This window comes from Actinomadura spongiicola, assembly GCF_003432485.1.
Taxonomy (GTDB): Bacteria; Actinomycetota; Actinomycetes; order Streptosporangiales; family Streptosporangiaceae; genus Spirillospora; species Spirillospora spongiicola.
This window is the reverse complement of record NZ_QVNQ01000001.1, coordinates 798,229-854,702: the sequence shown is the minus strand read 5'-3', so window position 1 is coordinate 854,702 and position 56,474 is coordinate 798,229. Positions and strand designations below refer to the sequence as shown.

Here is a 56,474-nt window from a genome sequence, read left to right as displayed (position 1 = left end):
CACCAGCGCGTCGGTGGTGAGCCCGAGGATCGCGTAGACGAGCAGGCCCAGGACGACGATGTCGATGCGCAGGAACTCGCGAGCGTCGTTGATCATGAAGCCGAGGCCCTTGCTCGCGTTGACCTGCTCGGCCACGATCAGGGCCAGCCAGGCGACGCCGAGGCTCTGCCGCAACCCGACCAGCGTCTGCGGCAGGGCGCCGGGCAGCACGATGTGCCGGATCAGCGCGGCCCGGCCGAGTCGCAGGACCTGCCCGACCTCAGCCAGCCTGGCGTCCACACCGCGGATGCCGGAGTAGGTGTTGAGGTAGATGGGGAAGAGCACGCCGAAGGCGACCAGGATGACCTTGGGGATCTCCCCGATGCCGAACCAGAGGATGAACAGCGGGATCAGGCCGAACAGGGGCAGTGCCCGCAACATCTGCATGGGCGGGTCGACGATGCCCTCACCCGTCCGGCTGAGGCCGGCGACCAGCGCCAGCGCCAGCCCGGCGACGGCCCCGGCCAGGAAGCCGATCACCGCCCGTTGCAGGGAGACCGTGACGGCGTCGATGAGCGTCCCGTCGGCGGTCAACGTCACCGCGGTGCCGGCGACCGTCGCGGGAGAGGGCAGCAGCCGCTCGGGCAGCACGCCCGTGCTGCTCGTGATCTGCCACAGCGCCAGCAGCACCAGCGGGCTGATTAAACGCAGCGAGAGGCGCGGCCGTGGCAGCGCGGAGAGCCTCGGTAGTCCGGGGCGCGCCCGGGCGGCCGGGCGCGCGAGATCGATGGGCGATGCGGACATGGACGAGAAGTCCCTTCAGAGAAATGTGGGGTGCCCGGGCCGGGGGTCCCCCTTGACCGATGCCGGGCACCGGTCAAGGGGGGCGCCCCCGCCCGGACGCCTTTCAGGCCACGACGGTCCGGCCGGTGAGCAGCGGCACGAACTGGGGGGCGATCCGATCGACCCAGCCGCGGAGAACCTCACCCGCCTGCTCGATCCGGTCGTCCAGCAGCACCACCCCCGGCGTGGGGACGAACGCGCCCAGCTCGACCAGCAACGGACGCAGATGCACCTCCACGGCGAGCGCGTGCCGGGCGTCCCCCATCACCATCAGCGGCAGGGCCACGGTCGCGGCCAGCGCCCCGCCGGGGAGACGGTCCAGGAAGAGCTTCAGCAGCCCGGTGTAGGTGCCCTTGTAGGTCGGGGTCGCGACCACGAGCACATCGGCGCCACGGACCGTCTCCACCGCCACCTCCACCACGGCGGAGGGCGACGGCGAGCCCAACTCCACGGCCAGCGCCGACAGGTCGAGGGTCTCGTGGTCGACGGCGCCGAGGCGCCTGCCGACCGTGTCGGCGGCCTGGATCGCGACGGCGCGGGTGCGCGAGTTCGGCCGGGGATTGCCGACCAACGTGACGATTCGCGTGGACATCGGGCAGTCCCTTTCGGTCAGGCGGAGTAGGGCGACATCTACGCGCGGGTGACCAGGTCGGCCAGGTCCGGCAGGACGGCGTCCGCGACGGTGATCTTCCGGTCGAGCAGGCCGTTGGCGTGCAGCAGGTCGGCGGCCCGCTGCTGCTCGGCGACGAACTCCTCGCTGACCGGCAGCAGCCCGAACGGGCGGCCGCGCAGCGCGTGCTCCCACGCGTCGAGGTCGCCGCCGTCGTCGGCGGCGAACAGGGCGGCCGCCTCGCGCGGGTTGGCGCGGATCCACGCGTCCGACTCCTGGAGCGCGCCGACGATGGACGCCAGGACGTCACGGTGCTCGACGGCGAAGTCGCGCCGCGTGAACCACAGCGAGCGGTGGCTGAACAGCCCGTCGGTCTCGATCAGCGTCACCGGTTCCGTCACGTTCTCCACCGCGGTGAGCGCCGGGTAGCTGCCCGTCCAGGCGTCGACCTTGCCGTCCAGGAGCAGCTGCGCGCCCTCGTTCCCGGCGTCGACCGGTTCGATGTCGCTCCAGGTCAGGCCCGCCCGGTCGAGCGCCAGCAGCAGAAGGGTGGTCTGCCAGGAGCCGTGGCCGAGGGCGACGCGCTTCCCGGCCAGGTCGGCCGGGGAGGTGACGCCGGAGTCGGGCAGGGCGACCAGCCGCCCGTTCTCCACGCGCGGCCCGGAGATCGCCACGTAGACGATGTCGTGCCCGCGGCCCTGCGCGGTGATCGGCGGCGTGGAGCCGGTGCCGATGAAGTCGTAGCCGCCGTCGAACAGGTGGTCGCCGTGCAGGGACGGCAGCCCCTCCGTGGGCTCGGGACGGTCGCCCGCCGGGAGCGAGCGCAGGTCGACCCACTCCACGTCCGGCAGCGAGCGCTCCAGGATGCCCTGGTGCCGCAGCACCCAGAGCGAGTTGTTGTGGGGGAAGTAGCCGACGCGGGTCATCGAGTGAGTCCTTTCGCTTCAAGAGTGGGGAGGGACGTGTCGGGCGCGGTGTCCGGCCAGCGGCCGCGCAGGAGGGGAAGGACGTGCTCGCCGACGCGGCGCGCCTCCTCCAGGTGGGGCACCCCGGCGAGGATGAACGCGTCCACGCCGAGCGCGATCAGTTCGTCGAGCCGGGCGGCGACCTGCGAGTAGCTGCCGACCAGCCCGAACGCGGGACCGCCGCGCAGCAGGTGGAATCCGCCCCACACGTTGGGGCTCGCCTCCAGCTCCCGGGGCGTGCGCACCGGCCAGTCGATGAACTGCGAGCTGCGCAGCCAGCCGACCGAGTCGCCGGTGGACTCGGGCCCCCGGAGCTGCTCGGGGTCGACATGCCGCCAACCGCGGCGGATCTCCGCCCACGCCTCGTCCTCGGTCTCGCGGGCCAGCACGTCGATGCGCACCGCGAACCTGGGCGACCGGCCGATGGCGGCGCTGTGCTCGCGGACCTGGTCGAACTTCGCGGCCAGCGCGGGGAACGGCTCCAGCCACGACAGGTAGTAGTCGGCGTGCCGTCCGGCGGCCTGGATCGCGGCCTGGGACGAACCCGAGAAGAAGACCTCGGGGAACGGCTGCCCGGCGAGGCGTTCGGGGAGCCCGGCGCCCTCGACCTGGTAGAAGCGCCCCTTGTGGGTGACCGGGCCGCCGTACCAGACGGCCTTGAGGACGTCGAGGAACTCCGACGTCCGGGCGTACCGGTCGTCATGGCCGACCTTGTCGCCCCACCACAACTGGGCGGGACCGCCGCCACCGGAGATGATGTTGTAGACGACGCGTCCGCCGGTGGCGCGTTGCAGGCTCGCCGACATCCGCGCCGCCTGCACCGGGTGCAGGAAACCCGGCTGGAACGCGATCATGAACCGGTAGGTGGTGGTCTCGCGCGCCAGGCTCGCCGCCGCCGCCCAGGGGTCGTCGGTGAAGGGGAACGAGGGCAGCAGCCCGCCGACGAACCCCGACAGCTCGGTGGAGCGCGCGACGTCGGCCATGTGGTCCAGGTGCGTGTACCCGTCCGGACGGCCGCCGCGCAGCCCCGGGGTGATGCTGCCCGGCTCGACCGGCGACCAGTCGCCGCGGCTCACCAGGCGGCGACGCAGGGACGACTGGTCGCCGTGCGTCCCGATGCGCCAGTAGATGTCAATCGACATGGGCGTGCTCCCGAAGGAAGAGGGGCAGCAGCAGCTCCCCCAGTCGGTAGATCTCCTCGATGTGCGGCGCGGGCTCCAGGACGAACGTGTTCACGCCCCGGTCGGCATAGCCCTGCAACTCCGCCGCGACCTGTTCGAACGACCCGACGAGGGCATGGTCGGGGACGTCACGGACGCCGCGCGCCTCGTCTTCGTCCTCGCGCGCCACCACGGTCAGCCGCAGCCCGGAGGCGACGGTCCGGCCGCGCTCGGCGGCGCGTTCGGCCAGGTCGGCGGTGAGCGCGTCGAGGTCGTCGGTCACGTCGAAGACGTGCACGTCGGCGTGCTTCGCGGACAGGTCCAGCGCGTCGGCCGAAATCCCGGACAGGTGGACGGTCGGGAACCGCCGTTCGGCCAGCGGTCCTTGGAAGCCGCCCGCGAGAACCTGGAAGAACCTGCCCTCGTAGGTGTAGTCCTCGTGGTCCCACACGCCCTTGGCGATGGTGAGGAACTCGTCGGCGCGGGCGTAGCGGTCCGGGCCCTCCAGGAAGTCGCCGTACGCCCGCGCCACCTCCGGCGGAAGGTCGACGACCGGCCACCAGCCGAAGCGGTCGCCGGTGAACCGTTGCAGCGACGCCGACAGCTTGGCCGCGTACACCGGGGTGCCGAGGGCGGGGTGGAACCCGGCCACGCCGTGGATCCAGCGGCTGTCGCGCAGCAGCCCCGCGACCACAACTAGCGACTCCTCCGCGTCGGACGTGAAGGGGGCGACGATCCCGTCGAATCCGGTGACCTCGGCGGCGCGTCCCACCTCGGCGATCGCGTCGAACGCCCCGTACCGGCCCTCGCGGGTGTCGGTGACGAAGTCCGGCAGCGGCGCCGGGGACAGGTCCGGGCCGATCGTCGGCAGCGTGAGCAGGAACCTGGGCGGTTTCGTGGGGAGGGACGAGCCCTCAGAACGGACCGGGGATGTCATGCTGCCTTCCTCTCGGTGACCTCGCGCAGCGGCTCGGGCGCCGCCCACGACTCGATGTCCACGTCGGCGGCCAGGAAGCCGTGGAGCAGCAGGAAGTTCTTCTGCCGCGCGAGCAGGTCGAGGCGTTCCTGTGAAAGGTCGGGACGCAGCGTGCGGTGGAAACCGTCGCGGTAGGCGGTACGCACACCGGACGCGCCCGACCGGGTCTCCCCGGCGAGGATCTTCCGCACGCCCTCCAGGTCGGCGGCTGCCCAGTCGGCCGCGCGCAACGTGGCGGTGAGGAACGCCGTCACCAGCTCGGGTCGCTCCTCCAGCAGCCGCTCGTGCACGGTGATCGGCCGTGGCGTGCCGTTGTTGACGCGGGTGGACGGGTCGGGATGGGCGTCCAGGTCGACGCCGACGACGAGCCCGAGTGCGGCGGCCTGCTCGGCGGCGCGTGCGCCCTTGACGTAGACGGCGTCCACCTGCCCGTTGGCGAGTTCGTCGAGGCCGGGCCAGTTGATGCTTCCGCCGCGCGTGTCACGTCCCACCGAGGGCGACAGGTCTGCGTCGACCTCGACGAACGTGACGTCGTCCAGGCTGAGACCACCCTGGGTGAGGGCGCCCTTGATGCCGTGCAGCGCCATCGCCCGCGGGAAGCTCTGCGCCTTGGTCCGCGCCCAGCGGGGCAGCGCGACACGGGCGCCGCGCAGGTCCTGCGGTCCTTCGATGCCCGAGTCGGGACGGACGAGGACCGACTGCCACTCCTCGATCCACGTCAACCCGATCAGCCGGGTCGGCGCGCCCTCGCTGCGGGCGGCCAGCGCGGGAACGTTGCCGCCCTCACGGAACAGGCCCGGCAGGTCGTGGTCGAAATGGTGGCGGGCCAGCTCGGGCTCGGCGTCCTGGAGAACGCCCACCTCCAGCCCGAAGGGCGCGAACGCCTCGGCCAGCCCGCCACGCCGGTGGGCGAGCCCGCTGGCGGTCGGCACCGGGCAGCGGGTGAACCAGATCTTGTCGACGTGCTGCGAGCTGCTCATGCGATCACTCCTCGGTCGGACGCCAGGTCGGCTTTTTCGGGCGGCGGGGTCGTTCTGTCGGAAGGCGTGGAGACGCCCAGACGGGTCAGCAGCTCACGGCGGTGTTCCAGCACCGCCGGATCGGTCACGGCCGATGTCGCGTCCCGGGGACGAGGAAGATCGATGGCACGATCCACCGCGAAGACTCCGTCGTCGAGAACGGCGACGCGATCGGCCAGGCGCACCGCCTCGTCCACGTCGTGGGTGACGAGCACGACCGCGGGACGGTGCCGGGCGCACAGCTCGGCGACCAAGTCCTGGGCCTGCAACCGGGTCAGGGCGTCGAGGGCGGCGAACGGCTCGTCCAGCAGCAGCACCTGCGGATCACGGACCAGCGCGCGGGCCAGCGCCACCCGCTGCGCCTCCCCACCCGACAAGGTGGCGGGCCAGGCTCGCTCACGCCCGCCGAGACCGACCTCGGCGAGCGCGCGGCCGCCCTTCTCCCGGGCCGAACGCGGCAGTCCAAGCGTGACGTTGGCCAGCACGCGCCGGGCGACGACCAGCCGGGGCTCCTGGTAGACCGTGGTGACGCGCGGCGCGGTCAGCACCGTCCCCGCGTCGGGCCGTTCCAGGCCGGCCAGCAGGCGCAGCAGCGTGGTCTTGCCGGTGCCGCTCGGGCCGAGCAGCGCGAAGAACTCGCCGCGCCTGACCTCCAGGTCGATCCCGTCCAGGACCCTCTTGCCGCCGAACGCCTTGTGCAGCCCCCGCACCCGCACCGCGACCTCGTCCCTGTCGCGGGTCATCGGACCGTCACCTGCCCCCGCCACGGCGTCGCGAGCCGTTCCAGGCCCCTGATCGCGAGGTCGATGAGCAGTCCGAGCAGCGCGTAGATCAGGATGCACAGCACCATGTAGTCGTTGCGGTAGTACTGCTGCGCGAGCGTCACCAGGTAGCCGATGCCCTCGGTCGCGCCGAGCTGCTCGGCGGCGATCAGGCCGGTCAGCGACACCGACAGGCTGATCCGCAGCGCCATCAGCACGCTGGGCAGCGCGGAGGGGAGCACCACCGCCACCGCCAGCCGCGGGCCGCGCAGCCCGAACCCGCGTGCGGCCTCCACCACCTTGCGGTCGACGCTGCGCACGCCCAGGTAGACGTAGGCGTACATGGGCGCGGACGCGGCGACCGCGATGAGCGCGACCTTGAACGTCTCGCCGACGCCGAACCAGGAGATGAACAGCGGCACCAGTGCCAGGAACGGCACCGCCCGCTTCATCTGGAGGGTCAGGTCGATCAGTTCCTCGCCGAGCGTGGACAGCCCGGCGGCCGCGCCGAGCACCAGCCCCGCACCGCAGCCGACCAGGACGCCCAGGGCCGCGCGCTGCGCCGAGGCGAGCACATAGTCGGTGAGCTGTCCGGTGGAGGCCAGCTCGCTCAGCGCCGACAGCACCGCGCCCGGCCCGGTCAGGACGTCCGGCGGGATACGGCCGCTGCTCCCGCCCCACCACCAGGCGAGCAGCAGCGCCACCGGCACCGACAGCCGGAGGGCCAGCGAGACCGCCGGGCGCCGTCGCCGCCGCCCCAGCCACGGCGGCGTGCGCAGCTCGCCGGCAGGTGTTTCCTCCGCCGGCCGTCGCCCAACGACCGCGGCATCGGACGTGATCTCGGCGGTCATTGGGACCCCAGCTTGAACAGGACGTCCTCGGGCTTGATCGCGTTCGGCAGCACGCCCTCCGCCTGGAACAGCCCGGCGACCGCGGTGACGTGCCGACCATCGGCGTCGGTGACGGGACGCGGCACGTTCTGGTAGCGGGCCTTGGCGAGCTCGACGTCCAGCCGCGCACCGGACAGGGCGGTCGGGCCCTTGTCGAGGAACACGTTCTGGAACTTGCGCGGGTCGCGCTTCTCCTGCTCGGTCAGCTCGCGGACCACGTCCAGGAAGACCTGTGCGGCCCGCGGGTTCGCCTCCAGCACCTCGGTGCGTGCGGCGAAGATGGTGAGGTCCTGTTCGGGCAGGTCGCGACCGTGCACGAGGACCCGCGCTCCCTTGGCGACGACCTCGGGATAGGCGTTGACGATCGCCCACCAGGCGTCGACCTTGCCGGTCGCGAACGCCGACGCGCCCTGTGCGGGGTTCAGATGGACGCGCTGAACCTGCGACGCCGGGATTCCGGCCTGCTTGAGCGCGAGCAGCAGCAGGTACTCGCCGCGTCCGGCCTTGTTGACCGCGACGCGCTTGCCGACCAGGTCGCGCACCGACCTGATGGGGCTGTCGGGCTTGACGACCAGGCCGTCCTCGTACGGCGCGGCCTTGTCGGTGACCCGCTCGGCGACGGCGAAGATGCGCAGGTCGCGACCGTTGGCCAGGTAACCCACGGCCGGGGAGATCGCGCCCTCCAGGACGTTCACCGACCTGGACCGCACCGCGTCGATCGTCGCCGTGAACGAGGCGTACGAGCCGCCCCACTGCACCCGCGCGCCGACGGTCTTGAGCCGCTCCTCCAGGATCTTCTCGCGCTTGGCGTAGGCGAGCACCCCGGCGTTGCCCGGATCGCTCAGCTTGATCACCGTGCCGGACCCGGAGCCGCCGCCCCCGGCCGTGGCCGACCCGCCGCAGGCGGCGGTCAGGCTCACCAGCAGGGCGAGGACGGCGCAGACCAGCGGAAACTTCGCCCGGGAGGCATACGGAACTGAACTCGACATGGCTGACTTGGCCCTTCACGAAACGAGCGAGAAGGCCACACCCGCATCGGAGCACGGGGCGGCAGGCTCTCGCGGAGGAGAACTCGGGGAAGGAGGGGGAGAGAGAGGGCAGATCTGGATCAGCGACAGAGAGTGCTGTCCAGCCGCATGTGGTCCACCACACGGCGGACGGTCAGTGCGTGCGCCATATTCATATAATTATGGTAGGAAATGTCGGTGTCAAGCCCGTATTGCGCAGGTCAGACCCCCACCGAACCGCCAGAACGACACCCGGACTCCCCGCCACCAGAGCCCGCAATCCCTTACCAGCAAAGGGATTCCGCGATGTTCCCGAGACAAATGATCTTCGGGCGCGGTTGACCTTGCCGTAGCGTCAACGTTTGTAATGAGGTCATGGTCACGCTGAACATGATCGTCGCGCACGCCGGAGACCGGCCGTGGTGAGGTTCGCGCGGACCGCGATGTACATCGCGGTACCCGCCAACCTGATCCTGCTGGTCCTGACCGCGTCGGGTGTGTCGTTGCCACGCCCCCTAGCCCTCGCCGCTCGCATTGCAATCGTGACCGTGCTGCTTTTGGAGGTCATCGCGGCGGGCCGTCTCATCCTCACCGCACGCCGGAACGGCGCCGACTGGCGGACGGCGTTCCTGAGCGTCAAAGGCCTCCTGCCGGAGCGGGCGCGCAGGATCCTGTCATTCGACACAAAGGGCCTGATCAGCCTGGGCCTACTGCTGGCACGGCGGCGAGACGGGGTGCCGCCGGGCGCGGTCGCCGTCCCCTACTCGGGCGGGCAACTGTCCCTCCAGTTGGCGTTCCTGTTCGCGATGGCGGCGGAGACCGTCGGCGCGGAACTGCTCCTGCGGGGCCTCGGCGCACCCGATGGGCTGCGCGTCCTGATCCTGGTGGTGGACGTGTACTCGCTGCTGATCGTTGTGGCGATCGTCGCGGCCTGCGTGACCCGTCCGCACGTGCTGTCTGACGAGGAACTCCGCATCCGCTACGGCGCCTTCTTCGATCTGCGCATCCCGCGTGCCCGGATCACCTCGGTGCGGCCCGCCCGCAACTTCAACGAGAACGGCAAGATCAAGGTGGTGGACGAGCGCCTGGCGGTGGCCGTGGCCTCGCAGACGAACATCATCGTCGAACTGAACGAGCCGATAGTCGCCGTCCGCCCCCTGGGCGAACAGGCCACGGTGCGCACGATCCGCTTCTACGCCGACGACCCCGCCCCCGTGATCGACTCCTTCACCGAGGTCCGCGTCTGACACACACCTCCCGGCGTCCCACGAACCCAGGCACGATCACGCAGCAATCCGCCAGGCGAACCAAGCAAGCGGCACCTGCAAGCACAAGCCTCGTTTCAACGCGACCTCAGCCCGCACCCGAACGCGTGACCCGCCCGGCGCAGCAACGCCGAAGGCGAGCGCAGCCGGGCGGATCGCGAAGCGATGCCGCGTTCGCCCAGGGACGGTCACGCAGCGAGCCGCCAGGCGAGCGAAGTGGGCCGTGCCTGCAATCAACACAGCCGTTAGTCAACGCGGCGCTGGAGTTCGGCGTTGAGGCGCTGTGCTTCGGCGAGTTGGTCTTCCAGGATGATGATGCGGCAGGCGGCGTCCAGCGCGGTGCCCTGGTTGACCAGGTCGCGGGCGCGTTGGGCCAGGTGAAGCTGGTAGCGGGAGTAGCGGCGGTGGCCGCCGGCCGAGCGTTGCGGGACGAACAGTTCGGCGGCGTCGAGGCTGCGCAGGAAGGCGGGGGTGACGCCGAGGATGTCGGCGGCCCGGCCCATGCTGTAGGCGGGGTAGTCCTCGTCGTCCAGCTTGTCGTCGAGCGGGCTGCCCGGGGTGTCGCGGCGGGTGTCCTCGGGCGTGACTCCGGCGTCCGCGAGGGTTTCCTGCTCCGAACCGGAGGGTGTGGTCCGGGGGTCTTGGTGTTCGGTGTGGCTACCGGTCTGAGCCGGTGGGGTTGGGTTCACAAAACCTTCCGTACTGCGCTGTGCCCACATCGGGGCGGAGCCTGTTCAGGGTCCGCTCGTGGTGTTGGTCTTTCGTTCGAATACGCCGGTGGCCCCGGCGCCAACAGGCGGCGCCGGGGCCGAAAGGTACAGCACTGCATGTCCGGCATCCGGTCGGTTGTCGTGCGCACCGACCGTGTGGCCGAGACATAGGGATCGCGGATGCGTGACCGCCGGCCACGTTCGTTCCGTGTGGCCGCGGTACCCGCGTGGCGTGACTGGAGCCCACCGCGGGCGATCCCGATGGTGCCGAGACCCTCCTTCCGTGTTCTTCTACCTGTCTTCTTCCTGCACTTGCCTTCGTACTACTGGTGGCCCCTTGACCACCGGGCGCGCGACCGGCCACCGGGGTCACATGCCTTGCGTCGACTCCGGCACTTCCACGTCGCGCCATCCATCTGTCCGGGCAGTTCGTCCTCTGCCGCGTCTCATGGACTTCTTTCCCTTCGATGGCAGTAAGCCTACCCCATCGCCCCGCGAATATCTACCCCGACGGCTACAGATTTTCGCGGCTTGACGGAGGCGGCTTTTCCTGCCCGTTGTCGGGCTCCTCGGCGCGGGTGACCTGGTGGGCGTGGACGGCCACGTCGGCCGTCGCGTAGATGGGGAAGACCCGGGTGAGCTGCGTGCTCCGCAGGACGTTCCGGACGCGGTGGCTGACACTGGAGAGGCTGATCGAGCCGTGCTGGGCCTGTAGGTGGTCGTGGATCGCGACCAGGACGCCGAGCCCGCCCGAGTCGATCAGGGGGACGGCGCGCAGGTCCAGGATCAGGTGGCGGGCGCCGGACGCGACCAGACCGGCCAGGTTCTCGCGCAGATGGGCGCTGGTCGCAACGTCGATCTCGCCGGTCAGGACCGCCACTGCCAGGTCCCGATGACGACGATGGGTGATGATCAAGGGCATGCGCTGCTCCCTCCCTGCCCCGCCTGGCCGTTCCGAACTGGGTGGTGCGCTCAGGATGAGACGGTCGCGGCTCCGGTGCCGGCGTTCGCTCCGCCCAACTCGTTCAGCCGCCGGGCGAGTTCGTCGCGTTCGCGGGTCACCCGGGCCAATTCGTGCTGGAGTTCGAAGATGCGGCGGATGGCGGGCAGGGTCAGGCCTTCGCCCACCATTCCGACGACCTGCTGGATGCGGCCGATCTCGTACCGGGAGTAGCGGCGCTGGCCGCCCGCCGAGCGTCGCGGGGACACGACCTGGTGGTCGTCGATACGGCGGAGGAACGCCTGTTGCACGTGCAGCATGTCGGCGACCTGTCCCACGGTGAAGAGGGCCGCGTGTTCGTCGTCCATGGGCAGCGTCACCGCCCCTCCCTTCTACGTGATCCCGCGGAGTCGACCCGGCCCCGGAAGGCGGGCGGCCCCGCCCGGCGAGACGGCGGTGTGACCCTCGATGCCGCTCGCCGAAGCGGGGCCGCGAACCGGCTCGTCACCACATGCGCCGGCGGTTCGTCGAAGCGCCGCGAGCCGGAAACCCGCATATCAACCCCGGAGGGCCTTCTGGCCGTTGCCCTGCTGGATGGCGACCTTACGGGGCCGGGCCTTCTCCAGCACCGGGATCCGGACGGCCAGCACGCCGTTGTCGTAGGCCGCCTCGATCTTGTCGGCGTCCAGGTGGTCGGACAGGTAGACGCGGCGGGTGAAGGAGCCCATCGGCCGTTCGCGGACGAACAGGCGCTCGCCCTCGCCGAACTCCTCCTCGCGCCGCGCGGTCACCGACAGGACGCCGCGGTCGACGGTGACCTCGATCGAGCCGGGGTCGATGCCCGGCAGGTCGAACCGGAGGACGACGTCGTCGGCGCGGCGGATGCCGTCCATCGGCATGCTCGTGCCGTTGACGTGCCCGGTGACCTGACGGACGGCCCGGTCGAACTGGCGCTCGAACTCCTGCACGAAGGGGTCGATCGACGTCAGCAGCATCGTTGCTTCACCTCCGAAGATCCCCGGGGTCTCCAAGCCCGGGTCGTTTGCCTTGATCGAGAGGAAACCTACAACTCGAAGTATAGATTCCTGCCCCGTGGGGTTGTCAAACCTCCTGTCATCCATCCTACGGATACCTTCAACTTCACTTGTTGAGACCATGCTCCATCGGGGACAGAGACAGCGAGATCGGTCGTTGACCTGGTGACGCTGACGCCGGCGCGGGCGGACCGCAAGTTCGCGGAGCTGATCTGCGCCGACGACCAGCGGCTGCACGAGGAGTGCGACGCCTTGGTCGCGGCTCTCGGCGGTGTACCGCCCGCGAGGCCCGGACCGCCCGCTCCCCCGCCTCCCCCACCAGCCGCGCGACCGCGCGCCCCTCCGCTCTCGGACATGCCGCACATCACGTGTCCGTCCAGCGAGGAAGGGCGGTCAGATCACGCGCATACGTCTCGTTGCAGCTCGGCTTCACCCGGGGTCGGCGGCGACTTATCGCCGCCGACCCCGGCATCGTCGAAGCAAGGCTTCAGATCAGGAGTCGCAGGGGGCTTTCGATCGTCCTCACCAGCGTCGCCATCCATTGGGCCGCCAGGGCGCCGTCGACGGCGCGGTGGTCGGCCGACAGCACAAGGCTCATGACGGTGACCGGCGCGGGCGTCCCGTCGACGACCCGTACCGTGGGCCGCGCCGCCCCCACGGCGAGGATCGCGGACTGCGGCGGGTTGATGATCGCGGCGAACTCCTCCACCCCGTACATGCCGAGGTTGGTCACGCTGATCGACCCGCCCTGAAGGTCCGCCGGGCGCAGCCGGCCCTCATCTGCCTGGCGTGCGAGGTTCCGGACGTTCTCCGCGATGGAGCTGACCGTCCGCTGTTCGACGGAGCGCAGGACCGGGCTCACCAGTCCCCGGTCAGACGCCATCGCCACTCCGATGTCGACGGAGCCGAACCGGTGCATCCCCTCCTCGGCCCAGACCACGTTCATCTCAGGCACCTCGGAGTGGGCGACCGCGACGGCGCGCAGGACGAGATCGTTCACCGACAGCCGCAGCGGCGCGTGCTCGTTCAGCCCGGCACGCAGGGTGACCAGCTCGTCGACGAGGGCGGTCCGGCGGACGTAGAAGTGAGGGACGTCCCGCACGCTTCCGGTCAGCCGGGTCGCGATGATCCGTCGTGTCGTGCCGTGTGGAACGACCTCATAGGCGGCGCCCACCGTGGGCGTTTCCGGCTTCGAACTCGCTGGACGGGTGGCCTCGGCCCGCCGTCCGGCCAGGGCGGTCTCGACGTCCCGCCGGGTGATCCGGCCGCCGGGACCGGTGCCCGTGACCTCGGACGGCGACACCCCCGCGTCCCGGAGAAGCCGCCGCGCGATCGGGCTCACCAAGGGACGTCCCGCCGTCGCGGGCCGTCCCGTCGGCGGCGCGGCCACCTGTGGCGGCGGGGAGTCGGACACGTCCCCGGCGGAGTCCGACTCGACGGTCTTGGTGGGCTCGACGGACTTGGTGGGCTCGGTGGGGTTCAGTGCGGCGAGCAGGGACTCGACGTCGGTGTCGTCCGGGGAGCCGATCACCGCGAGCGGCGCTCCGACCTGGAGCCGCTCGCCGTCGGCGGCCAGGGTCCGCAGTAGCGTGGCGCCGGTCTCGGCCTCGATCTCCACGGCGGCCTTGTCGGTCTCCACCACGGCCAGCGGATCGCCGGCCTCGAAGGTCTCACCGACCGCGACCGTCCACTCGGCCAGAACGATCTCGGTCGCGCCTGCGGCGACCGCCGGTACCCGAAGCAGGTCGGCCATCTGGGCTCGTCTCCCTTACTACGCGGATCGGGACAACTCGGTGGACGCCGCCCGCAGAGCGGTGACGACCTCTTCGGTCCGTGCGATCGCGGCTCGTTCCAGCACCTTGCTGACATTCGGGGACGCCTCACCGCCGGTGACCCGCTCTACCGGGGCGTCGAGCCAGTCGAACAGGCGGCGGTGGATCTCGTCGGCGAGCCAACCGCCGTACGACGTGCCGAGCGCGCCCTGTTCGACGAGGAGGACGCGGTTCGTCTTCCGCACGCTCGCCTCGATGAGCGGCCAGTCCAGGGACGCCCGGTCGAGCCAGCGCAGGTCGATCAGGTCGGCGGAGAGGTCGCCGACCTGGTCGAGGGCGTCGAGACAGTGCCGCACCATCGACAGGTAGGTGATGATCGTGATGTCGGTTCCGGTGCGGCGCAGCGCCGCCGCGCCCACGGGGATCCGGTAGTCGAGGTCGTCGACCGGCGCCGAGCCCTTCGCGTTGTACAGGTCGACGTGCTCAAGGACGACCACCGGGTCGTCGCACGCGAGGGCCGTGTTCATCAGACCGACGTAGTCGAACGGCGTCGAGGGGGCCACCACCCGCAGGCCCGCGGCCGAGGTGAGCACCCCCGCCGGGTCCATCGAGTGCTGCGAGCCGTAGCCGGTGCCGGCGGCGAGCTTCGACCGCAGGACGAACGGCACGTCGGCGACGCCGCCGAACATGTGCCGCATCTTGGCCACCTGGTTGAACAGCTGGTCGGCCGCGACCCACATGAAGTCGGCGTACATGAACTCGACGACGGGCTTGAAACGGCCGTCGAGCGCCATCCCGCCGCCCAGGCCGGTGAAGGCGTTCTCGCTGATCGGGGTGCCGAGCACGCGGTCGGGGAACCGTTCGAGGGGCGACCGGGTCGCGCCGTTCGTGCCGCCCTTCAGTTTGTGGACGTCCTCGCCGAGCACCACGATCGTCTCGTCGGTCTCCATCCGGCGGGCCATCACGTCGCTGACCACGTCGATGAACCGGCGTTCGGCTAGCTTGCCGCCGAAGCCCGCTTCCTCTTCGTAGCGGCTTCCGTCCAGCTCGGACAGGTCGCCCCGGACGCCCATGTCCACAAGCTCGGGGTCGGGCCACAGGCCGGCGACCACCCGTCGCTCGTTCGGCTTGCCGCCCTCGACCGGTTCGAAGAACTCGGCACCGATGAGGCGCAGCGCGTCCTCGACGTCGTCGGTGACGGCGTCGAGTTCGGCCTCGGTCGCGAGCCCGCGTTCGAGGACGGTCCGGCGGAGCCGCTCGATGGGGTCCCGCTCCCGCCACGACGCCTCCTCCGCCTTGTCCCGGTAGCCGAACGCCGACCCCGGGAACGGCCCGTTCTGGTGGAAGTAGCGGTAGACGTCCGCCTCGATGACGGTCGGTCCGTGGCCGGAGCGCATGTGGTCGAGCGCCTCCGACATGGCGATGTGGACGGCGAGCGCGTCCATGCCGTCGACCTGCCAGCTCGGGATGCCGAAGCCCGGTCCGCGTCCCGACAGCCGGGGTTCCGCGGTGGCCTCGGCGACCGGGGTCGCGACCGCGTACTGGTTGTTCTCGATGAAGAAGCAGACGGGGAGCTTCCAGGCCGCGGCGAGGTTGAACGTCTCCAGCACCGAGCCGATGTTCACCGCGCCGTCGCCGAAGTAGGTCACCGTCACGGCGTCGGTGCCCGCCCGCTTCTGGTTGAACGCGAACCCGGCGGCCTGCGGAACGCCGCCGCCGACGATCGCGTTGGTCCCCATCGCGCCCGCCTCGCGCCACTGGAGGTGCATCGAGCCGCCGCGGCCGCCGCAGTAGCCGTCCGCCAGGCCGCAGATTTCGGCGAGCGTCCGCCGCAGCACCGTGCGGACCTCGGGGACGAGCCGGGGCAGCCCGGACGCGCCGTCGGGAAGCACGTGCCCGAACGCCTTGGCCAGGAACTGGTGATGCCCCCGGTGCGAGCCGTTGACGACGTCGTCCGAGCGCAGCGGCAGGATCGAACCGACCGCGCCGCCCTCCTGGCCGATGCTGGAGTGGGCCGGCCCGTGCACCAGCGACCGGGACGCGAGGTCGAGCACGTACTTCTCGAACGAGCGGATCCACTGCGCGCGGCCGAGCATCTGGAGCAGAAGGTCGGGATCGGCGAGCCTCCAGTCCTCGTCGACCGAAGCGATCCGCACCCATGGCGCCGCGTGGGCGAGGTCTTCCCGGCTGGGCATATCCGATCCTCCAGCAATATGGTCATATGACTAAGTCAGTTGATATACAGGCCTCGGCACTTCTGTCAAGCCGTCGACCTGGAGGAACAGATGGGAATCGAGCGGGACTTCGCCGAGCGGGTGGTCGTGATCACGGGAGCCACCGGAGGGATCGGGGCGGCCACGGCGCGCCTGCTGGCGGCGCGGGGCGCCTGGCTCGTCCTCGCGGACATCGACGAGGACGCCGTGCGCCGTCTCGCCGACGAACTCGGCGAGGTCACGCGCGTGGTCGCCACCCGCCACGACGCCGCGGACACGACCAGCACCGCGGAACTGGTCGTGCTCGCCGCCTCGCTGGACCAGCGGATCGACACCGTCATCCCGTCCGCCGGGATCTATCCCGAGTCCACCTTGGAGGAGACGACCGACGAGCTGTGGAGCAGGGTCCTGTCGATCAACCTCGACGGCGTGTTCCGCCTGCTCCGCGACGCCTCGCCGTACCTGAGGGCCGGGTCCTCGATCGTGAACGTCGCGTCCGTCGCGGGTCACCGGGGCAGCGCCCTGCACGCTCACTACGCCGCGTCCAAGGCGGGCGTCCTGTCACTGACCCGCACCCTCGCGTGGGAGTTCGGTCCCCGCGGGATCCGGGTGAACGCCGTCTCCCCCGGTGTGATCGAGACTCCGATGACCGAACGGCTGATGGCCACCCGGGGCCGGGCGGCGATCGCCGCCACCCCGCTCGGCCGGTTCGGACGGCCCGAGGAGGTGGCGGCCGTGATCGCCTTTCTCGCCGGTGACGCGGCCGGTTTCGTCACCGGCGAGCATGTTCATGTCAACGGTGGATGGTTCATGGCCGGTTGAGGTTCGGCCACCGGGCGCCGCCGCTCCGAACGGCGGCGCCCGAGCCAGGCGGAAAGCCCCACGCCGACCACCAGAGCGACACCGTTGAGGTAGCTGCTCACATACGCGGGCACTCCGGCGAGGCTCAGCCCGTTGTTCAGCACGGCCAGGAAGAGGATGGCGACGAGCGTCCCCCCGACGTTGTACTTGCCGGGCTTGACGGACGCCGCGCTGAGGAACGCGGCCGCCAGGGCGGGCAGCGTGAAGGCCGCCCCGACCCGCGGATCGGCGCCCGCCTGCCGGGCGACCTGGAGGATGCCGCCCACGGAGGCCAGCAGGGACGCCGAGACGAAGGCGACGCCGACGACCAGCCCGGTGCGGATGCCCACCAGCCGCGCGGCCGAGGGGCTGGACCCGAGCGCGAACAGGTAGCGGCCCCACGGTGTGTGGTCCAGGACGTAGTAGACGAGCAGGGCGACGGCGATCAGCACCAGCGCCACGCGCGGGATCCCGGCGGTGGTTCCGAGGCCGAAGTTCACCACCGAGTCGGGGATGTTCGTGGTGATGGCGACACCGTTCGTCCGCTGGTTCACCACCCCTTCCAGAATCGTGGAGACCCCCAGGGTGGTGATCACGGCGTTCACCCGGCCCCGGGTGATGATGAGCGCGTTGGCGAGCCCGATGACCAGCCCGCAGCCGATGCCGATCAGTCCCGAGAGCAGCAGGCCGTGCCCGCCGGACAGGGCCGCCGCGGTGAACACCGCGGTCACCCCGGCGACGGAGCCGATGGACAGGTCCCACTCGTTGGCGATCAGCGGGATCAGCGCGCCCAGGGCGATGATCCCGATGGCCGCCTGGTTGCCGATGAGGATCTGGAGGTTGGCGACCGACGCGAACGAGCCGGACGTCCGCGGCCAGACGGAGAAGAAGATCGCGATCACGACGAGCAGGCCGATCAGCGCGTACGCCTCAAGAAAGCGTCCGGCGGCGTCCGGCAGCCGGACGGTCCGCCGATCCGCCCGGCGGACCGGCCCGCCGCCGTCCGTCGCGGCGGCCGTGGTCCTCACCATGTTCACGGTGCCTCCTGAATGAGATGTTCGAGATGGGTTTCGTTCAGGTCGTCACCGCAGAGTTCGGCCTGGACCTTTCCGCCGCGCAGCACCACGACCCGGTCGCAGGCTCCGGCCAGTTCCTCCAGATCGGACGAGACCACCAGCACGGCGGTCCCCGCCGCCGTCGCCTTCCGGACCAGCTCCCAGATCTCGAAGCGCGCGCCGACGTCGATCCCCTGCGAGGGCTCGTCGAGCAGGAGCACCCGCGGCGACCGGGTCAGCCAGCGGGCCACGATCACCTTCTGCTGGTTGCCGCCCGAGAGCGAACCCATGGGCGCGTGCACGGACGCGGCCTTCACCTGGTGGGCCCGCATCTCCTCGGCCGCCTGCCCGGCCTCGGCGCGATGGCGGAGCCGCCCCTTCCGGAACCAGCGGCCGGTGGACGGCATGGACAGGTTCTCCAGCACGGTCAGGTCCGCGAAGCAGCCCTCCCGCGCCCGGTCCTCGGGGACGAACGCGACGTCGGCCCGCATGGCCTCCCGCACGCCGGTCGGGGCGAGCGGCCTGCCGTCGATCTCGATCGTGCCGCGGTCCGGCGGGACGAGCCCGAACACCGTGCGCAGCGCGGTCGAGCGGCCCGAGCCGAGCAGGCCCGCGATCCCGACGACCTCGCCCTCGCACACCTCCAGGTCCAGCCCCCGCAATGGACCCACGTGCAGCTCGCGCAGCCGGAGCACGGTCGGCGCGGACTGTTGCCGCCGCGTTCCCGTGGACAGCTCCGCCACCGAACGTCCCATGATCAGCTCGCTCAGCGCCGCGCGGGTGAGGCCCGCCTTCGGGCGCGTCTCGACGTGCCGGCCGTCCCGGAGCACCGTCACCTCGTCGGCGACCTCCAACACCTCGTCGAGCCGGTGGGTGACGTAGATGATGGTCTGGCCCGCGGCGGCGTAGCGGCGCAGCGCGTCCAGCAGCACCCCCGCCTCGGCGGCGGGGAGCGACGCGGTCGGCTCGTCCAGGACGAGCACGCCCTCGTGGGCGCCCTCCTGGTCCTGGAGGGCGCGGGCGATCGCCACCATCGTCTGGGTCGCCGGCCTCAGATCGTCCAGCCTCGCGCCGGGGTCCGCCGCGATGTCGAACCGGCGGAGCAGGGTCTCGGCCCTGGCGCGCAGCCGCCGCCACGGCACCCGGAATCCGGGCGCGGTGTCGAAGCCGTGGCCGAGGAACAGGTTCTCCAGGACGCTCAGGTCACCGAACGTCGACGACTGCTGGTGGACGAACCGCAGCCCGAGTTCGCGGGCCAGATGCGGCGAGATCGCCCGCGCGTCCAGGGCCCGGCCGGCGGTCTCGACGGTCCCGGCGTCGGCGGAGTGCACGCCCGCGAGGATCTTGATCAGGGTCGACTTGCCCGAGCCGTTGCCGCCCAGCAGCGCGTGGATCGTTCCCGCCCGCGCCGTGAAGGAGACGTCGGCCAGTGCCCGGGTGGCACCGAACGTCTTGCTGAGGCCGCCGACCCGCAGGGCCGCGCCGGTCATCGCGCCGTGCTCCAGGCCTTGCGGTAGAGCGAGGCGAAGTCGACCGGCGCGCCGTCCTTGTACGCGACGGCCTGGTCGCCGGGCGGCGTGTTGTGCCCCTTGTCGACGATCTGGTAGCCGACCCCGGTGCTCGCCGGCTTCTGCCCGTTGAAGATCCGGTTGATCGCGTCGACCGCGCCCCAGCCCTCCCAGGCGATGGGCAGGTTGCTGAATCCCCACCAGCCCGGGTAGGTCTTCATCAGCGGGATCGTGGCCTCGCCGCCCTCCCCGCCGGCGATGACGATCTTGCCGTACCGGCCGCTGGACTTCAGCGCCGCGATCACTCCGCCGGTCAGGATGGCGTCGCCGGAGACGGTGACCGCGTTGGCGTCGGGGCTGCGGAGCAGGGCCTGCTCCGCCTTCTGCTGCAACGGCGGCCCGATCTCCGACCCGACGTACTCGACCGTGTTGACGACCTCGCAGCCCCCGCAGGTCTTGAGCTGCTCGACATAGCCCTCGTAGGTGATCCGCGACGACACGGTGTCGGTCTGGCTGAACACGATCACCTTCGCTTTGCCGTCGGTCTTGACGATCGTGTAGTCGGCCAGCGCCGCGGCCCAGCCGCGCAGGTATCCGAGGAAGCCGCCGTCGTTGCCCTTGTAGAAGCCCGGGTTGTAGGAGATCACGTGGTCGTACAGCGGATTTCCCTCGCACTGCTGCGCCTCGGTGACGGCCGTGACGACCTTGGCCTGCCGGGCGGCGATCAGGCCCGCCTTGACGGCGGAGCAGTCCCAGTAGATGGAGAACAGGGCGTCGGCCTTGGCCGCGATCGCCTGCCGCATCCCGTCGACGGCCGTCGCCGGGTTGAACTTCGCGTCCACCACGGTGACCCGCCACCCCATGGACTCGGCGGCCTGCTTCGCGGCGGCCGCGGCGGTGGCCGAGGAGACGAAGGACTGGCCGTAGGAGATGACCCAGAGGTTCTTGCCCGCGGCCGGCTTCGGCGACTCGGCCGGTGGTGGCGTGTGGGTGCCCGTGTACAGCCTGTCGACGCGGGCTCGGGCGTCTCCGAGCTGTGCCTCGGTGGTCTCTCCGCCCGCGTCGCCCGCGGCCCCGGAACAGGCGCTGAGCAGGAGGCCACAGGCCACCGAGGCGCCGAGAAGCGGGGAGCGCCTCAGACCCGATGCGATGCCGATCATTGGACTCTCCGATCCGACTACGTCGCCCGACTTGGACAAACGACTTGATCTGGCGATTAGTGTTAGCCGTCGAGCCGGGGCTGTCAAGACATCCGGGGAAGTCGTCGCAGGAAAACGGCCGATTCGTCCACGGCGAGCGTGGTCCGGCGGTACAGGCCCACCTCCGTGAAGAACCCGTGGAACACGCCGGGATACTCGCGATGCCGGGCGGTCACGCCCTCGCTCGCGAGACGGTCCGCGAAGGCGGCGGCGTCGTCCCTGAGGACGTCCACTTCGGCCGTCACGACCAGTGTCGGCGGCAGGAACGACAGGTCGGCCGCCCGGTTGGGCACCGCGCGTGGGTCGTCCCACCCGTGCCTGCCCAGGTACATGCCCCAGGTCCAGCGCGCGTCCTCGGTCGTGATCAGAGGCGCGTCGGCGAACTCGGTCCACGAAGGGGTCGAGAACGTGACGTCGACGGCCGGATACGCCAGCAGCAGGCCACCTGGGGCGGGCCCGCCGAGGCGGTGCAGCCCGATCGCCGTACTGATCGCGAGCGTGGCTCCGGCGCTGTCGCCGCCCAGCGCGATCCGCGCCGGGTCCGCGCCCCAGCGCTCCGCGCGCTCGGCCGCCCACAGGGTGGCGGCGAGGCAGTCGTCCGCCGGGACGGGAAAGGGATGCTCGGGCGCGAGCCGGTAGCCCACCGACACCACCACGCGGCCCGACCGGAAGGCGAGGTGGCGGCACAGCGCGTCGACGCCGTCGACCGAACCGAGGAAGAACCCGCCGCCGTGGAAGTAGAGGAGCAGCGGATGACCGCGTCCCTCCCCCGGCCGGTAGATCCTCGCGCCGATGGTCCCCCCGGCGACCTCGATCTCGACGTTCCGGACGTCGAACAACTCCGGTCCTCGTGGCAGGACCGGGAACGTCAGCCGGCGCGACGCCTCGACGCCGAGCCGGTGGAGAGGACGCGGCACGATCTCCGTCAGGCGGCGGGCCTGCACGCGTGCGTCATCGTCCAGCCGGGCGAACCACGGCCGGGTGGAGGGGTCGCGCATCGGCGGCCTCAGGGCCGCACGAGCAGGCCACCGTCCAGGACGAGGCTGGTACCCGTCATGAACGTGGACGCGTCACCGGCCAGAAACAACGCGCTGTCGGTCACCTCGCGGAGGGTGCAGGCGCGTCCCAGCGGCGTCACCGCGAGGTACTCCCGGGTCAGCGCCTCCGGGTCGTCGCTGGCGCTGATCACGTCGTGCGCCATGCCCGCCTCGCCGACGAAGCCCGGACACAGGGCGTTCACCCGGATCCGGCGCGGGGCGAGTTCCTGCGCCATCGCCTTGGCCAGGTGCAGGACGCCGGCCTTGGTCATGCCGTAGATCCCCTCACCGGGGTAGACGTCGAAGGAGCTGACCGACGCGGTGACGATGACGCTGCCTCCATCGCGAACCAGGTGGTGGCACGCTTTCGCGACCAGCCATGGGCTCTTGAGGTTGACGGACAGCATCGCGTCGACGTCGTCCTCCTCGATCTCCCACAGGCTCGCGTAGGTGATCACACCCGCGTTGAGCGCGAGGACGTCGATCCGTCCGTACGCCGCGCGGGCGCGTTCGGCGATCGCGGTGGCGGTGGCCGCGTCGGCCGCGTCGCCGGTCACCACCTCGACGTCGGTGCCGCCGTCACGCAGCTCCGCCGCGAGCGCCTCACCGCGCTCCGCCCGGCGGCCGTTGACGACGAGCGCGGCGCCCTCCGCGGCGAACCGCCGCGCCATCGCCTCGCCGATCCCGCTGGTCGCGCCGGTGATGACGGCGACCTTCCCGTCCAGTTGACCCATCGGATCCTCCTCGTGATGTCGTTCGGCGCGAGTTCAGAGCGCCATCCAGGTGGTCTTGAGAGCGGTGAACTTGTCCAGGCCGTGGACGCTCTTGTCGGCGCCGTGGCCGGACAGCTTCCGTCCGCCGAACGGGACCGAGGCGTCGCCCTCCTCGTAACAGTTCACCCACACGGTTCCGGCGACGATCCGGCGGGACACCCGGTGCGCGCGGCGCAGGCCACCGGTCCAGACGGAGGCGCCCAGGCCGAAGTCCGAGTCGTTCGCGATCTTGACGGCCTCGTCCTCGTCCCGGAACCGGAGCACCGACAGCACCGGCCCGAAGATCTCGTGCTGGGCCAGCCGGTCCCCGGGGGACACCTCGGTGAACACCGCCGGGGAGAGGTGGAATCCCGGGCCGTCCGGGATCTCCTCGCCGCCCAGGACGAGGCGGGCGCCGCTCCGGCGTCCCGCACGGATCTCGGCCGCGACGTCCTCGCGGTGGCCGCGCGTCGCCAGCGGCCCGAAGTCCGTCGCGGGGTCGAGCGGATCGCCGGCGCGCAGCGTGGCGAGCCGTTCGGTCACCCCGGCGACGACCTCGTCATGGAGCGACGCGTGCACGAGCAGCCGCGAGCCCGCCGTGCACATCTGGCCGGAGTTGAAGGCGATGGCCCAGGCGGCGCTGTCCATGGCGGCGTCGAGGTCCTCGACGTCGTCGAAGATGATGTTGGGCGACTTGCCGCCCAGTTCGAGCGCGACCGGCTTGAGGTTGGACTCGCCGGCCGAGCGCAGCAACCGGCCCCCGACCGCGGGGGACCCGGTGAACGTGAGCGTGTCCACGCCGGGGTGGCGGGCCAGGGCCTCGCCGATCACCGGGCCGCTTCCGGTGATCACCTGGAGGACGCCGTCGGGCAGGCCCGCCCTGGAGCCCAGTTCCGCCACCCGCAGCATCGACAGCGGGGTCTGGGAGGCCGGCTTCAGGACCACCGAGTTGCCGGCGACCAGCGCCGCCGGCACCTTGAAGCACGCGAGCGTCAACGGGAAGTTCCACGGCGTGATGGCGCCGACGACGCCCAGCGGTTCGCGGCTCACGATCGCCAGCGAGTCCGGACGGCCGCGGGGCGACTCGTCCATGAGCTTGTCGGCCAGCTCGCCGTACCAGCGCACGAGCCCGATGCTGGTCCGGACCTCGACCGTGCGGGCGGTGACGACCGGCTTGCCCATCTCCAGCGCGATGAGCAGGGCGAGTTCGTCGCGATGCCGTTCCAGCAGGTCCGCCCACCGCAGCAGGACGTCACCGCGTTCCCTCGGGGGAAGGCGCGACCACACGCCGGAGTCGAACGCGCGGCGCGCACCCGCCACCGCGCGTTCGACGTCGGCGACCCCGCCCGCGGGAACCGTCGCCAGGTCGCTGCCGTCCCTGGGCGTCACCAGTGTCCGCACCGAGCCGTCGGCGGCGGGGCTCCAGGCGCCGTCCAGCCACATCGCCTCGGGCAGGCCGTTCACGGCCCAGATCGCCTCCCACTCGGCGGTGCTGGCCGGCATGGACAGGTCAGAACTCATCCGCGCTCCCGTTCTTCGACGTCAACCAGGCGAAGACCGGGTCTCCGCCGGCCTGCCACTCGGGGTGCCACTGCACGCCGAGCACCGGCCGCATGGGCATCTCGACTGACTCGATCACCCCGTCCCGCGTCCTGCCGGTGACCACGAGGCCGACGCCGCACCGGTCGATCGCCTGGTGGTGCCACGAGTTACGGACGGCGCGGGGGCCGTACAACCGGTGGGCGAGGGTGCCCGGTTCGAAGGCGACCTCGTGGTCCGGCGTCCCGCCGTGCGGGGCGAACAGCGGCGAGTCGTGCCGGACGTCGCCGGGCGGAAGGTCCGGTATGAGCGTGCCGCCCAATGCCACGTTCAGGATCTGATGCCCACGGCACACGCCCAGAAGCCGGATACCGGCGTCGAGGGCGGCGCGCACCAGCTCGATCTCGTACTCGTCCCGCTCGTGGTCGTACGCGGACAGGTTCTCTCGCGGGTCCGTGGCCAGCGACGGGTCGACGTGGTCGTCGCCTCGCCAGCGGCGCGGGTCGACGTCCTGCCCCCCGGCGATCACGACCGCGTCGAGCCTGCGGACCACCTCGCGGGCGGGCGCCTCGAAGGGCAGATGGACGGGGATGCCCCCGGCCGCGGCGATCGACCAGGCGAAGTCCACGGCGTGGTTGTCGAACTGGACGTTCGCGAAACGCCCGTCCCGTCCGAGGGACAGCCGGCCGTTGCCCCTGCGGCCGGTGACGCCGACCAGCGGCGCGGTCATCGATCCTCCTTCCGGGGCCGGATCTCGACCACGATCCGGCGCCCCCGGCCCGCGGCGAGCGACTCGAACCCCTTGTTGATCTCCTCGAACGGGACCACGTCGCTGACCAGGCGGTCGAGACGCAGCCGTCCCCGCAGGTGCAGGTCGACGTACTCGGGAATGTCGCGGACGAACTGGTTCGATCCCATGAACGAGCCCTGGAGGGTCTTCTCCAGGAAGAACAGGTCGTTTCCGTCCAGGCGGATCGGCGGGTCGGACGGCACCATGCCGACCACCGTCGCGACACCGCCGGGCGTGAGCATCGCCATCGCCTGGGCGACCGCCGACGCCGCTCCGACGGCCTCGATGACATGGTCGGCTCCGCCGCCGGTGATCTCGCGCACCTGGGCGACCACGTCGGGGCCCCGCCCGTCCAGCGCGTGCGTGGCGCCCAACTCGCAGGCGGCGGCCAGCTTCTCGGGAACGAGATCGACCGCGATGACGGTGCGCGCGCCCGCCAGCCGCGCGCCCTGGATCGCGGCCAGCCCGACGCCCCCGGCGCCGATCACCACCACGCTCGACCCCGGCTCCACCCGGGCGCGCCGCACCACCGCGCCGATGCCGGTGGTCACGGCGCAGCCGAGGATGCTCGCCGTCGGCAGCGGCATCTCCGGCGGGATCGCCACCAGGGCGTTCCGGTGCACGACCGCCATCTCCGCGAACGCTCCGATTCCGGCGGTCGGCCTGACCGGGCGGCCGTCCAGGGTGGTCAACCGGTCCGGGCGTCCGGAGGCCAGCCAGGTTCGCCGGGCACAGATGGACGGCATGCCGCGGACGCAGGCACGGCACCGCCCGCAGAACACCGACAGGCACGTCACCACAAGATCCCCGGCGGTCAGGTCATGGACGGCGGAGCCCACCCGCTCGACGAACCCCACCGCCTCGTGGCCGAGCACGATCGGGGGTGTGGTGGCGAACGTCCCGTCGATCTCGTGCAGATCCGAGTGGCACAGGCCCGCGTACGCGATCCGGACGAGCACCTCGTCCGGCCCGGGATCTGACAGGATCAGCTCGCGCGTCACGAGCCGCCCCGGCGCCCGGGTGAGCACCGCCGCGATGATCTTCCTCATCGGGTCCGCCCCGGTCCGGCGGGACGGCAGTGGTAGCGCGACCTGACGAAGCGCCGGGTCCGCCACCAGTACTCCGCGTTGAGCCCCGGCCAGAGGGTGTCGATCTTCCCGTTGGGGCTCTGGTACCAGCCGACGCACCCGGATCCGTAGACGCTGCGGCTCAACCGCGCCTGCACCTTCTCGTACGCGGCGTCCTGGACGTCCTTGCGGACGTCCACGCTGTGCAGCCGGTACCGGCGCATGTGCCCCAGGGCGTCGGTGATGTAGCGGACCTGCGCCTCGATCATGAACGTCGCCGAACCCGCCCCGATGCCGGTGTTCGGCCCCATGACGAAGAACAGGTTGGGAAAGCCGTGCACCGACAGCCCCAGGTAGGAGCACGCGCCGTCCGCCCAGGCGTCGTGCAGCTCCTTGCCCGCCGCGCCGAAGACCTTCATCGGCACCAGATCCCGCACCTGGAAGCCCGTGCTGAACACGATCGTGTCCACCTCGCGCTCGGTGCCGTCACCCCCGATCACGGACCGGGGGCGGATCTCCCGCAGCTCGTACGGCACCAGCTCGACGTTGGGCCGCTGCAACGCCGGGTACCAGTCGTCGGACATCACCCGGCGCTTGCATCCGATGCTGTAGTCGGGGGTGACCAGGCGGCGCAGTTCGGGGTCGGAGATCGACCGCTCGATGAACGCCCTGGCGATCTCCTCCTGCCGCCTGATCGTCCGGTCCTGGCGTTCGAAACCGAGGGCGATCCGGTCGTTCAGCCAGAACCTGTGCCAGCGCCGTGCCTTCAACACCCACGGAAGCCGCCGGTACACGGCCGCCTCGAACCGTCCGATCGGCCGGTCGTCGCGCGGGAGCACCCAAGGCGCCGAGCGCTGGAAGACGTGCACCGCCTCGGCGTCCCTGGCGAGTTCCGGCACAAGCTGCGCCGCCGTCGCGCCGCTGCCGACCTGCGCGATGCGCCTGCCCGCGGCGTCGAAGGAGCCGTCCCACTCGGCCGAGTGCAGGATCCGTCCCTTGAAGGAGTCCAGGCCCGGCAACTCGGGAATCGCCGGATTGCTGAGCACCCCCGTCGCGGAGATGACGATCTGCGCGCGGAACCTCTCGCCGCCGACCGTCCCGACGGACCATTCGCCGGCCGACTCGTCGTAGCGCAACTCCTCCACCGTGACGCCGAACCTGATGTGCTTCCGCAGCCCGTGACGATGGCTGAGCCCGATCAGGTACGCCTGAAGCTCCCGACCGCCGGCGTACAGGCGCGTCCACCCGGGGTTCGGGTCGAACGACAGGGAGTAGTTCAGGATCGAGGTGTCGACGGCGATCCCCGGGTAGCGGTTGGCGTGCCAGGTGCCGCCGACCTCCTTGGAACGCTCCAAGATCGTCAGCCGGGTCACCCCGAGGCGCTTCAGCCTGATGGCGGCGCACAGACCGCCGATGCCGCTGCCGACGATCACGACCGAGGGCCACCGTCCCGGTCGCCCGCCCGGTCGCCGCCGTGTCCGGTCTAGCATGGCCGGCTCCTTTCGTGGAACTCCGGCTCAGACGGACTCGCGTCGCCCCATCGACACCTGCGCCGAGCCCGGCTCGCCGTCCTCGAACAGGAAGTGCGGGTCGCGCATGATCCCGTCCTTCTCGATCCAGCCGCAGGTGGGCTCACTGGCCTGGTAGCCGATCAGCCGGCGGATGTCGTCGGGCAGGGCCCGGACCTCGTCCAGGGTCAGCGACAGGTAGTGGTTCTCCTCCTGGCGCAGGTAGCTGAGGTCGAGCGTCACCGTGATGCCGAAGCGCGAGCTGTCGGTACGGTTCGTGCCGCCGGCGTGGTAGGTGCCGCCGAGCCAGATCAGCCCCGAACCGGCGGCCATCTCGGTCGGCACCGCCTCCTCCGCCTTCGGGGCCCGCTCGTCGTCCCACTTGTGGCTGCCGGGGATCACGAGGGTGCCGCCGTTGGCCGCGGTGAACTCGGTGACCGCGACCATCACCTGGACGCGCGCCTGCCGTCCGCCCTCGGGGTGGCGCCACTGCCACACCGTGTCGTCGCGGTGCAGCGGCTGCCGGCCCTCCCCCGGGTGGATGTCGATGGCCTGGGTGACGCCCACCTGGACGGTCGGGACGGTCGTCACCCGGTCCGTCCCGAGGTAGATGTGCTCCGGCAAACACAGGAAGTGCTCGGCCGCGGCGCGGAAGTGCGACTGCCGGACGATCGCCGGCGCGTGCCCGGTGTGCTTGAACAGCGCGCCGAGGCGGCGGGTCCGGGTGCCGGAGAAGTAGTCGTCCTGCCCGAAGCCGAGATCGTCGAGGATCGGGCGCAGGTCACCCTCCAGCCCGGCCCTCGTCTGCTCGTCCACGAAGTTCTCGACGATGACGCCGCCATCGCGTTCAAGGACCTCGATGACGTCGTCGGCGCCGGCCGAGGCCGGCAGCGTGGTGAGTGCCATGCGGAAACCCTCCCAGAGGATCGATCGCCTGACTTGTTCAAACGACCAAGTCAGATGACAGCATCTCAGCGCGTCGCCGCGGCGATGTCAAGAGGGAGATTTCGTCAGAAATGACGGCGGTGACCACTCCAGCCCCTGAGGGCAGGCGGAGTGGTCACCGCATGGTCGCCCGTCCCGATGGGTCAGGCGTGAAAAACGGACGGCCGGCGGCCGTCATCGCAGGTGGGAGGTCAGACCCGGACCAGCATCTTGCCGGTGTTACGCCCCTCGAACAGCCCCAGGAACGCCTCCGGAGCCCGGTCGATGCCCTCGACGAGGGTCTCCTCGGTCACCACCCGCTCATCGGCCAGCCATGCGGCCATCTCCTCGCGGAACCTGCCGTACAGGTCCTGATGGTCGGTGATGATGAACCCGCGCAGGGTCAGCCGCCGGCTGACGAGCTGGCCGAGGTTGCGGGGTCCCGGCGCCTCCTCCTCGGAGTTGTAGCCGGAGATCGACCCGCACAGCGCCGCCCGGCCGAAGTCGTTCATCACCTCCACCGCCGCCTCCAGCAGCGGGCCCCCGACGTTGTCGAAGTAGACGTCGACTCCCTCCGGCGCCAGCTCCACGAGACGGCGTGCCGGGTCGGGCGTGTGGTAGTCGAACGCCGCGTCGAACCCGAACCGTTCGGTCAGGGCGGTCACCTTCTCCGGTGACCCGGCCGAGCCGATCACCCGCGCCGCGCCCTTGAGCTTGGCGATCTGACCGGCGACGCTGCCGACCGCTCCGGCGGCTCCGGAGACGAACACGACGTCCCCGTCCCGCAGATCCGCGATGTGCGTCATGCCGACATACGCCGTGAACCCGGTGACGCCCAGCGGCCCCAGGTAGGCCGACGTGGACAGGCCGGGCAGCTCGTCGACCCTGCTGAACAGCTTGCCGTCTCCCTGGGCGACGTCGCGCCAGCCCAGGAAGTGCGTCACCAGATCGCCCACCCTCAGGTCGGCCGACCGCGACTCGACCACCCTGCCCACGGCGTCGCCGGTCATCGTCTGGCCCAGCTCGAACGGCGGGATGTAGGACGCGCCCTCCCGCATCCGTCCGCGCATGTACGGGTCGACGGAGACGAAGTCGTTCACGACCCGCGCCTCACCGTGCCGGAGGGCCCGCAGCCTCTCGGTCACGATCTCGAAGTCCTCGGCGACGGGAAGCCCGTCGGGGCGCCGGACGAGGCGCACCTGTGTACTGATGCCGTCGGTCACATGACCACCTTCCAGGTCAGGCTCACGTCGAATCGGGCACCAGTGCCTCGACCATGGTGATGGCGCGTGCGGTGTCGGTCCGCAGCCTGTCGTTGTCCTGGTGCGCGTTCCATTGCAGGTTCATGCCGTCGAGAACGGCGATGATCATTCGGCTGAGTTCGTTGACGATCGACTCGTCCTCCCCCTCGCGCATCGAGGCGCGCAGCACGGCGTCGTAGCGGTCCACCGACAGCGAGTAGACGTCGGCCGCCAGCAGCGACTTCTCCCCGGGCTGGCGCATCGCCCACTGGAGGAGGTCGAACTGCGCCCGCGCGTAGTCCTCGTTCGCCATGATGAAGTCGACGCCGCGGGTCAGCAGGCGGACGGCCGCCGCGCGAAGCCCTTCCTTGGGCGCGTCCTCGGCGACGCCCGCGGCCTCGGCGACCAGGTTCGCCTGGCGTTCGAAGACGGCCCAGAACAGTTCGTGCTTCGTGTGGAAGCAGTAGTGCAGTGTGGCGAGCGGGGCGCCGGCCTCCTCCGCGATGCGTCGCGTGGTCGCCCCCGCGACGCCGTGCTCCGCTATCACCCTGAGTGTCGCGTTGAGAAAGTCCACGCGTCGACGCTCAGCGGGCACGCGAGCCATGAACCGCCTCCTAGTCGATCGACCAAGTCAGATGTCTAGATAACGCTTCGATCATAGCCTCCCCAGGGTGTGGAAGCGCCGGTAGGTCAGGCCAGCTCGAAGTACCGCCTGGCCTCCCACTCGGTGAGAGCGGAGTCCGGGCCGCCTCCGTGCAGGTGGTAGGAGAGCCACTCCCAGCGGCGGGTTCCGACCCAGTAGTCGATCAACTCCCGGCCGAGCGCGTCGCTCAGCACCGTGTCGCGTTCCAGGGCCTCGGCCGCCTGCGAGATCGTCCGTGGCAGCCGTTCGGCGTCGGACGGCAGGCTCCAGGCCATCAGGTCCGACGGCGGCGGCGGCTCGCGCCGTTCCGCGATTCCGGCCAGTCCGGAGCCGAGAACGGCGGCGAGCACGAGATAGACGTTGGAGTCGGAACCGGGCACCCGATGCTCGATCCGCGAGTAGGCCGGATGCCCGACGACCGCGCGAATCGCGGTCGTCTTGTTGCCGACACCCCAGGTCACGGTGGTCGGAGGCCCTTCGAGATCGACCAGGCGCCGGTAGGAGGTGATCCATGGCAGCGCCAGCGACGTCGTGCCGGGCATCGAGGCCATCACGCCGCCGAGGAAGTGGGTCATGAGCTCGCTCGGGCCGTCGGGCGCGTAGAAGACGTTCGTCCCGTCGCGTTCCAGCGAGACGTTGAGGTGCGACGCCTGGCCGAACTCGTCGCACCACTTGGCCATGAACGTCACCGAGTGCCCCAACCGGTCGGCGACCTCCCGCATCACCTGCCGGGCCCGCGCCCAGCGGTCCGCGACCGTCAACGGGTCGGCGATCTCCAGGTTCAACTCGACCTGACCGCTCGCGGCCTCGTCGTTCCACGCCTCCCAGGGGATGGCGAGCTCGTCGAGCCGGGCGGCGACGGTCCGCATGTAGGTGTCCCAGTCGGCGGACTTCGCGAGGACGTAACACGCCCCGGACTCCCCACCGAGCGGCGTCAGGTCCCGGTACCCCTTGAGGCGGGCCTGCCGGAGCGGCTCCTCGAAGACCGTCGCCTCCATCTCCACCGCGACCTTGATCCGGTAGCCCCGGTCGGCGGCGTCGGCCGTCACCCGGCGCAGCGCCTGGCGCGGGCAGGCGCTCAGCGGGCTTCCGTCCACGGTCCAGAAGTCGCCGATCACCGAGGCCCGGCCGGGCTCCCAGACGCACAACGTCGAGGTGTCGGCGCGCAGAAGGATGTCGCCCATGTTCGTCCGCCACGGCGGCAGCGCGAAGCCGAAGTAGGCGACGTTGCCGAGGTCCAGGCCGAAGGCGGCGATATCGGCGAACGCGAAACCGGTCTCCAGCCCGGAAAGGAACTTCTTCGTCGAGACGACCTTGCCGATCAGCGTTCCGTCGAGGTTCGTCCCCTCGATCCTGACGCTGTCGATCGCGTGCTCGCGCAACCAGTCCGCGACTTCGGAGCGGGAGAGCCCGGGACGGATCTCAACCATGGAACTTGACCTTCCAATGGGCACCGCACAGCACGGAAAGCTGCGGCAGCGTACCGACAAGCGAGAGCGCCCCCGAGTAGAGGTCGTCGAAGAGGTTGCCCAGGCCCGAGAACGTCCGGGCCAACTGGTCGGCGCTTCCGGTCAGGACCACACCCGCCGGGCCGTCGCCGAGGACCAGTTCCTCCCCGGAGCCGGAGCACTTCACCACGATCTGACCGGGCATGCCCGGATCGTCGCCGGTCAGGCTCCAGAAACGAGTCGCCGCGTCCTGCCAGGAGGGCAGCGGCGGATTGAGAACGGCGTTGAGCGCGGCGAGCCGTCCCCCATCGATGGGGGTGCCCGGCAGGGCGTGCACCTCGAACTCCGTCGCGGGGTCACAGCCGACGACCAGGTCGGCGTCGCCGGAGACACCATGGACCACCCGAACGCCGCCACGACCGAACCTCAAGGTGGCGGACTGATGGTCCGTGGACGAGCGCACGCCCACGACGTCCGCCGACTTCTCCACGACCGGCAGCAGGTCAGGGTGACGGCAGGCGGCCCGGATCGTGCGCGCGAGCGAGAGGACGAACGGCGTGGGGTCGTCCTCGACGGTCACCAGGATGTCCCCGCTCACGCCGGGTTCGTGGACGTCAAACGTGATCATGACTTCTCCCGAGGGGGTCGGACGCCTCCGGCAGGGCGACCAGGCGGCCGGGAAGGTCGAGTTCGAACTCCCGCGTCTGGCCTCCCGCCGCCAGGAACCGGCTCAGCCGGTGACGAGCCGCCGGGGTGGCGAGCGATTCGTGGAACAGCCGTTCCTCCTCGATCAGCGCCTCGACGAGCGGCAGTTCCTCGGCGGCGCGGACGGCCGCCTTCGCCTGTGCGATGCTCTCGGCCGGGAACGACGCGATCCTCATGGCCAGGCGGCGGACGAAGCCGACCAGCTGGTCCTGTGGCAGCGCCCGGTTGAGGAAGCCGTAACGCTCGGCGAGATCCGCGTCGAGATCCTCGCAGCCGAGAATGACCTCCAGGGCCCGTCCACGTCCCAGCAGTCGCGGCAGCCGGACCGTTCCACCACCGCCGGGGATGATGCCCGTCGCCACCTCGGTCTGGGCGATCACCGCGGTCTCCCGGGCGCCGAAGCGCATGTCGAGGGCGGCGAGCAGTTCGGCCCCGCCGCCGCGGGCCCGCCCTTCCAGCACCCCGATCGTCGCCTTCGGCATCGTTCGGAACTGTTCGGTCATCCGGTGGAACCTGCCGAGCCCTCCCCCGGCCCGGGCCCACCGTCCGGCGGGTTCGGCCTGGATCCGCGAGGCGTCCACATGGGCGATGAAGAAATCCGGATCAGCGCTGCTGAGCACCACAACCCGGATCGAGGGGTCGTCGCGCAGCGCGGCCGCCGCGGCCTCGATGCCGCCGATCAGTTCTTCGTCGAGGAGGTTGATGGGCGGATGGTCGATCGTCACCCACGCCACACCGCGATCCGTCTCGACGTGCAGCCCCGGATGGCGAGTCGTGGTGGGCCGCCCGTTCGCGCTCCTCACTCCTGCTCCCCGGCGGATTCCCGAAGCGACCGGTAGATCTCGGCGAAGTCACCATCAAGCCGACCGGCGGCCTGGACCTCTTCGAGGTGCCGGATCACCGCCCGGCCGAGCAGCGGCTCCATGTCCGCGCGGTCCATCGCCTCGACCACCCCGCGCATGGCGGCCAGGTAGACCTCCGCCGGGGAGTCCTCGGCCGCGAAGTCGTTCTTCGCGATCATGTCCTCGCGTTTGGCCAGGAAGCCGGTCATGACGTTGAGCCCGTGCACCAGCACCGGACGAAGATCGGCGAACCCGAGACCTTCTCTCTCGGCGTACGCCGCGGCCTCCATCGCCGCCCCGATCGCCGGGATGTAGAACCCGAGCTGGGCCGCGTCCAGCACGTTGGCCAGCCGGACCGGCTCACCCAGATGATCGGTGCCGGTGCCGAGGAGTTCGAGCAGCTCGTGGTGCCGTTCCCACAGCTCGTTCGGCCCGGAGAACTTGACGACACCCTTCTCGGTGCCGATGTGGGACGGGTAGCAGATGATCGCCCCGTCGAGCAGCCGGCCACCGCGCGCCGTGACCAGCGCTTCGAGCTCGTCCGCCTCGTGGGGTTGACCGGTGGTGAGATTGACCAGGTCAACGCCCTCCAGTGACGCGACCGGCTCCAGCCGCTCGACCAGTGCGGCGTAGTCGGACAGCGCCGAGATCGTGACCGGGCTGAGGGTCAGGGCGTCGGTGAAGCCCTCGGCGACCGTGGCACCGGCCTCTCGCAGGCGTTCCGTCTTGGCGGGCGTCCGGTTCCAGACCGTGACGGTACGGCCCCGCTCCATCAGCACCCGGGCGATCGCGGCCCCCATGAAACCCGCACCCAGAACGGTCACATCGGTCATCTCGCTCCTCCGGGCACCTCACCGACCACTGACATGAACAAACGACTTGTTCATATGACCAAGATGGCGGACCGGCGGCGCCGGTGTCAAGGAGCAGACCCCCAACTCTGCCCCAACGGCCCAGGTGAACCCGTGGTTCGGCACGGCCCCGACCCGCGTGGAACGCCGGGCGCGACACCGCATCGCGCCCGTCCGCGCCTCGCCCCGACACCACGTTCAGACTCGCACGGCGCCCTTTGATTTCGGCTCGACGGCAACGGATCGCATTTCGATTACCCGGTGATCTCAGTCCCGTTCCGCTATGGAAACATTCCGTCCCGGACAAGTGAACCGCGCCCACGTTGCCGCGGTGGGGTTCACAAGCAAGGCGCCCTCGCCTACCTTTCGGTGAGCAATCGTGCCCGCTCCCGATCGGTGGTGTGATGGACTCCGTAAACGACTTCCTGAGCGATGCCAGCAGCTTCATCTGGGGCCCATGGCTGCTGATCCCACTGCTTCTGCTCACCGGCCTTTACCTGACGTTCCTGCTGCGCGGACTCCAGGTGCGCCATTTCCGGCTCGCGTTCTGGCTCGCCTTCGTGAAGCGATCGGACTCCGACGCCGCCGAGGGCGACATCTCGCACTACCAGGCGCTCGCCACGGCCCTCGCCGCCACCGTCGGCGTCGGCAACATCGCCGGTGTCGCCACCGCGATCGCGCTCGGCGGCCCCGGCGCCGTCTTCTGGATGTGGTTCACCGGCATGGTCGGCATGGCCACCAAATACAGCGAGGCGTTCCTGGGGGTGCGTTTCCGCCGTCCCGACAGCGCGGGTGAGCAGGGCGGCGGGCCGATGCACTATCTCAGGAACGGCATCAAGGGACCGCTCGGCGTCTTCCTCGGCGGGTTCTTCGCGGTGGCCGGCGCCATCGCGGCGTTCGGCATCGGCAACGGCGTGCAGGCCAATACCGTCGCCGCCAACGTCGAAGAGGAGTGGGGGCTCGACCCCTACATCACCGGCGCGATCGTCACCGTGTTCACCGCCGCCGTCATCCTCGGCGGCATCAAGAACATCGGCCGTGTCACCAGCGCCTTCGTCCCCGTCATGATCGTCTTCTATATCGTCGGCGCGGCGGCCGTGCTGGCCTTCAACATCGGCGAGGTGCCCTCCGCGATCGGCCTGATCTTCTCCGACGCCTTCTCCGGCACCTCCGCGACCGGCGGCTTCGTCGGCGCCGGGGTCGCCGCCGCCATCCGGTACGGCGTCGCCCGCGGAATCTTCTCCAACGAGTCCGGGCTCGGCACCGGCGGCATCGCCGCCGCCGCGGCCAAGACCGACCATCCCGTCCGGCAGGCGCTGGTCTCGATGACGCAGACGTTCATCGACACCCTGGTCGTGGTCAGCTTCACCGCCCTCACCATCGTCGTCACCGGCGTGTGGAAGGACGCCGGCGAGGACGAGGCCGCACAGTTCACCGCCCGCGCCTTCGACGAGGGACTGCCCGGCGACTGGGCCAGCGTCATCGTCACCCTGAGCGTGATCTTCTTCGCGTTCTCCACCATCCTCGGCTGGTCCTACTACGGCGACCGCTGCGTGGAGTTCCTGTTCGGCCGTCGGGCCGTCCTGCCCTACCGCCTGCTGTTCATCGTGGTCGTCTACGTCGGCTCCGTCACCACCCTCACCACGGTGTGGACCTTCTCCGACATCATGAACGGCCTCATGGCACTGCCGAACCTGATCGGCCTGCTGATCCTGTCCCCGCTCGTCTACCGGGAGACGCGGGACTACTTCCGCGACCGTCCCTCGAAGGACAAGACCGCCGAAGCCTCAACGAAATAGAGAAACCCGCGATGCCGTCGCCCGTCCCGGGCGGCGGCATCGCCTTGTCGCCTCCCTCAGGCGCCCTGGCGTTCCGCCCGCCGCCGGATCAGCTCCTCGACCGGGCTCGGCAACGTCGTCTCAAAGTCGATCAGCTTCGCCCACGTCGGAGTCACGACGATCCGAACCATCCCGTCGTGGTACAGCGAACGCACGTCCGCCTCCCACTCGACCCGCTGCTCGGCACTCATCTCATAGGTACTGGTCGACTGGAGATACTCGTCCGGGATGCCATCGACGTAGTCCAACTCGGCCCGCCCCCGGATGAGCAGGATCTTGGGCGGGTGCACCTCGGTGTCGATCGTCAGGGCGACCATCGGATTCTCCTTCAGGGCCCGCAGCTTCGGAGCGTTCTTCGGAGTGCACATGACGATCTCCGACCCGTTCCAGGCGAAGACGATCGGAACGTTACGCGGCGTGCCGTCCTTGGCGACATAGGCCAGCCGGGTCATGTCGCGAGCCAACAACTCCTGGCTGATCGGCCGGTTCAACACCTCGGCGATCTCGTCCGGTCGCACGGTCACCTCCCGTTGTCGTTCGAGCCGAGCTCCTCGGCCAGGGCGATGACGATGCCCTCCGGGCCGCGGACGTAGCAGAGCCGGTAGCTGTCCTCGTACTGCGCCACCTCACCGACGAGTTCGGCACCATGGTCGAGCAGCCGCGCGACGGCGTCCTCAATGTCATCGACCGCGAACATGATGCGGCGAATCCCCAGCGTGTTGGCCGGGGCGTCCCTCGGCACCCCACTGATCGGCTCCGGCGCAAGGTACTTCACCAACTCGATCCGCCCATGCCCGTCCGGCGTCCGCATCATCGCGATCTCAACCCGCTGATCCTCAAGCCCGACAACCCGCGCCGCCCAGGCCCCCTCGACCAGCATCCGCCCCTCCAACTCCAGACCAAGCTCGGTGAAGAACGCGATGACCGCCTCAAGGTCGTCGACGACGATGCCGATATTGTCCATCCGCCGAACCGTCACCCTGGCCTCCTTCTTCCGTGGGCGCCCCAGCCTAGGTGGTGTTCCGCTTACGCCGCATCCGTTCCGTCTTTTCGTATGTTCAAGGCCAAATCACGGCCGAACCGTGGCCGATAACCGACAGACTCCCTGCTGATCGAGCGTGCCATCAAGATCGCGTTTGAACTTCTTCACCGTCCATCGACAAATACCGCGCCTTCCTGTCTCCTCAAGGAGGAAACGGGAAACACCCGCAGGCGTCTTGTCCATCCCACAGCGGCTCCCGCAGGCTTGTTGGCGGTGACTCCCCGGGCCGTTCCGATGGACGGTTATGGAGGTCCAAGTGTCCGAGCGGCCCACCGAGTTCGGTACAGAGCTTCGACGAAGGCGTCTGGCGATCGGCATGAGTCTCGGTGGACTCGCCCAGCGGGTTCATTACAGCAAGGGCCAGCTGAGCAAGGTCGAACGAGGCATCAAAAGTCCCAGCCGAGACCTGGCACGTCTCTGCGACGCCGTACTCGACGCGAAAGGAGCGCTTGCCGCCCTAATCCCGGATAACCCGTCCGGTACCCGGGTCACCGAAACAGGCGTCGACGAGGAGGTGTGGCTGATGCGGTTGTCCTCGGACGGCCAAAGCCGGTTCGAGCCCATGAGCCGGCGGCAGGCGGTGGTGGCCGGCGCCGCATCCATCGCGGGAATGAGCATCGGCCTGCCGACCATACCCGCCAATGCCGAGGCCGCGACACTTCTCGGAACCTTTCGAGCTTTGTTCGATCAGTATCGGCAGCTGGGGCAGGTCACGACCCCAGGGCTGTTGTTGCCGGTCCTCATCGCACAGACACATGCGGTCCAGGAACTGTCCCGCCAGGTCGGTGCACACTCGCGTCAGGAGTTGTTGCGGCTCGGGTCCCGTTACGCCGAGTACATCGGCTGGCTGGTGCAGGAGAACGGCGACGAGCACGGCGCACTGTGGTGGACGCGACGCGCGGTCGATCTTGCCGAGGCCGGCGGTGATCACCACCTCGCGGCGTACGCGATGGTCCGGCACGCGCTCGTCACCCTCTACCGCGAGGACGCCCGGCAGACGATCGAACTGGCCCGGCAGGCGCAGCACGGCGGTGTGCCGCCGCGAATCCGCGGACTGGCCGCACAGCGGGAGGCGCAGGGGCACGCGCTCGCCGGCGACTACGACGCGTGCATGCGGAGCCTGGAGCGAGCCCGGACCATGCTGGCCCGCCACACGGAGAGCTCGAACTCGCCGGTCCTCGGCACCACGAGCCTGACCGACCCGGCCGAGATGGTCAGAGGCTGGTGTCTGCACGACCTGGGACGACCCCGTGCTGCCGCCCAGGTCATCGAGGCGCAGCTGGCGCAGGTTCCCGGGCAAGCCGTGCGCACGCGAGTCCGCTTCGGTGTGCGGCAGGCACTAGCCCATGCCATGGACGGCGAAATCGACCGCGCCTGTCAGCTGACGCGAGAACTGTTGCAGGGCATCACCGCGACCGGCTCGGCGACCGTGTCGGCGGACCTGCGCAACCTCGCGCGAACGCTGCACCGATACCCGAAGAGCTCATCGGTGCGCCGGCTGATGCCCGAACTAGGCGCGGCTTTGCGCGCCACCACCCATCAAGGAGATCAGGATGCAGGTCGTGTTCATCAACTACCGCACCGGAGACGGCGATGAGGCCGCCGCGATGCTGGAACGAGGGCTGTCCGACCGGTTCGGCGGGGAACGGGTCTTCCGTGCCACGACCTCCATTCGGCCGGGTCAGTCCTATCCGGAAAGGCTGCTCAACGCCGTACGCAACAGTGCCGTTCTGCTCGCCGTCATGGGGCCGGGCTGGGCCCAGGACGTGCGGCTACGCGAAGACGGCGACTGGGTGCGCCGGGAGATCTTGGAGGCCTATGCCTCGAAGGTCACCGTCATCCCTGTTCTGAAGGGGCGGAAGACCGAGCGTCTGAAGGCAGCAGACCTGCCGATCGAACTGGCACGCCTGGCGGACGTCCAATCTCTGCGGCTGGAGCCTCGTGATGGCGAGGACGATATCAGGCGCATCGGCGACTTCCTCAGCGAACTCGTCCCGGAACTCAGAAGGGCGGATTCGCAGGCGTCCCCGGCCCCCGAGAACGTCAACGTGAACAACACCGCGAGCGACATCCACGGCACGGCCGTCCAGGGCCGCGACATCGGTGGTGACGTCGGCACGGTCATCAAGGGGAATGCCGGCTCGGTACACGCCGGGAAGGGCGACATCAACCAGAACACCCAGCATTTCTCCGGCGACGGGGCGACCTACGTCCAGGGTGACAACCATGGTGGCGTCGGCCACCGATTCAGCCGGGAACGAGAGGAGAAGAACCGTTGAGAGACACGTTCCAGGCGCACGCTTCGAGCGTTCAAGGGGGGATGCACGGCGGCGTGGGAAACATTAACAACCACAACTACTACCTGCCGCAATCCGGCCCGCTCGGAGTCTCCCCTCGAAAGCAGCCCGCGGACGAGCTGCGCTGGCTCAGACAACGCTTCGTCGAACCAGTCGGGTTGGGCAAAGCGCGAGACATTCTGGAAGCCTCACACACCGTGCTGCTTGACGGGCTCCCAGGCAGTGGCCGGACGGCCGCGGCGAAGATGCTGCTCTGGGAAGTCGGCTGCGATGGCGGGCAGATTCACGAACTTCTCCTACAGGACAGCGACAATGTGCCGCCCATCGATCACAGTCATGTCGGCGACGGCGAACTCGTGTGGATGGACCTTTCCCATGTGGACAGGCCGCGCTGGCACGAGGTCCGTGCCGAGCTGTCCTCCCTCCGCGCCACGGTCCAGGACCGCGACGCCCGCCTCGTCCTCGTACTGCCGGACAGGACCGGCCACCCCGGTTCGACACTGGCTCCGTACCACGCCGAGATTCAGCGCCCGGCGGTCGAGGAGGTTCTGTACCGCTATCTGTGCGTAGAGGAAATTTCCTGGCCGGTTCAGCCTCCTCCGCCGCGCTTACTGGACGCTGACTGGCGGATGGCGGACGTCCCCAGATACATCGAGCTGATCCGGCGAGCACGAGACGAGCACCGCCAAGGCACCTTCGAGCAGTGGTGTGAGGACGCCTATCGTGCGCTCACCGGCCAGGTGGAAGACGTGGCCACGCAGGTGGCAGGCCTCGCCACGGGACGGCAACGCGCACTGCTGCTCGCCGTCGCCATGCTGCACAACGCCCACGCCGATGTCATTCATCATGCCGGCGCGGCTCTTCTCGACACGGTAGACCACCCACGCGAGGAAAGCCCGATTCTGGAGCGCGCTCCCCTGGACGTCAGGCTCAAGGAGATCGGCGCGGAACTCGGCTCGTCCGGCGATGTCCGGTTCAAGAAACTCGATTACGACGCGGCGGTACGGTCGTACTTCTGGACCTTTATGCCGGAACTTCACAACGCGCTACAGGCCTGGATAGAGCAGACCGCCGATTCTCAGGACCTCGCGTACCGCGAACGCGCACATCTGATCGAGCGCTTTACCGAACAGTGCTTGAATAAACGCTATCGGCAAGCTTTGTTCTCGCTCGTGGAAAAGTTGACCGCAGCCCCCACCACACGCCCGAAAATGGAGGCAGCCGCTCTGATCCTGCAACGCGGCCTCCGAGATGAGAAGCAAGGCCGGGCCTTCCGCCGCAAGATCTACGTCTGGTCGCGTTCGACCACTCTCTCCACCCGGCTCGCCGAGGTGATCATTGCGGCGTGCCGTGACGAGATGATGGCGAAGCATCCCGACGAGGCCCTGGTCCGGCTGCTCCATGTGGCGAGACGGGAGCGCGGAACCCGCGCCCGCGAGACCTTGGTGGAGGTGGCGGACGGTGCCCCAAGGCTTCGTCGGCAAATGCTGGCGCGCTTGACCGAAGCAACGCCTGAAGCTGGAAAGTGGCCCACGGACGTCGACCTCTTCCTGGATCTCGCCGATCCGGAGGCACTCACCGACCCCGGCCGGCGCGACCATGCGCTCATTTCCGAACACGCTGTCCGCCGGCAACTGGCCATCGGCTGGACTCTCGTCTTCACGCGGCGTCCGTGTGAGACGTGGGCTCCAAGAGTGAGGCCCTGGTTGCATGTCGCCGCCGCCGACCAACAGCACCGCCATGCGCTTCTCAGCATCCTCGTCCGCGCGGGTCGAGGAAATGCGACCGTCCTGGCGCAGCTATACACGATGAGCCGAGAGAAGGAATCGTGGGCGTTGCTCAGCGAGCCGATCATTCAACTCATCAACACGCTGCGAGAGACCTCACCCACCCAACCCACGTGAACGATTGGAGAACACCGTGAGCGCCGGACGAAGCATCACGACGCTCTACTTCGTGGTCATCGGCGGAACGATCCTCATCGGATTGGTCCTCTTTGCCCCATGGCCGTTATGGATACCGTTCATCGCGATCGCCGCACTCGGAGGCGTACTGCTGTACGTGGTGAAGGCGGCGAGGCACCGGCGAGCTGGATACCCTTTGCCCGAACCCGCTTTCGAGTACACGTCCGTCCCCGTAGCGGACAACAGGGGGACCCGCCTGACCGGCGTCCTCCTGCCGACAAGCCGACCGGACTACTTCTTCCAGTTCTCCGCCATCGTGATCTGGGCACCGACATCATCGGCGGACGAGTCCGCGATCAACTACGCCGCCGTCGCGCTCGACGCGGTGGTGAAGCGCGCCCGCGAGATCACTGAGGCGGCAGACCCGATGCACGTCTCGCTCGTCCAGCATGAACTGGCCAGTGCGCTCGGCGAGATGCGAACGGACGCCACAGCACGCGTACGGACAATGGCCGAATCGGTCCGGATCACCCTTCCCGACCGCGACCAGGAACGGCTGGACAAGCTCGCCGTGGTCCGCAAGGAAGAAGCCATCTGGGAGCACGAGCGCAAGTACGAACAGAACAGGCGCGAGTACCTCGGCGGAGACGTGTTGAAGGACCCCGGCAGCGCCGTGGTCTGGTGGCTCGCGAGAAACGAGGAGCAGGTGGAGAAGACCGTCAACGACATCAGCCTGCTCGCGCAGCTCTCGTCCGCCGCGAACAATGAGGAAGTACCGCCAGCCTTTCGTCCATTCTTGTATGAAGCCGCCACTGCTCCAGGTCAATTCGGTTCGAACGGATCGGTCCCACACTCACCGGACCACGATACGGCGCCTGCGGATGGCTTCGAAGCTCTCCTGAAGATGATGCGGTTCGATGAGTCCGACCCCCAGCGCCGCCTGCTCGCCCGACAGATGGCCGAATGGGCCACCATGCACGGCCGCCCCGAAATAGCCGAGGACCTCGTCCGCCGGTACGACCGACCGAGCGACGTCGAAACCGAAGACGCCGGCAATGAAGATTGAATCGGCGGTGGGGTGCCGAGTGCTCGGCGCCGCCACCGCCGCCCCCCACCCGCCCCGCTCGTGCCGCGTGCCTCAGCCAACGCGACCCGACTCAACGACTCGGACGCCACCGCTTTCGACCGCCAGCCCATCGCGCTGCCGTCGAGCCGGGCCAGGACGACGCGGCGCCCCAGGTCTCGCTCTCGTGGCGTTCGAGCCACCCGGCGCCGACCCCGGGGGGGCCGGAGCTGATCGTCCTCGACATCACCGATTTCGCCTCAGGTGACGCGGACCGGCCGGACATTCGCCGGGGTGGGTTATTCAGGGTGGGGGTTCAGGTGGGTCAGGAGGGTTTGGCCGCGGGGGGTGAGGCGGTAGCCGGTTTCCAGGCTTTCGGTGAGGCCCAGGTCTTTGAGGCGGCGGACGTCGGATTTGAAAGAGAGTTTTTCGCGGTTCAGGTGTTCGGCCAGGTCTTGGGCGCGTAGGCCGGGGTGTTGTTCGATGAGGCGGAGGACCTCGCGGGTCCAGGGGGCGCGGCGGCTGCGGGCGTCGATGGTGTCCAAGGTGGCTGTGAGGTCGGCCAGTTCCTGGGCGGTCAGGTCGGCGTTCTCGGCGAGCTTTGAGCGGGGGTCGGGGCCGCCCAGGTGGAGCATGACGCGGTGGTAGGCGCCTTCCTTGGTGCTCTTGGAGAGGGCGGCGAGGAGGGCGGCGCGGCTTTTGAAGCCTGAGCGGAGGGCGTCCTCCTCGGTGATGTCCTCGGGGGTGACGGGGGTGACCGAGTCGATGACGATGATCCCGGCCCAGGTGCGCTGGGTGCTGCCCGCGCGGACGCGGGGCTCGGCCCATACCCGGAACACCCGGTCGATCCGTCCGCCGACGATTCCTTCGAGGACCTCTTTTCGGAACAGCATCGTCGCCTCCCCCGGTGATACGTCTCTCCTGCTGCCATCTTCTCCTGCCGCGGGGTCCCGCTGATCTCCTGGTGGTGGAGATCAGCGGGGACGGAGGCTACGGGACGGGTTCGAGGACGTAGGTGCCCGTTCCGTCGGGCTTGCCCAGGCTGTACTGGCGCATGGTCTCGTTGTCGGTGACGCGCTCCTGGCCGATCATGAATCCGGTCATCTTGTTCTGGATGCCGACGAGGTTCGTGCCGGGGACGTCGTCGTAGACGTAGAAGCGTTGGCCGTCGTCGACGGTTCGGCATTTCTCCTCGTAGAACGGGGCGCTTTCCGTGGGCGCGTCCGAGGCCCTCAAGGTGAGGCACTTCTTGCTCTGGCGGGTGAGGAAGACGTGCTCGACCATGCCGTTGGTGGTCGGGCCCTGGCAGACCTGCCATTGCACCCTGGCGTTGTTCGCCCAGGAGTGCAGCCGGAACTCGTCCGTGCCGTTGGCGTTCCACCAGAACAGCAGGCGGTCGGGCGTGGCGATCCGGTAGTAGCCCGCCAGGCAGGTGAAGCCGGGTGGTTGTGCCGCGGTCTGGTTGGTCGGGGGCTTCGGGGCGGGTGGGCGTGGTGCCGCCTGTGCCGGGGTGCCGGTGCAGCCTAGGACTTTCTGGGCCTTGCTCATGATGCTGTTGGCGGGCACCTTGTCCTCGCATCGGACGGCGCCCTCCTCGATCGTGGAGAAGGTCGTGTAGGTACCGCCCGGACGTTCGATCCACCGGGTGGTGTACCGGCCGCCGCCCAGGTCGACCCGGCCGCAGTTGAGGCTGCCGTAGACGCCGGTGACCTTGTTCGTCCCCTGGTAGAGGCCGTAGTAGCCGGGCTTGAGGAAGTTCCAGGTGATGGTCTGGGACTCCGCGTTGGTCGTGGCGGTGGCCTTCCTCACCGTGCGGCTGACGAAGGCCTCGACCTTGAACAGGGTTCCGATGCTGAACCCGCTGCTGATCTGGGACGAGTTCCCGACCTCGACCGTGATCACGGTCTGGGTGCTCATCGTGACGCTCTGGCTGCCGGTCGAGCCGTCGGTGATGTAGTACCCCTTGAAATGGGTGATGGTGGGTTCGGTCACCGCGCTCTTGACGAACGGATATCTCTTGCCGAGATCGGCGGCTTTGCAGGGGTCGCCCGCCTTGGGATCGGCTGTTGCGGCGGACGCGGCGGATGGGTTCACGGTCAGGAAGATCGATCCGGCCAGCAGGGGGAGGAGCAGGCCGTGCGCCATTGCTTTGATCTTTACCATGGGGCAACTCCCGGGAGCGAGGTAAAAGTCAGGAGCAGAGTCACACGATTCGCCGTACACGAGGAGACCAATGGTCGGGCCGGATGCGGCCTCTTTTTCAATTGTTTCGGTTGGATCGACGCTCTACCGTAGCCGGTCGGCCGCTATCTGTTCGCCCAGCCGTTTCAACAGGGGGCCGGGCTGGGTGATGCACTTGTTCGGGTCGGTTTCGATGTCGGTGAGGGCGTAGGCGCCGACGAAAGGGGTGTGGCGGAGTTCGTCGTCGGTCAGGGAGCGCCGTCCGCAGACGGCGATGACGGGCACGCCGGCTCGCGCGGCGGCGGTCGCCACGCCGAGGGGGGCTTTGCCGCGCAAGGTCTGCCGGTCCAGTGATCCTTCGCCGGTGATGACGAGGCGGGCGCCTTTCATCTGGTCGGTGAGGTGGAGGAGGTCGAGGATGTGGGCGATTCCTGGTTCGACTCGTGCGGCGTCGAGGAAGGCGACGGTGCCGTAGCCCACGCCACCGGCGGCTCCGGCTCCCGGGCGGTCGGCGGCGTCTACGGACAGGTCGCGTCGGGCGATCTCGTGGAGGCGGGTGAGTCCGGCCTCCAGAGCGTCCGCGTCGGCGGGGGCGGCGCCTTTCTGGGCGCTGAATGTGTGGGCGGCGCCGTCCGGGCCCAGGAGTGGGTTGTCGACGTCGGCGACGACGGTGATGGTGATTCCCGTTAGGCTGCGGCGCAGATTTCCGGGGTCGATTTTGTGCAGGTCGCGCAGCGCCGCTCCGCCGGGTGGGAGTTCTAGGTTTCGGGCGTCGAGGAAACGCATTCCGAGTGCGGTGGCCATGCCGGTTCCGCCGTCGGTGCAGGCGCTGCCGCCGAGTCCGAGGAGGATGCGTTTGGATCCGGCGCGCACGGCGGCGGCGATCAGTTCGCCGACACCCCGGCTGGACGCCGTCAACGGCGCGGACTTTCTTCCGGGTAGTCGGCTCATTCCCGACGCCTCGGCCAGTTCCACGATCGCCGTATCGTCCTTGACCGCGTACGAGGCTGTTACCTGTTCTCCGGTCGGGCCGGAGACCGTCGCTCGTATCCGTTTGAATCCGGCGGTTACCGCCGCGTCCACTGTTCCTTCGCCGCCGTCGGCGACCGGCGACCGTATGTACTCGATCTCCGGGCAGGTCCGGCGCAGGCCGGAGATGAGGGACTCGCTGACTTCGGTGGCGGACAGCGATCCTTTGAACTTGTCCGGAGCGACGACGACGTGTCCTTTCATTTCGTTCAGGAGTCGACGTGGGTGCCGATGGCGGCGGAGACGGTGTCGTGGCCTTCGGCGTCGAGGCGTCGCAGCAGGCCGTCCAGGATTGTCGGCACGAGCCGCGGGCCACGGTAGATCAGGCCCGTGTACAACTGGACCAGATCGGCACCCAGGCTGATCTTGCGGTAGGCGGCGTCGGCCGAGGTGACCCCGCCGGCCGCGGTCAGCGCGTACCGGCTGGTGGGGCCGATGGTCCGGCGCAGGGTCTTCAGGACGTGGTTCACGAGCGTTTCCACCGGTGGGCCACCGACCGCGCCGGGTTTGGCGGCCAGTTCACCGGGCGGTGTCGACAGGCGCAGTTCGGACGGCTTGCCCGCGGGCAGGTTGATCGCGAAGCCGGCGACGAACGGGAAGTCGTCCGCGATCCGCACGATCTCCCGGAGGACGCCGGCGTCGCCGATCGGCTTCAACTTGAGGAACACGGGGACGCATGGGGCGACCGCGGAGAGTTCATCGAGGAGTGCGGCGACGCGCGGGAGTTCGTCGAAAAAGTCGCGGTCGCCCGCCGAGTTCGGGCAGCTCATGTTGAGGGTCACGTAGTCGGCGCGCGGCTGGAGCAGCTCGAACGAGCGTGCGTAGTCCTCGTAGACGTCCGGTTCGACGGCCGGGCGCCGGACGTCGTTCGTCTTGACCAGGTTGACGCCGAGGCGGGCGTGTTCTGGACGGTGGACGCGGGGAGCTATCGCCTCCGCTCCCTCGTTGGGGACGCCGTAGGCCACCGCCACCGCGTGGTCCTTCGGCAGGCGGAACAGCCGTGGGCGCGGGTTCCCGGTGGACGGGAAGGCGGAGATCGAGCCGACCTCGATATGGCCGAAGCCCATGCTGCCCATGATCTGGATGGCGCGGGCGTTCTTGTCGAAGCCCGCGGCGAGGCCGAGCGGGTTGGCCAGCGACATCCCGGCGACGTTCGTGCGCAGGCGCTCGTGTTCGACGCTGAACGCCCGCCGGGTGACGCCGCGGACCGTCTTCGAGCGGCCGGCGAGCGCCGCGGCCCGCAGGGTCAGTTCGTGGGCCCGCTCGGCATCGAGCCGGAAGAGCAGCGGCTTGACGACCGATTCGTACATGGACGCCATCCGTCAGGCCTGACCGGGAAGCGCGGCGAGCAGGCCTTGCAGGCGTTCGACGAGGGCGCGGCTCGGTGCCACTTTGGGCCGGATGTGCGTTTCGACGGACACAGCGCCCGTGTAGCCGTCGGCTTGCAACGCGGCGAACTGGCCGACCCAGTCGATCTCGCCGTCGACGCAGAACTCCCGGCGGCCGGTGGTGGCGTTGGTCCGGACGTCCTTGAAGTGGACGAGCCGCACGAGGTCGGCGACCCGGCGGTAGGCGTCCGGGAACGGCGGGAGGTCGCCCGCCAGATACGCGTTCGCGGCGTCCCAGGTCATCCCGACGTTCGGTTCGTTCACCGCCCGGACGATCTCGGCCGTCGTCGCGGCGGACGCGCCCCACGTGGTCATCTCGTTCTCCAGCGCGAGCACGAGCCCGCGGGCGGCGAGCCGGCGTCCGGCCTCGCGGATCACCTCGATCACGCCGTCCGGGACGTCGTCGCTCACGCCGAGCATCTCGCGGTGCAGCGCGATTCCGGGGGTGAAGGAGAAGCAGGTCACGATCGGGCAGCCGAGTTCTTCGGCGGCGTCGGCGCATTCGGGCAGGAGCCGTTCGAGGTGGTCTTCGAGTGCCTCCTCCGCCGCGGCGAGCGCGCGGAGCGAGGCGGAGGTGCTCCACTGGTAGAAGCTCAGCGGCGCCGCGCGGTCCGGGAACGGGATCTTGAACAGGCCGGAGGAGATCGCGGCCACGGAGACGCCGTACTCGCGGATCAGCCGGGGCGTGGTCGCGCGGAGTTCCCGGCCCACGCGCGGGTAGCGGCCGTCCCCGACGCCGCGCAGTTCCACGTGTGTCACGTTCCAGGATCGGGCGAGTTCCAGCGCGGTGTCGAGGTCCGCGCTGACCTCGTCGGTGACGATCGAGACGTCCATCTGTGGCTCCGTTTCCCGTGCGCGCATCGCTGGCGACCGGCTGGGGCCGCCGGTCGGGTCGTTGGTCGAGGTGGTGTGGTGGTGCCGGGTCGCCGTGGGTGTGCGACGTGGCCATGGCGCCGCCCCAGGGCGGGCAGTGCGCAGCCGCGCAGGCCGGCCGAAGGTTGGGCGTGCCGACGAGTCTATGGTAAACGCTTACCGGTTGCCTAGTGCCGCGCCGTGGTTTCTCGGGACGGACGTTGAACGCCGATGCCGAGGCGGCGTTCCGGGTGGCCTGGCAGCGGCTTGAACAGGGGGAACGTCCGGATGGACGGCTCGTTCCGGGTGCGGAACCGGGCTCTGGCCGCCGCGGGTTCGGATGCGGGAAGGGGCACCGCCTGGCCGGTGGGATGGCCAGGCGGTGCTGTTTTTCCGTGGAGCCGGGCTCTCAGTTGGCGCGGCGCGTCGTCGATCGCGGTACGAGTTGGTGGGGCAGCACCTTGTCGGACGGCTCGTCGGCGCCCTTCTCCGCCAGCACGATGCGCGCCGCGGTGAGGCCCAGTTCGTAGAGCGGCGCGCTGACGGTCGTGAGGCCGGTGTAGGCGGCCGGTCGCGTGTCGTTGATCCCCGCCACCGACACCCGTTCCGGGACCTCGATGCCCGCCGAGCGCAGGCCCATGACGATGCCGATGGCGACATCGTCGTTGACCCCGATGATCGCGTCGGGCAGCGGGCCGGCGGCGGCGATGTGCTGGGCCGCGTCGTAGCCCGCCTCGTACTCGAAGCCGCCCTCGAAGCGCAGCGGGTCGAGCCCGGCGGCGGCCATCGCGGCCTCGTAGCCCGCACACCGTTCGAGCGAGGTGAACAGGCCCTTCGGGCCGTCGACGAAGGCGATGCGGCGATGCCCGAGGGAGACGACGTAGTCGGTGATGTCGTAGGCGGCCGCCCGGCTGTCGAACGTCACCGAGGGGCAGTCGAGCTCGCGATGGGCGAGGGTGAGGACCCGCGCGCCCGATTCCCGGGCCTCGTCCACGGCCTGCTGGAGTTCCTGCCGGTGGGGGTCGTCGGTGTATCCGCTGGAAGCGAAGATCACGCCCCTGGCCTGGGTGGCGCGCAGCGCCCGCAGATGCCGGATCTCGGCCTCGGTCGAGCGGTGGGCGCTCGACAGCATGGTCAGATAGCCGAGCCGTCCGGCGACGTGCTCGACCCCGCGTGCGATGTGGGCGAAGTACGGGTCCACGATGTCGCCCACGATCACGCCCACGATGGGCGTACGGCCCGTCACCAGCGCCCGCGCCGCGAAGCTCGGCGCGTAGCCCAGTTCGGCGGCGGCGTTGAGCACGCGCTCCCGCATCGCCGCCGAGACCGGGTGCTTCGAGCCGTTGAGGACGCGCGACGCCGTCGCGATCGAGACGCCCGCGCGCTCGCTGATGTCGGCCAGAGACCCCATATGGCCACCTCCTGACGGAAAATTCTATCCGTCGAGGCCCCTACACGACGCCTGTTTCGCACTGTCCGCACACATGACCTGGACGTTTTCGCTTGACATCGCCGCTTCGCCGTTGGAACTATGCGTGGTAATCGTTTGCCATCCTCCGAATCCGCCGCGGTGGATACGGAGAAAGGACCGGGCATGGAAGGCCGTAGAGAGCACTCACGCAAGGGCAACCGCCGTCCTGTGACGGCGCGGGCGAGGAACACCGCGCGGCGCGCGGCACCGGCGAGCATGGCGATCATCATGGGAGGGGCCGTGCTGGCCGGCTGCGGCGGCGGCCCGGCCGGCGCCGGCAAGGCCGGTGACATGCTGACCGTCGACACGGCGTTCGTCATCGACTCGCTCGATCCGCAGCGCGCGTTCACGCCGACCGCGTTCGTCGTGGACCACGCGGTCTACCAGACGCTCCTCACCTACCCGGGCTCCGACGTCAAGAGGGCTCAGCCGTCGCTGGCCACGTCGTTCCAGGCGGACGCCGGAGCCAAGCGCTACACCTTCGAACTCGACCGGGGCGCACGGTTCGCGGACGGGACGCCCGTCACCTCGGCCGATGTCGTCTTCTCGCTGCAACGGCTGGCCAACCTCAAGGCCAACGGCTCCTACCTGATGGACGGCATCACAGTGCGGGCCGACGGGCCGAACAAGGTCGTGCTGACCTCGAAGGAACCGAACGCCGCCATTCCCGCGATCGTCGCGAACCCGGCGACGAGCATCGTCAACTCCGAGCTCGCGAAGGCCCACGGCGCGACCGACTCCCCCGACGCGGCGAAGACCGACCAGGCCGAGAAGTGGTTCAACTCCGGGGAGTCCACCGGAGCGGGCAGCGGGCCGTACGTCCTGACCAAGTACGAGTCGGGCTCGCAGATCACGTTGAAGAGCAGCCCGAAGCCGTGGCGCGGCGCCCCGCCGTTCAAGACCGTGATCGTACGGAACATGCAGGCGGCGGCGCAGGCGACGAACGTGCAGCGCGGCAAGGCCGAGGTGGCATTGGACGTGTCCGCCACCGACACCCGGCGCATCAAGGGCAGGGTGACGGTCTCGTCGCAGGCGTCGCGGTTCACCTTCTTCGCCTTCGCGAACGTGGACGCCCAGGCCTCGCCGGTCACGGCCCACCCGCGTGTCCGCGAGGCGATCCGCTACGGCCTCGACCACGACGGCATCACCCGCGTCACCGGGCCCGGCGCCGCGCAGATGACGGGCGTGATCCCGTCCTGGATGCCCGGATCGCTGCCGCGCTCGTCCGCGGTGAAGCGTGACCTGGCGCGGGCCAAGAGGGCCTTCCAGGCCGCCGGGCCCGGAAAGGACCGGCTGACGCTGGACTACCCGTCCGACCTGACGCTCCAGGGCGTCTCGTTCTCGGCCGTCGCGGCCAAGATGCAGCAGAATCTCCAGCAGGTGGGCTTCAAGGTGAGGCTGCGCGGTTCACCGATCGCGATCCTCAACGAGAAGCAGACCGCAGGGAAGATCGACTTCGGCCTGCTGGGGCGCGGCGCCGACTTCATGGACGGCACCGCCTACCTGAACATGTCCCCCGGCGGCTTCCACGCCGAGCGGGTGCACTGGACGGAGAGCGCCGCGCCGGACGTGGTGAAACTCGCCGGGCAGGCACGGGCGGAGCTCGACGACGCGAAGCGGGCCGGGCTCGTCCGGCAGTGGCAGGCGCGGCTCAACGAAGTCGGCCCGTACTTCCCGCTCGCGGCGCCGCAGTCGTCGGTCGTCAGTACCAAGGACATCGCCGGCGCGATCGGCAGCCCGCAGTACGGCATCGACATTCCCGCGATCCGTCCCGTCGGCGATTCCGCCGCCTGATGGTGGCCAGGCAGCGGAAGGAGTGGGCATGACCAACGCGGAGAAGACCGATGGCCGGCAGACCGATGGCCGGCGACGCGGGGCGCTGCCGCGCCGGCGCCGGTCACCGATTTCGGTGGCCTTCGTCGTGCGCCGGTTCCTGGCGACCGTCGTGCTGTGCCTGGCGGTGACGTTCGTGGTGTTCCTTCTGTCCAACGTGATTCCCGCTGATCCGGCGTCGGCGAACCTCGGCGACGCCGCGCGTTCCGACCCGGAGGCCGTCGCGGCGTTCCGCGCGAAGTACCACCTCGACGACGGGCTGTTGACCCAGTACGGCGAGTTCCTCCAGCGGTTGGCGCACGGCGATCTCGGCACGTCCATCCAGACGCAGCAGCCCGTCCTGTCCGACCTGGCCGATCGCGCGCCGGCGACCGCCGAACTCGCCATCGCCGCCGTGTTCATGGCCGTGCTGGTCGGCGTCCCGCTCGGCATGGTCTCCGCGTTGAAGCGCGACCGTCCGGCCGACCACCTGCTGCGCACCGTGTCGCTGACCGGCATGTCGGTGCCGGCGTTCTGGCTCGGTCTGCTGGCGTTGCAGCTGTTCTACTACCGTCTCGGCTGGGTGCCCGGCGGCGGGCGGCTGCCGGTCGGCGGGGAACCGCCGCCGAGTGTCACCGGGATGTACACGCTGGACGCGTTGCTGACGGGCCGCCTCGGGACGTTCACCGACGCCGTCCATCACCTGATCCTTCCCGCGCTGATCCTGGCCACGCCGGGGATCGCCCTGTTGACCCGGTTCACTCGCGCCGCCGTGCTCGACGTGATCAGCGAGGACTACGTCCGCGCGGCGACGGCGAAGGGACTCAAGCGGTCGACGGTGCTGCGGCGGTACGTGCTGCGGGGCGCGACCCCGCTGGTCATCACGGTCAGTGGACTCGCGCTGGCCAACGTGTTCGTCGCGAGCGTGCTCGTGGAGCAGGTCTTCTCCTGGTCGGGGCTGGGCTCCTACGCCTACCAGAGCGCCGTCCGCCTCGACTTCCCCGCGGTCATGGGCGCGTGCCTCTGCATCACGTTGGTCTACGTCACCATCAACCTCGTCGTCGACGTCCTGTACGGCGTCGTCGACCCGCGGATCCGGGTGGGCTCATGATCGGCGCGATCGCACGTCCGCCCCGGGTCTCCATGGTCGCCCGCGCGGCGCGCGGCAATCCGCTCTTCGCGTCCGCGCTGACGGTCTCCGTCGGATGGCTGGTCGTGGCGCTGGCGGCCCCGCTGATCGCGCCGGCCAGCCCGCTCGCGCAGTCGCCGGACCTGCTGGTCGGGCCGTCCGCCCAGCACTGGTTCGGTACCGACGAGCTGGGACGGGACGTCCTGAGCCGCCTCATCTGGGGCGCCCGGGTGTCGGTGACGATCGCGCTGATCGTGGTGCTCGCCTCGTCCTTGATCGGCGCGGTCGTCGGCGGCGTGGCCGGCTACTTCGGCGGCTGGGTCGACGAGGCGATGATGCGGTTCACCGACCTCGTCTTCGCCTTCCCCGGCGTGATCCTCGCCCTCGCCGTCACGGCCGCGCTCGGTCCGGGTCTGCGGAACGCGGTCATCGCCGTCCTGATCCTGTCCTGGCCCCCTTACGCGCGGCTGGTGCGGGGGCAGGTGCTCATGCTCCGGGGGTCGGAGTTCGTCATGATGGCCCGGCTGCGGGGGGCGTCCGCGCCGCGGACGCTGCTGCGCGACATCGCGCCGAACCTCACCGGGCCGATGCTGGTGATGGCGACGGTCGATGTCGGCGAGAAGATCCTCTTGGTCGCCGCGATCTCGTTCCTGGGCCTGGGGGTGCAGCAGCCCACCGCCGACTGGGGGTCGATGATCGCCACCGGCACCCAGTACCTGGAGGCCTGGTGGCTGCCGACCTTTCCCGGGCTGGCCATCGTCACCGTCGTCCTCGCCAACAACCTTCTCGGCGACCGTCTCCGGGACGTGCTCGATCCCCGTGGCGTCACCGGCGATCGGAGGCCGGGCCGATGACACCCGTACTTGAGATCCGCGACCTGCGGGTGAAGATGCCCACACCGCGCGGCCATGTCACCGTGGTGGACGGCGTGGACCTGACCGCCGAGCCGGAGTCGATCGCCGGGATCGCCGGGGAGAGCGGCTCGGGCAAGACGATCACCATGCTGGCCGTGCTGGGCCTTCTCCCCCCGGACGCGATCGTGGAGGGCTCGGCGCGGCTCGCCGGGCGGGAGCTGATCGGGCTGCCCGAACGCGAGCTGCGCGCGGTCCGCGGCCGACGAATGGCGATGATCTTCCAGGATCCGCTGGCCTCGCTGCATCCGATGCTGACGATCGGACGGCAGCTGACCGACCACATGCGGGCGCATCTCGGCCTGGGCCGCGCGAAGGCGCGGGCGCGGGCCGTGGAGCTGCTGGCCGAGGTCCGGCTCCCCGATCCGGCCGGGATGCTGGACCGCCACCCGCACGAGTTCAGCGGCGGTATGCGGCAACGCGTCGCGATCGCGATGGCGCTGGCCTGCGAACCGGAAGTGATCATCGGGGACGAGCCGACGACGGCGCTGGACGTGACCGTCCAGGCCGGGATCCTGCGGTTGCTGGACCGGCTGCGGCGCGAGTCCGGTGTCACGGTCGTGCTGGTCACGCATGACCTGGGCGTCATGTCCGCGCTCGCCGACACGCTCTCGGTCTTCTACTCAGGGAGGGTCGTCGAGACCGGCACGGCCGGCACGGTGCTGCGCCGCCCCCGGCACCCGTACACGGCGGGTCTGCTGGCGGCGCTGCCCAGCCCCGAAGCGAAGGTCGATCAGGGCGTCAGGCCGATCCCGGGTACGCCGCCCGTGCCAGGAGACCGGCCGTCCGGCTGTGCCTTCCACCCCCGCTGCCCGCACGGCGTCGACCAGTGCGCGGTCGAGGTTCCGGCGCCGGTCGAGCTGGACGACCGGCACCGGTTCGCCTGCCCGCCGGATCCGTTCGCCGCCGGGAGGACGTCATGAGCCGACTTGAGATCAGCGGAGTTCACGTCGCCTACGGGAAGGGCCGGCGGGCCGCGGAGATCGTCGCGGGGGTGACGCTCGCGGTGCGTCCGGGGCAGATCGTCGGCCTCGTCGGCGAGAGCGGGTGCGGTAAGTCCACGCTCGCCCGCGCGGCCGTGGGGCTGCTGCGGCCGTCGGCCGGGACGGTGACCTTCGGCGGCCGGCCCGTGACGCCGCTCGGGCACCGGGCACGGCACGTCTCGCTGCTGCCGCTCCAAATGGTCTTCCAGAATCCGTACGCCTGCTTGAGCCCGCGGCGCAGGATCGGTGACCAGATCGGCGACGGCTTCCGCGACGATGACGGCGGTTCGGGCGGCTCCGGCTCCCGCTCCCACTCCCGCTCGCGGCGGGCGGCGGAACTGCTCGAACTCGTCGGGTTGCCGCCGTCCCTGCGCGAGCGGTACCCGCACCAGATGTCGGGCGGGCAGCGGCAGCGCGCGGCGCTCGCCGCCGCGCTCGCGCCGTCCCCCGAGGTGCTCGTGCTGGACGAGCCGTTCGCCTCGCTCGACGTGTCGGGTCAGGCGCAGCTCGCGCGGCTGCTCACCGACCTCAGCGGGGAACTCGGCGTGGGAATGCTGCTGATCTCCCACGACCTCGGAATCGTCAAGCAGATCGCCGACGAACTCTACGTCATGTATCTCGGGACGATCGTCGAGCACGGCCCGACTCTGGAATTGTGGCGGTCGGCGCGGCACCCGTACACACGCGCGCTGATCGCCGCGATACCGCACGCGGACGGCAGCGGGCGGATCCCGGAAGCGCTCGCCGGAGACGTCGGGGACCCGCGCACACCGCCACCCGGCTGCCGTTTCCATCCACGCTGCCCCTATTCCGTCGAGGAATGCGAGACGCGGCCGCCTCCGCTGACCGAAGTGCTGCCCGGCCGGGCTGCGGCCTGCTGGAGGCATGAGGACGTCGCGGCGTCCGCCGATTCGCCGACGACCGAAGAGAAGCCCGCCGGTCCTTCGACCGGGCCGATCACCATTCTCAAGAAAGAGGATCGATGACTCCATCCGAGAACGCCACACCGTTCAGCGACTATGGCGGGGACGGTCCGATCGTGGTGGCCGTCCACGGGCACTTCGGCAGCGCCCGGACGTTCGCCGGGCTGGCCGAGGCGCTCGCGGGATCCGTCCGGCTCATCGCCCTCGACCAGCGTGGACACGGGCACGCGCGCAAGGGCGTCGAGTACGCGTGCTCGGACTACGTGGACGATGTGGCCGCGTTCCTGGAGGCCCGGGAACTCGCGCCCGCGATCGTCCTCGGCCATTCGATGGGCGGCGTGGTCGCGTACACCCTCGCGGCCCGGCGGCCCGAACTCGTCCGCGCGCTCATCGTCGAGGAAGGGCAGGCGCTCGTCGACGCGAACACGCTCGACACGCGCGGCTGGCCGAAGCGCGCGCCGTCATTGCGGGCGCTCGGTGAGGCGATCGAGGCGCAGGGGATGCCGGACGCGAGTTATTTCCTGCAAAGCGCGGTCCGCTATCCCGACGGCTGGGGACTGACGTTCGACCCCGAGGAAATGCTGCGGTCGCAGGAACTCCTCGTGGGCGACCACTGGGCCGACTGGTCGGCCGTCAAGCAGCCCACGCTGCTGCTGCACGGAACGGAAAGCTTCGTCCTGCCGACCGAGCAGGCCCGCGAAATGGCGCGACGACCCGGGACGCGTTACCGCGAGTTCAGCGGATGCGGCCACTGGATCCATGACGACGATCCGGCCGGCGTGGCCGAAGCGATCGGCAATTGGGTCCGGGACATCGAGAACGACGCGCCGGGCTCCGGCGCGGTGGAGGTGAATTCATGACGCCGCTGAAGGCGATCATTGTGGGTACCGGCGTGATCGCGCCGCAGCACGTGCTGGCGCTCAGGTCCCAGGACGTGCCCGTCGAGATCGTCGCGGCGGTCGACACGGACGAGCAGCGCCTGAACGCGTTCCGCTCCGAGCACGGCATCCCCTCGGGGTACGCCGACCTCGACCGGGCGTTGGCCGATGTTGAGCCGGATCTCGTCCACCTGGCGACCCCGCCGTTCACGCACGTGCCGCAGATCCGCGCGGGCCTGGAGGCGGGCGCGTGGGTGATCTGCGAGAAGCCGCTGTGCGGTTCGCTCGCCGAACTCGACGAGATCGAGGCGATCGAGGCGCGCAGCGAGGGACACTGCGTGAGCGTGTGCCAGTGGCGCTTCGGCTCGGCGGGCCGGACCCTGCGGCGGCTCGTCGAGGACGGACGGCTCGGCTCCCTCTACACCGGCCTCTGCCAGACGCTCTTCTACCGCGACCAGGCGTACTACGACGTGGCTTGGCGCGGACGCTGGGAGAGCGAGCTGGGCGGGGCCACGACCACGAACGGCATCCACGCCATCGACTTCCTGCTCTCCCTGCACGGCGACTGGGACGCCGTCTCGGCGATGAGCGCGACCCTCGCCCACGACATCGAGGTCGAGGACGTCGCGATGGCCACCGTGCGGTTCGGAAACGGCGCGATCGTCAGCGTCGGCGCCGCG

General features: G+C 69.9%; 53 protein-coding genes (2 of these 53 only partly in view). 14 read left to right on the top strand and 39 right to left on the bottom strand.

Translation table 11 applies throughout. The features are described from left to right. The 9 genes from D0T12_RS04030 to D0T12_RS03990 form a co-directional block, all read right to left on the bottom strand. Window positions 1–783, bottom strand: the 5' portion of a protein-coding gene (locus D0T12_RS04030; protein WP_117397852.1) for an ABC transporter permease. 54 nt of this gene lie to the left of the window's left edge; 783 of the gene's 837 nt are visible here — the first part of the coding sequence; it begins with the start codon at window positions 781–783; its stop codon lies beyond the left edge, outside the window. Window positions 784–886: 103 nt separating this feature from the next. Then, entirely contained in the window at window positions 887–1,414 is a 528-nt protein-coding gene (locus tag D0T12_RS04025; protein WP_117397851.1) for an NADPH-dependent FMN reductase, read from the bottom strand. A gap of 38 nt (window positions 1,415–1,452) precedes the next feature. Then, on the bottom strand, window positions 1,453–2,358 hold the full coding sequence (locus tag D0T12_RS04020; protein WP_117397850.1) for an ABC transporter substrate-binding protein: 906 nt from the start codon (window positions 2,356–2,358) through the stop codon (window positions 1,453–1,455). Beyond that, window positions 2,355–3,539 carry an LLM class flavin-dependent oxidoreductase gene (locus D0T12_RS04015; protein ID WP_117397849.1) on the bottom strand — a complete coding sequence of 395 codons (1,185 nt, stop codon included), beginning with the start codon at window positions 3,537–3,539 and terminating at the stop codon, window positions 2,355–2,357. Before D0T12_RS04015 ends, D0T12_RS04020 begins: the two co-directional genes overlap by 4 nt. Further along, window positions 3,529–4,494, bottom strand: a complete 966-nt coding sequence (locus D0T12_RS04010) for an LLM class flavin-dependent oxidoreductase (RefSeq protein ID WP_117397848.1) — start codon at window positions 4,492–4,494, stop codon at window positions 3,529–3,531. The genes D0T12_RS04015 and D0T12_RS04010 overlap by 11 nt, the downstream gene beginning before the upstream one ends. After that, entirely contained in the window at window positions 4,491–5,513 is a 1,023-nt protein-coding gene (locus tag D0T12_RS04005; RefSeq protein ID WP_117397847.1) for an ABC transporter substrate-binding protein, read from the bottom strand. The genes D0T12_RS04010 and D0T12_RS04005 overlap by 4 nt, the downstream gene beginning before the upstream one ends. Continuing rightward, window positions 5,510–6,295, bottom strand: a complete 786-nt coding sequence (locus D0T12_RS04000) for an ABC transporter ATP-binding protein (protein WP_117397846.1) — start codon at window positions 6,293–6,295, stop codon at window positions 5,510–5,512. Before D0T12_RS04000 ends, D0T12_RS04005 begins: the two co-directional genes overlap by 4 nt. Then, entirely contained in the window at window positions 6,292–7,164 is an 873-nt protein-coding gene (locus D0T12_RS03995) for an ABC transporter permease (protein ID WP_117397845.1), read from the bottom strand. Before D0T12_RS03995 ends, D0T12_RS04000 begins: the two co-directional genes overlap by 4 nt. After that, window positions 7,161–8,192, bottom strand: a complete 1,032-nt coding sequence (locus tag D0T12_RS03990; protein WP_117397844.1) for an ABC transporter substrate-binding protein — start codon at window positions 8,190–8,192, stop codon at window positions 7,161–7,163. The genes D0T12_RS03995 and D0T12_RS03990 overlap by 4 nt, the downstream gene beginning before the upstream one ends. 437 nt (window positions 8,193–8,629) lie before the next feature. Between D0T12_RS03990 and D0T12_RS03985 the strand changes: the two genes are divergently transcribed. After that, window positions 8,630–9,457 (top strand): PH domain-containing protein, encoded by an 828-nt coding sequence (locus D0T12_RS03985; RefSeq protein WP_199487266.1) that lies wholly within the window; start codon window positions 8,630–8,632, stop codon window positions 9,455–9,457. Between the two features lie 263 nt (window positions 9,458–9,720). Here the strand turns inward: D0T12_RS03985 and D0T12_RS36360 are convergent, their stop codons facing one another. From D0T12_RS36360 to D0T12_RS03950, 6 genes are all read right to left on the bottom strand, one after another. After that, window positions 9,721–9,978 carry a MerR family transcriptional regulator gene (locus D0T12_RS36360; protein WP_233525846.1) on the bottom strand — a complete coding sequence of 86 codons (258 nt, stop codon included), beginning with the start codon at window positions 9,976–9,978 and terminating at the stop codon, window positions 9,721–9,723. 721 nt (window positions 9,979–10,699) lie between these two features. After that, complete coding sequence (locus tag D0T12_RS03975; RefSeq protein ID WP_117397842.1) at window positions 10,700–11,107, bottom strand: STAS domain-containing protein; 408 nt, start codon at window positions 11,105–11,107, stop codon at window positions 10,700–10,702. 50 nt (window positions 11,108–11,157) lie between these two features. After that, a complete protein-coding gene (locus tag D0T12_RS03970) occupies window positions 11,158–11,505 on the bottom strand; it encodes a MerR family transcriptional regulator (protein WP_117397841.1) in 348 nt (115 codons plus the stop codon). Between the two features lie 177 nt (window positions 11,506–11,682). Next, a complete protein-coding gene (locus D0T12_RS03965; protein ID WP_117397840.1) occupies window positions 11,683–12,120 on the bottom strand; it encodes an Hsp20/alpha crystallin family protein in 438 nt (145 codons plus the stop codon). A 526-nt stretch (window positions 12,121–12,646) separates the two neighbouring features. Beyond that, on the bottom strand, window positions 12,647–13,912 hold the full coding sequence (locus tag D0T12_RS03955; RefSeq protein ID WP_117397839.1) for a dihydrolipoamide acetyltransferase family protein: 1,266 nt from the start codon (window positions 13,910–13,912) through the stop codon (window positions 12,647–12,649). Between the two features lie 18 nt (window positions 13,913–13,930). Continuing rightward, window positions 13,931–16,126 carry an alpha-ketoacid dehydrogenase subunit alpha/beta gene (locus D0T12_RS03950; RefSeq protein WP_117397838.1) on the bottom strand — a complete coding sequence of 732 codons (2,196 nt, stop codon included), beginning with the start codon at window positions 16,124–16,126 and terminating at the stop codon, window positions 13,931–13,933. A gap of 90 nt (window positions 16,127–16,216) precedes the next feature. On the opposite strand from D0T12_RS03950, the gene D0T12_RS03945 reads away from it, so the two are divergent. Then, entirely contained in the window at window positions 16,217–16,966 is a 750-nt protein-coding gene (locus D0T12_RS03945) for an SDR family NAD(P)-dependent oxidoreductase (protein ID WP_117397837.1), read from the top strand. Here the strand turns inward: D0T12_RS03945 and D0T12_RS03940 are convergent. The 16 genes from D0T12_RS03940 to D0T12_RS03865 all read right to left on the bottom strand — a co-directional run bounded on the left by D0T12_RS03940 (window position 16,933) and on the right by D0T12_RS03865 (window position 34,075). Further along, window positions 16,933–18,015, bottom strand: a complete 1,083-nt coding sequence (locus tag D0T12_RS03940) for an ABC transporter permease (protein ID WP_117397836.1) — start codon at window positions 18,013–18,015, stop codon at window positions 16,933–16,935. The two genes, D0T12_RS03945 and D0T12_RS03940, sit on opposite strands and share 34 nt — an antisense overlap. Window positions 18,016–18,017: 2 nt before the next feature. Further along, window positions 18,018–19,529 (bottom strand): sugar ABC transporter ATP-binding protein, encoded by a 1,512-nt coding sequence (locus D0T12_RS03935; protein ID WP_117397835.1) that lies wholly within the window; start codon window positions 19,527–19,529, stop codon window positions 18,018–18,020. After that, window positions 19,526–20,707, bottom strand: a complete 1,182-nt coding sequence (locus D0T12_RS03930; protein ID WP_117397834.1) for a sugar ABC transporter substrate-binding protein — start codon at window positions 20,705–20,707, stop codon at window positions 19,526–19,528. Before D0T12_RS03930 ends, D0T12_RS03935 begins: the two co-directional genes overlap by 4 nt. 83 nt (window positions 20,708–20,790) lie before the next feature. Further along, a complete protein-coding gene (locus D0T12_RS03925; RefSeq protein WP_117397833.1) occupies window positions 20,791–21,744 on the bottom strand; it encodes an alpha/beta hydrolase in 954 nt (317 codons plus the stop codon). Window positions 21,745–21,752: 8 nt separating this feature from the next. After that, window positions 21,753–22,517, bottom strand: a complete 765-nt coding sequence (locus D0T12_RS03920) for an SDR family NAD(P)-dependent oxidoreductase (RefSeq protein ID WP_117397832.1) — start codon at window positions 22,515–22,517, stop codon at window positions 21,753–21,755. Window positions 22,518–22,550: 33 nt separating this feature from the next. Continuing rightward, window positions 22,551–24,056, bottom strand: a complete 1,506-nt coding sequence (locus tag D0T12_RS03915; protein ID WP_199487265.1) for an aldehyde dehydrogenase family protein — start codon at window positions 24,054–24,056, stop codon at window positions 22,551–22,553. Then, window positions 24,046–24,804, bottom strand: a complete 759-nt coding sequence (locus D0T12_RS03910; RefSeq protein WP_117397830.1) for a gamma-glutamyl-gamma-aminobutyrate hydrolase family protein — start codon at window positions 24,802–24,804, stop codon at window positions 24,046–24,048. The genes D0T12_RS03915 and D0T12_RS03910 overlap by 11 nt, the downstream gene beginning before the upstream one ends. Beyond that, on the bottom strand, window positions 24,801–25,913 hold the full coding sequence (locus D0T12_RS36960) for a zinc-binding dehydrogenase (protein WP_117398041.1): 1,113 nt from the start codon (window positions 25,911–25,913) through the stop codon (window positions 24,801–24,803). Before D0T12_RS36960 ends, D0T12_RS03910 begins: the two co-directional genes overlap by 4 nt. Next, the gene (locus tag D0T12_RS03900; RefSeq protein ID WP_117397829.1) at window positions 25,910–27,421 is read right to left on the bottom strand and encodes a flavin-containing monooxygenase; all 1,512 of its coding nucleotides are present in this window, start codon (window positions 27,419–27,421) and stop codon (window positions 25,910–25,912) included. The genes D0T12_RS36960 and D0T12_RS03900 overlap by 4 nt, the downstream gene beginning before the upstream one ends. Before the next feature lie 27 nt (window positions 27,422–27,448). Further along, on the bottom strand, window positions 27,449–28,345 hold the full coding sequence (locus D0T12_RS03895; protein ID WP_117397828.1) for a phytanoyl-CoA dioxygenase family protein: 897 nt from the start codon (window positions 28,343–28,345) through the stop codon (window positions 27,449–27,451). A 230-nt stretch (window positions 28,346–28,575) separates the two neighbouring features. Then, window positions 28,576–29,586, bottom strand: coding sequence for an NADP-dependent oxidoreductase (locus tag D0T12_RS03890; RefSeq protein WP_117397827.1), 1,011 nt, complete (start codon window positions 29,584–29,586; stop codon window positions 28,576–28,578). Window positions 29,587–29,608: 22 nt separating this feature from the next. Next, window positions 29,609–30,178: a TetR/AcrR family transcriptional regulator gene (locus tag D0T12_RS03885; RefSeq protein ID WP_158581399.1), complete on the bottom strand. Its 570-nt coding sequence runs from the start codon at window positions 30,176–30,178 to the stop codon at window positions 29,609–29,611. A gap of 116 nt (window positions 30,179–30,294) precedes the next feature. Continuing rightward, complete coding sequence (locus tag D0T12_RS03880) at window positions 30,295–31,677, bottom strand: glutamine synthetase family protein (protein WP_117397825.1); 1,383 nt, start codon at window positions 31,675–31,677, stop codon at window positions 30,295–30,297. Further along, window positions 31,670–32,323 carry a hypothetical protein gene (locus D0T12_RS03875; RefSeq protein WP_117397824.1) on the bottom strand — a complete coding sequence of 218 codons (654 nt, stop codon included), beginning with the start codon at window positions 32,321–32,323 and terminating at the stop codon, window positions 31,670–31,672. The genes D0T12_RS03880 and D0T12_RS03875 overlap by 8 nt, the downstream gene beginning before the upstream one ends. Further along, entirely contained in the window at window positions 32,310–33,203 is an 894-nt protein-coding gene (locus tag D0T12_RS03870; RefSeq protein ID WP_199487264.1) for an enoyl-CoA hydratase/isomerase family protein, read from the bottom strand. The genes D0T12_RS03875 and D0T12_RS03870 overlap by 14 nt, the downstream gene beginning before the upstream one ends. Further along, on the bottom strand, window positions 33,200–34,075 hold the full coding sequence (locus tag D0T12_RS03865) for an NAD(P)-dependent oxidoreductase (protein WP_117397823.1): 876 nt from the start codon (window positions 34,073–34,075) through the stop codon (window positions 33,200–33,202). Before D0T12_RS03865 ends, D0T12_RS03870 begins: the two co-directional genes overlap by 4 nt. Before the next feature lie 422 nt (window positions 34,076–34,497). Between D0T12_RS03865 and D0T12_RS03860 the strand changes: the two genes are divergently transcribed. Beyond that, on the top strand, window positions 34,498–35,892 hold the full coding sequence (locus tag D0T12_RS03860) for an alanine/glycine:cation symporter family protein (protein WP_117397822.1): 1,395 nt from the start codon (window positions 34,498–34,500) through the stop codon (window positions 35,890–35,892). 56 nt (window positions 35,893–35,948) lie between these two features. Here D0T12_RS03860 and D0T12_RS03855 read toward each other — a convergent pair whose 3' ends face one another. After that, window positions 35,949–36,455, bottom strand: coding sequence for a pyridoxamine 5'-phosphate oxidase family protein (locus tag D0T12_RS03855; RefSeq protein ID WP_233525833.1), 507 nt, complete (start codon window positions 36,453–36,455; stop codon window positions 35,949–35,951). After that, window positions 36,452–36,895: a VOC family protein gene (locus D0T12_RS03850; protein ID WP_117397821.1), complete on the bottom strand. Its 444-nt coding sequence runs from the start codon at window positions 36,893–36,895 to the stop codon at window positions 36,452–36,454. Before D0T12_RS03850 ends, D0T12_RS03855 begins: the two co-directional genes overlap by 4 nt. A gap of 334 nt (window positions 36,896–37,229) precedes the next feature. Between D0T12_RS03850 and D0T12_RS03845 the strand changes: the two genes are divergently transcribed. From D0T12_RS03845 to D0T12_RS03830, 4 genes are read left to right on the top strand one after another with little or no spacing between them, the layout of a single operon-like run. Further along, a complete protein-coding gene (locus D0T12_RS03845) occupies window positions 37,230–38,570 on the top strand; it encodes a helix-turn-helix domain-containing protein (protein ID WP_117398038.1) in 1,341 nt (446 codons plus the stop codon). Next, window positions 38,527–39,252: a toll/interleukin-1 receptor domain-containing protein gene (locus D0T12_RS03840; RefSeq protein ID WP_117397820.1), complete on the top strand. Its 726-nt coding sequence runs from the start codon at window positions 38,527–38,529 to the stop codon at window positions 39,250–39,252. Before D0T12_RS03845 ends, D0T12_RS03840 begins: the two co-directional genes overlap by 44 nt. Further along, on the top strand, window positions 39,249–41,174 hold the full coding sequence (locus D0T12_RS03835) for a hypothetical protein (protein WP_147339367.1): 1,926 nt from the start codon (window positions 39,249–39,251) through the stop codon (window positions 41,172–41,174). The genes D0T12_RS03840 and D0T12_RS03835 overlap by 4 nt, the downstream gene beginning before the upstream one ends. 16 nt (window positions 41,175–41,190) lie before the next feature. Then, entirely contained in the window at window positions 41,191–42,240 is a 1,050-nt protein-coding gene (locus D0T12_RS03830; protein ID WP_117397818.1) for a hypothetical protein, read from the top strand. 296 nt (window positions 42,241–42,536) lie between these two features. Here the strand turns inward: D0T12_RS03830 and D0T12_RS03825 are convergent, their stop codons facing one another. From D0T12_RS03825 to D0T12_RS03800, 6 genes are all read right to left on the bottom strand, one after another. Beyond that, window positions 42,537–43,130, bottom strand: coding sequence for an ASCH domain-containing protein (locus D0T12_RS03825; RefSeq protein ID WP_117397817.1), 594 nt, complete (start codon window positions 43,128–43,130; stop codon window positions 42,537–42,539). A 97-nt stretch (window positions 43,131–43,227) separates the two neighbouring features. After that, on the bottom strand, window positions 43,228–44,400 hold the full coding sequence (locus D0T12_RS03820; RefSeq protein WP_147339366.1) for a hypothetical protein: 1,173 nt from the start codon (window positions 44,398–44,400) through the stop codon (window positions 43,228–43,230). A gap of 123 nt (window positions 44,401–44,523) precedes the next feature. Further along, complete coding sequence (locus D0T12_RS03815) at window positions 44,524–45,651, bottom strand: glycerate kinase (protein ID WP_117397815.1); 1,128 nt, start codon at window positions 45,649–45,651, stop codon at window positions 44,524–44,526. Window positions 45,652–45,656: 5 nt separating this feature from the next. Beyond that, window positions 45,657–46,757 (bottom strand): quinone-dependent dihydroorotate dehydrogenase, encoded by a 1,101-nt coding sequence (locus tag D0T12_RS03810; RefSeq protein ID WP_158581398.1) that lies wholly within the window; start codon window positions 46,755–46,757, stop codon window positions 45,657–45,659. A gap of 12 nt (window positions 46,758–46,769) precedes the next feature. Continuing rightward, window positions 46,770–47,669 carry a sugar phosphate isomerase/epimerase family protein gene (locus D0T12_RS03805; RefSeq protein WP_158581397.1) on the bottom strand — a complete coding sequence of 300 codons (900 nt, stop codon included), beginning with the start codon at window positions 47,667–47,669 and terminating at the stop codon, window positions 46,770–46,772. Window positions 47,670–48,096: 427 nt separating this feature from the next. Then, the gene (locus D0T12_RS03800; RefSeq protein WP_117397812.1) at window positions 48,097–49,098 is read right to left on the bottom strand and encodes a LacI family DNA-binding transcriptional regulator; all 1,002 of its coding nucleotides are present in this window, start codon (window positions 49,096–49,098) and stop codon (window positions 48,097–48,099) included. 183 nt (window positions 49,099–49,281) lie between these two features. On the opposite strand from D0T12_RS03800, the gene D0T12_RS03795 reads away from it, so the two are divergent. The 7 genes in view from D0T12_RS03795 to D0T12_RS03765 are tightly spaced (at most 28 nt apart) and all read left to right on the top strand, a layout consistent with a single transcriptional unit that may run on beyond the window. After that, window positions 49,282–50,952, top strand: coding sequence for an ABC transporter substrate-binding protein (locus D0T12_RS03795; protein WP_158581396.1), 1,671 nt, complete (start codon window positions 49,282–49,284; stop codon window positions 50,950–50,952). 28 nt (window positions 50,953–50,980) lie between these two features. Further along, complete coding sequence (locus D0T12_RS03790; protein ID WP_117397810.1) at window positions 50,981–52,081, top strand: ABC transporter permease; 1,101 nt, start codon at window positions 50,981–50,983, stop codon at window positions 52,079–52,081. After that, window positions 52,078–52,953 carry an ABC transporter permease gene (locus tag D0T12_RS03785; protein WP_233525832.1) on the top strand — a complete coding sequence of 292 codons (876 nt, stop codon included), beginning with the start codon at window positions 52,078–52,080 and terminating at the stop codon, window positions 52,951–52,953. Before D0T12_RS03790 ends, D0T12_RS03785 begins: the two co-directional genes overlap by 4 nt. Further along, entirely contained in the window at window positions 52,950–53,933 is a 984-nt protein-coding gene (locus D0T12_RS03780) for an ABC transporter ATP-binding protein (protein ID WP_117397809.1), read from the top strand. The genes D0T12_RS03785 and D0T12_RS03780 overlap by 4 nt, the downstream gene beginning before the upstream one ends. Further along, window positions 53,930–54,979 (top strand): ABC transporter ATP-binding protein, encoded by a 1,050-nt coding sequence (locus tag D0T12_RS03775; protein ID WP_117397808.1) that lies wholly within the window; start codon window positions 53,930–53,932, stop codon window positions 54,977–54,979. Before D0T12_RS03780 ends, D0T12_RS03775 begins: the two co-directional genes overlap by 4 nt. Beyond that, window positions 54,976–55,776, top strand: coding sequence for an alpha/beta fold hydrolase (locus D0T12_RS03770; protein WP_117397807.1), 801 nt, complete (start codon window positions 54,976–54,978; stop codon window positions 55,774–55,776). The genes D0T12_RS03775 and D0T12_RS03770 overlap by 4 nt, the downstream gene beginning before the upstream one ends. After that, window positions 55,773–56,474, top strand: the 5' portion of a protein-coding gene (locus tag D0T12_RS03765) for a Gfo/Idh/MocA family protein (RefSeq protein ID WP_117397806.1). It continues 372 nt past the right edge of the window; only the first 702 of its 1,074 coding nucleotides appear in the window; its start codon is at window positions 55,773–55,775; its stop codon lies off the right edge, out of view. The genes D0T12_RS03770 and D0T12_RS03765 overlap by 4 nt, the downstream gene beginning before the upstream one ends.

Coding starts and splice junctions, on each gene's coding strand:
- D0T12_RS03880 (WP_117397825.1), bottom strand. CDS start 31,677: ATGGTTGAGATCCGTCCCGGGCTCTCCCGCTCCGAAGTCGCGGACTGG.
- D0T12_RS03825 (WP_117397817.1), bottom strand. CDS start 43,130: ATGCTGTTCCGAAAAGAGGTCCTCGAAGGAATCGTCGGCGGACGGATC.
- D0T12_RS03915 (WP_199487265.1), bottom strand. CDS start 24,056: ATGAGTTCTGACCTGTCCATGCCGGCCAGCACCGCCGAGTGGGAGGCG.
- D0T12_RS03850 (WP_117397821.1), bottom strand. CDS start 36,895: ATGGACAATATCGGCATCGTCGTCGACGACCTTGAGGCGGTCATCGCG.
- D0T12_RS03810 (WP_158581398.1), bottom strand. CDS start 46,757: ATGTACGAATCGGTCGTCAAGCCGCTGCTCTTCCGGCTCGATGCCGAG.
- D0T12_RS03940 (WP_117397836.1), bottom strand. CDS start 18,015: ATGGTGAGGACCACGGCCGCCGCGACGGACGGCGGCGGGCCGGTCCGC.
- D0T12_RS03795 (WP_158581396.1), top strand. CDS start 49,282: ATGGAAGGCCGTAGAGAGCACTCACGCAAGGGCAACCGCCGTCCTGTG.
- D0T12_RS04010 (WP_117397848.1), bottom strand. CDS start 4,494: ATGACATCCCCGGTCCGTTCTGAGGGCTCGTCCCTCCCCACGAAACCG.
- D0T12_RS03790 (WP_117397810.1), top strand. CDS start 50,981: ATGACCAACGCGGAGAAGACCGATGGCCGGCAGACCGATGGCCGGCGA.
- D0T12_RS04005 (WP_117397847.1), bottom strand. CDS start 5,513: ATGAGCAGCTCGCAGCACGTCGACAAGATCTGGTTCACCCGCTGCCCG.
- D0T12_RS03775 (WP_117397808.1), top strand. CDS start 53,930: ATGAGCCGACTTGAGATCAGCGGAGTTCACGTCGCCTACGGGAAGGGC.
- D0T12_RS03780 (WP_117397809.1), top strand. CDS start 52,950: ATGACACCCGTACTTGAGATCCGCGACCTGCGGGTGAAGATGCCCACA.
- D0T12_RS03920 (WP_117397832.1), bottom strand. CDS start 22,517: ATGGGTCAACTGGACGGGAAGGTCGCCGTCATCACCGGCGCGACCAGC.
- D0T12_RS04000 (WP_117397846.1), bottom strand. CDS start 6,295: ATGACCCGCGACAGGGACGAGGTCGCGGTGCGGGTGCGGGGGCTGCAC.
- D0T12_RS03945 (WP_117397837.1), top strand. CDS start 16,217: ATGGGAATCGAGCGGGACTTCGCCGAGCGGGTGGTCGTGATCACGGGA.
- D0T12_RS03860 (WP_117397822.1), top strand. CDS start 34,498: ATGGACTCCGTAAACGACTTCCTGAGCGATGCCAGCAGCTTCATCTGG.
- D0T12_RS04020 (WP_117397850.1), bottom strand. CDS start 2,358: ATGACCCGCGTCGGCTACTTCCCCCACAACAACTCGCTCTGGGTGCTG.
- D0T12_RS03950 (WP_117397838.1), bottom strand. CDS start 16,126: ATGCCCAGCCGGGAAGACCTCGCCCACGCGGCGCCATGGGTGCGGATC.
- D0T12_RS03925 (WP_117397833.1), bottom strand. CDS start 21,744: ATGCGCGACCCCTCCACCCGGCCGTGGTTCGCCCGGCTGGACGATGAC.
- D0T12_RS03895 (WP_117397828.1), bottom strand. CDS start 28,345: ATGGCACTCACCACGCTGCCGGCCTCGGCCGGCGCCGACGACGTCATC.
- D0T12_RS03935 (WP_117397835.1), bottom strand. CDS start 19,529: ATGACCGGCGCGGCCCTGCGGGTCGGCGGCCTCAGCAAGACGTTCGGT.
- D0T12_RS03955 (WP_117397839.1), bottom strand. CDS start 13,912: ATGGCCGACCTGCTTCGGGTACCGGCGGTCGCCGCAGGCGCGACCGAG.
- D0T12_RS03770 (WP_117397807.1), top strand. CDS start 54,976: ATGACTCCATCCGAGAACGCCACACCGTTCAGCGACTATGGCGGGGAC.
- D0T12_RS03865 (WP_117397823.1), bottom strand. CDS start 34,075: ATGACCGATGTGACCGTTCTGGGTGCGGGTTTCATGGGGGCCGCGATC.
- D0T12_RS03995 (WP_117397845.1), bottom strand. CDS start 7,164: ATGACCGCCGAGATCACGTCCGATGCCGCGGTCGTTGGGCGACGGCCG.
- D0T12_RS03800 (WP_117397812.1), bottom strand. CDS start 49,098: ATGGGGTCTCTGGCCGACATCAGCGAGCGCGCGGGCGTCTCGATCGCG.
- D0T12_RS03820 (WP_147339366.1), bottom strand. CDS start 44,400: ATGGTAAAGATCAAAGCAATGGCGCACGGCCTGCTCCTCCCCCTGCTG.
- D0T12_RS03990 (WP_117397844.1), bottom strand. CDS start 8,192: ATGTCGAGTTCAGTTCCGTATGCCTCCCGGGCGAAGTTTCCGCTGGTC.
- D0T12_RS03930 (WP_117397834.1), bottom strand. CDS start 20,707: ATGATCGGCATCGCATCGGGTCTGAGGCGCTCCCCGCTTCTCGGCGCC.
- D0T12_RS03785 (WP_233525832.1), top strand. CDS start 52,078: ATGATCGGCGCGATCGCACGTCCGCCCCGGGTCTCCATGGTCGCCCGC.
- D0T12_RS36960 (WP_117398041.1), bottom strand. CDS start 25,913: ATGAGGAAGATCATCGCGGCGGTGCTCACCCGGGCGCCGGGGCGGCTC.
- D0T12_RS03975 (WP_117397842.1), bottom strand. CDS start 11,107: ATGCCCTTGATCATCACCCATCGTCGTCATCGGGACCTGGCAGTGGCG.
- D0T12_RS03815 (WP_117397815.1), bottom strand. CDS start 45,651: ATGAAAGGACACGTCGTCGTCGCTCCGGACAAGTTCAAAGGATCGCTG.
- D0T12_RS03965 (WP_117397840.1), bottom strand. CDS start 12,120: ATGCTGCTGACGTCGATCGACCCCTTCGTGCAGGAGTTCGAGCGCCAG.
- D0T12_RS03875 (WP_117397824.1), bottom strand. CDS start 32,323: ATGATCACGTTTGACGTCCACGAACCCGGCGTGAGCGGGGACATCCTG.
- D0T12_RS03805 (WP_158581397.1), bottom strand. CDS start 47,669: ATGGACGTCTCGATCGTCACCGACGAGGTCAGCGCGGACCTCGACACC.
- D0T12_RS04015 (WP_117397849.1), bottom strand. CDS start 3,539: ATGTCGATTGACATCTACTGGCGCATCGGGACGCACGGCGACCAGTCG.
- D0T12_RS03910 (WP_117397830.1), bottom strand. CDS start 24,804: ATGACCGCGCCGCTGGTCGGCGTCACCGGCCGCAGGGGCAACGGCCGG.
- D0T12_RS04025 (WP_117397851.1), bottom strand. CDS start 1,414: ATGTCCACGCGAATCGTCACGTTGGTCGGCAATCCCCGGCCGAACTCG.
- D0T12_RS03900 (WP_117397829.1), bottom strand. CDS start 27,421: ATGCTAGACCGGACACGGCGGCGACCGGGCGGGCGACCGGGACGGTGG.
- D0T12_RS03840 (WP_117397820.1), top strand. CDS start 38,527: ATGCAGGTCGTGTTCATCAACTACCGCACCGGAGACGGCGATGAGGCC.
- D0T12_RS36360 (WP_233525846.1), bottom strand. CDS start 9,978: ATGGGCCGGGCCGCCGACATCCTCGGCGTCACCCCCGCCTTCCTGCGC.